At 60.4% G+C, this 55945-nt stretch carries 55 protein-coding genes and 1 pseudogene (1 of these 56 only partly in view); 30 read left to right on the plus strand and 26 right to left on the minus strand.

Going from position 1 to position 55945, the window contains the following annotated elements:
- Both ODJ80_RS03655 and ODJ80_RS03660 read left to right on the plus strand, forming a co-directional pair.
- Positions 1 to 150, plus strand: partial view of a 4Fe-4S dicluster domain-containing protein gene (locus ODJ80_RS03655; protein ID WP_178864083.1) — the 3' end only. It extends 1296 nt beyond the left edge of the window; the window shows 150 of its 1446 coding nt (coding positions 1297-1446); the start codon falls outside the window, past its left edge; it ends in the stop codon at positions 148 to 150.
- Between the two features lie 134 nt (positions 151 to 284).
- A complete protein-coding gene (locus tag ODJ80_RS03660) occupies positions 285 to 1307 on the plus strand; it encodes a zinc-dependent alcohol dehydrogenase family protein (protein ID WP_263040964.1) in 1023 nt (340 codons plus the stop codon).
- A gap of 55 nt (positions 1308 to 1362) precedes the next feature.
- Here the strand turns inward: ODJ80_RS03660 and ODJ80_RS03665 are convergent, their stop codons facing one another.
- Both ODJ80_RS03665 and ODJ80_RS03670 read right to left on the minus strand, forming a co-directional pair.
- Positions 1363 to 2037 (minus strand): HD domain-containing protein, encoded by a 675-nt coding sequence (locus ODJ80_RS03665; RefSeq protein ID WP_178864085.1) that lies wholly within the window; start codon positions 2035 to 2037, stop codon positions 1363 to 1365.
- A 3-nt stretch (positions 2038 to 2040) separates the two neighbouring features.
- The gene (locus ODJ80_RS03670) at positions 2041 to 3420 is read right to left on the minus strand and encodes a Sapep family Mn(2+)-dependent dipeptidase (protein ID WP_263040965.1); all 1380 of its coding nucleotides are present in this window, start codon (positions 3418 to 3420) and stop codon (positions 2041 to 2043) included.
- A 115-nt stretch (positions 3421 to 3535) separates the two neighbouring features.
- Here ODJ80_RS03670 and ODJ80_RS03675 point away from each other — a divergent pair, with 115 nt between their 5' ends.
- From ODJ80_RS03675 to add, 3 genes are all read left to right on the plus strand, one after another.
- Complete coding sequence (locus ODJ80_RS03675) at positions 3536 to 4123, plus strand: nucleoside recognition domain-containing protein (protein ID WP_263040966.1); 588 nt, start codon at positions 3536 to 3538, stop codon at positions 4121 to 4123.
- A complete protein-coding gene (locus ODJ80_RS03680) occupies positions 4111 to 4629 on the plus strand; it encodes a nucleoside recognition domain-containing protein (protein WP_263040967.1) in 519 nt (172 codons plus the stop codon). Before ODJ80_RS03675 ends, ODJ80_RS03680 begins: the two co-directional genes overlap by 13 nt.
- A 100-nt stretch (positions 4630 to 4729) precedes the next feature.
- Positions 4730 to 5689 (plus strand): adenosine deaminase, encoded by a 960-nt coding sequence (gene add, locus ODJ80_RS03685; RefSeq protein ID WP_263040968.1) that lies wholly within the window; start codon positions 4730 to 4732, stop codon positions 5687 to 5689.
- Positions 5690 to 5752: 63 nt separating this feature from the next.
- Here add and ODJ80_RS03690 read toward each other — a convergent pair whose 3' ends face one another.
- Positions 5753 to 6661: a sugar phosphate isomerase/epimerase family protein gene (locus ODJ80_RS03690; protein WP_263040969.1), complete on the minus strand. Its 909-nt coding sequence runs from the start codon at positions 6659 to 6661 to the stop codon at positions 5753 to 5755.
- A gap of 53 nt (positions 6662 to 6714) precedes the next feature.
- Positions 6715 to 7236: a GNAT family N-acetyltransferase gene (locus ODJ80_RS03695; RefSeq protein ID WP_263040970.1), complete on the minus strand. Its 522-nt coding sequence runs from the start codon at positions 7234 to 7236 to the stop codon at positions 6715 to 6717.
- Between the two features lie 86 nt (positions 7237 to 7322).
- Between ODJ80_RS03695 and ODJ80_RS03700 the strand changes: the two genes are divergently transcribed.
- Together ODJ80_RS03700 and rd are read left to right on the plus strand one after the other, a co-directional pair.
- Entirely contained in the window at positions 7323 to 7718 is a 396-nt protein-coding gene (locus ODJ80_RS03700; RefSeq protein WP_263040971.1) for an inorganic pyrophosphatase, read from the plus strand.
- Positions 7719 to 8396: 678 nt separating this feature from the next.
- The gene (rd, locus tag ODJ80_RS03705) at positions 8397 to 8555 is read left to right on the plus strand and encodes a rubredoxin (protein ID WP_178864092.1); all 159 of its coding nucleotides are present in this window, start codon (positions 8397 to 8399) and stop codon (positions 8553 to 8555) included.
- Between the two features lie 47 nt (positions 8556 to 8602).
- Here the strand turns inward: rd and ODJ80_RS03710 are convergent, their stop codons facing one another.
- From ODJ80_RS03710 to pth, 13 genes are all read right to left on the minus strand, one after another.
- The gene (locus ODJ80_RS03710; protein ID WP_263040972.1) at positions 8603 to 9979 is read right to left on the minus strand and encodes a transglutaminase-like domain-containing protein; all 1377 of its coding nucleotides are present in this window, start codon (positions 9977 to 9979) and stop codon (positions 8603 to 8605) included.
- 129 nt (positions 9980 to 10108) lie between these two features.
- The gene (locus tag ODJ80_RS03715; RefSeq protein WP_263040973.1) at positions 10109 to 10768 is read right to left on the minus strand and encodes a V-type ATP synthase subunit D; all 660 of its coding nucleotides are present in this window, start codon (positions 10766 to 10768) and stop codon (positions 10109 to 10111) included.
- A 3-nt stretch (positions 10769 to 10771) separates the two neighbouring features.
- A complete protein-coding gene (locus ODJ80_RS03720) occupies positions 10772 to 12151 on the minus strand; it encodes a V-type ATP synthase subunit B (RefSeq protein ID WP_263040974.1) in 1380 nt (459 codons plus the stop codon).
- Positions 12151 to 13923 carry a V-type ATP synthase subunit A gene (locus ODJ80_RS03725; protein WP_263040975.1) on the minus strand — a complete coding sequence of 591 codons (1773 nt, stop codon included), beginning with the start codon at positions 13921 to 13923 and terminating at the stop codon, positions 12151 to 12153. Before ODJ80_RS03725 ends, ODJ80_RS03720 begins: the two co-directional genes overlap by 1 nt.
- A gap of 20 nt (positions 13924 to 13943) precedes the next feature.
- Entirely contained in the window at positions 13944 to 14264 is a 321-nt protein-coding gene (locus ODJ80_RS03730) for a V-type ATP synthase subunit F (protein WP_178864096.1), read from the minus strand.
- The gene (locus ODJ80_RS03735; protein ID WP_178864097.1) at positions 14257 to 15222 is read right to left on the minus strand and encodes a V-type ATPase subunit; all 966 of its coding nucleotides are present in this window, start codon (positions 15220 to 15222) and stop codon (positions 14257 to 14259) included. The genes ODJ80_RS03730 and ODJ80_RS03735 overlap by 8 nt, the downstream gene beginning before the upstream one ends.
- A 14-nt stretch (positions 15223 to 15236) precedes the next feature.
- Positions 15237 to 15830 (minus strand): V-type ATP synthase subunit E, encoded by a 594-nt coding sequence (locus ODJ80_RS03740; protein WP_263040976.1) that lies wholly within the window; start codon positions 15828 to 15830, stop codon positions 15237 to 15239.
- 34 nt (positions 15831 to 15864) lie between these two features.
- Positions 15865 to 16362, minus strand: coding sequence for a V-type ATP synthase subunit K (locus tag ODJ80_RS03745; RefSeq protein WP_178864099.1), 498 nt, complete (start codon positions 16360 to 16362; stop codon positions 15865 to 15867).
- Between the two features lies 1 nt (position 16363).
- Positions 16364 to 18379 (minus strand): V-type ATP synthase subunit I, encoded by a 2016-nt coding sequence (locus tag ODJ80_RS03750; protein ID WP_263040977.1) that lies wholly within the window; start codon positions 18377 to 18379, stop codon positions 16364 to 16366.
- Positions 18380 to 18383: 4 nt separating this feature from the next.
- A complete protein-coding gene (locus ODJ80_RS03755) occupies positions 18384 to 18710 on the minus strand; it encodes a hypothetical protein (RefSeq protein WP_263040978.1) in 327 nt (108 codons plus the stop codon).
- Between the two features lie 232 nt (positions 18711 to 18942).
- The gene (locus ODJ80_RS03760; RefSeq protein ID WP_263040979.1) at positions 18943 to 20148 is read right to left on the minus strand and encodes a hypothetical protein; all 1206 of its coding nucleotides are present in this window, start codon (positions 20146 to 20148) and stop codon (positions 18943 to 18945) included.
- 94 nt (positions 20149 to 20242) lie between these two features.
- Positions 20243 to 23722 carry a transcription-repair coupling factor gene (gene mfd / locus ODJ80_RS03765; protein WP_263040980.1) on the minus strand — a complete coding sequence of 1160 codons (3480 nt, stop codon included), beginning with the start codon at positions 23720 to 23722 and terminating at the stop codon, positions 20243 to 20245.
- Between the two features lie 41 nt (positions 23723 to 23763).
- Positions 23764 to 24372, minus strand: a complete 609-nt coding sequence (gene pth / locus ODJ80_RS03770) for an aminoacyl-tRNA hydrolase (RefSeq protein WP_263040981.1) — start codon at positions 24370 to 24372, stop codon at positions 23764 to 23766.
- A gap of 374 nt (positions 24373 to 24746) precedes the next feature.
- On the opposite strand from pth, the gene ppdK reads away from it, so the two are divergent.
- From ppdK to lysS, 10 genes and pseudogenes are all read left to right on the plus strand, one after another.
- Entirely contained in the window at positions 24747 to 27383 is a 2637-nt protein-coding gene (ppdK, locus tag ODJ80_RS03775) for a pyruvate, phosphate dikinase (protein WP_178864105.1), read from the plus strand.
- Positions 27384 to 27539: 156 nt separating this feature from the next.
- On the plus strand, positions 27540 to 28112 hold the full coding sequence (locus tag ODJ80_RS03780) for a 4'-phosphopantetheinyl transferase family protein (protein ID WP_263040982.1): 573 nt from the start codon (positions 27540 to 27542) through the stop codon (positions 28110 to 28112).
- 70 nt (positions 28113 to 28182) lie between these two features.
- Entirely contained in the window at positions 28183 to 28866 is a 684-nt protein-coding gene (locus tag ODJ80_RS03785; RefSeq protein WP_263040983.1) for a DUF4830 domain-containing protein, read from the plus strand.
- 29 nt (positions 28867 to 28895) lie between these two features.
- Positions 28896 to 29603 carry a pseudouridine synthase gene (locus ODJ80_RS03790; RefSeq protein WP_317619859.1) on the plus strand — a complete coding sequence of 236 codons (708 nt, stop codon included), beginning with the start codon at positions 28896 to 28898 and terminating at the stop codon, positions 29601 to 29603.
- Between the two features lie 183 nt (positions 29604 to 29786).
- Entirely contained in the window at positions 29787 to 30905 is a 1119-nt protein-coding gene (locus ODJ80_RS03795; RefSeq protein ID WP_178864108.1) for an ABC transporter ATP-binding protein, read from the plus strand.
- A 229-nt stretch (positions 30906 to 31134) separates the two neighbouring features.
- On the plus strand, positions 31135 to 32220 hold the full coding sequence (locus tag ODJ80_RS03800; protein ID WP_178864109.1) for a PucR family transcriptional regulator: 1086 nt from the start codon (positions 31135 to 31137) through the stop codon (positions 32218 to 32220).
- Positions 32221 to 32450: 230 nt separating this feature from the next.
- Positions 32451 to 33104, plus strand: a pseudogene (ftsE, locus tag ODJ80_RS03805) (cell division ATP-binding protein FtsE); the annotation flags it as partial.
- 281 nt (positions 33105 to 33385) lie between these two features.
- A complete protein-coding gene (gene ftsX / locus ODJ80_RS03810) occupies positions 33386 to 34297 on the plus strand; it encodes a permease-like cell division protein FtsX (protein ID WP_178864111.1) in 912 nt (303 codons plus the stop codon).
- A 174-nt stretch (positions 34298 to 34471) separates the two neighbouring features.
- On the plus strand, positions 34472 to 34957 hold the full coding sequence (gene greA, locus ODJ80_RS03815; protein WP_178864112.1) for a transcription elongation factor GreA: 486 nt from the start codon (positions 34472 to 34474) through the stop codon (positions 34955 to 34957).
- 39 nt (positions 34958 to 34996) lie between these two features.
- On the plus strand, positions 34997 to 36499 hold the full coding sequence (gene lysS / locus ODJ80_RS03820; RefSeq protein WP_263040984.1) for a lysine--tRNA ligase: 1503 nt from the start codon (positions 34997 to 34999) through the stop codon (positions 36497 to 36499).
- A 171-nt stretch (positions 36500 to 36670) separates the two neighbouring features.
- Here lysS and ODJ80_RS03825 read toward each other — a convergent pair whose 3' ends face one another.
- The 4 genes from ODJ80_RS03825 to ODJ80_RS03840 are packed head-to-tail and all read right to left on the minus strand — an operon-like array spanning position 36671 to position 39065.
- Positions 36671 to 37297, minus strand: coding sequence for a site-specific integrase (locus tag ODJ80_RS03825; protein WP_263040985.1), 627 nt, complete (start codon positions 37295 to 37297; stop codon positions 36671 to 36673).
- Complete coding sequence (locus tag ODJ80_RS03830) at positions 37290 to 37793, minus strand: hypothetical protein (protein ID WP_263040986.1); 504 nt, start codon at positions 37791 to 37793, stop codon at positions 37290 to 37292. Before ODJ80_RS03830 ends, ODJ80_RS03825 begins: the two co-directional genes overlap by 8 nt.
- A complete protein-coding gene (locus tag ODJ80_RS03835) occupies positions 37790 to 38491 on the minus strand; it encodes a hypothetical protein (protein ID WP_263040987.1) in 702 nt (233 codons plus the stop codon). The genes ODJ80_RS03830 and ODJ80_RS03835 overlap by 4 nt, the downstream gene beginning before the upstream one ends.
- A 58-nt stretch (positions 38492 to 38549) precedes the next feature.
- Entirely contained in the window at positions 38550 to 39065 is a 516-nt protein-coding gene (locus tag ODJ80_RS03840) for a sigma-70 family RNA polymerase sigma factor (RefSeq protein ID WP_263040988.1), read from the minus strand.
- A 20-nt stretch (positions 39066 to 39085) separates the two neighbouring features.
- On the opposite strand from ODJ80_RS03840, the gene ODJ80_RS03845 reads away from it, so the two are divergent.
- From ODJ80_RS03845 to ODJ80_RS03870, 6 genes are all read left to right on the plus strand, one after another.
- Entirely contained in the window at positions 39086 to 39508 is a 423-nt protein-coding gene (locus tag ODJ80_RS03845) for a flavodoxin (RefSeq protein ID WP_263040989.1), read from the plus strand.
- 139 nt (positions 39509 to 39647) lie between these two features.
- Positions 39648 to 40265: a TetR/AcrR family transcriptional regulator gene (locus ODJ80_RS03850; RefSeq protein WP_263040990.1), complete on the plus strand. Its 618-nt coding sequence runs from the start codon at positions 39648 to 39650 to the stop codon at positions 40263 to 40265.
- Positions 40266 to 40323: 58 nt separating this feature from the next.
- The gene (locus ODJ80_RS03855; protein WP_263040991.1) at positions 40324 to 40938 is read left to right on the plus strand and encodes an ABC transporter transmembrane domain-containing protein; all 615 of its coding nucleotides are present in this window, start codon (positions 40324 to 40326) and stop codon (positions 40936 to 40938) included.
- Positions 40939 to 40974: 36 nt separating this feature from the next.
- Positions 40975 to 41304 (plus strand): DUF6442 family protein, encoded by a 330-nt coding sequence (locus tag ODJ80_RS03860; RefSeq protein WP_263040992.1) that lies wholly within the window; start codon positions 40975 to 40977, stop codon positions 41302 to 41304.
- Positions 41301 to 41507: a helix-turn-helix transcriptional regulator gene (locus ODJ80_RS03865; protein ID WP_263040993.1), complete on the plus strand. Its 207-nt coding sequence runs from the start codon at positions 41301 to 41303 to the stop codon at positions 41505 to 41507. The genes ODJ80_RS03860 and ODJ80_RS03865 overlap by 4 nt, the downstream gene beginning before the upstream one ends.
- A 9-nt stretch (positions 41508 to 41516) precedes the next feature.
- Positions 41517 to 41819, plus strand: a complete 303-nt coding sequence (locus ODJ80_RS03870) for a hypothetical protein (protein ID WP_263040994.1) — start codon at positions 41517 to 41519, stop codon at positions 41817 to 41819.
- A gap of 237 nt (positions 41820 to 42056) precedes the next feature.
- Here the strand turns inward: ODJ80_RS03870 and ODJ80_RS03875 are convergent, their stop codons facing one another.
- Genes ODJ80_RS03875 through ODJ80_RS03895 form a run of 5 tightly spaced genes read right to left on the minus strand, consistent with a single transcriptional unit; the run spans position 42057 to position 47344 of the window.
- Positions 42057 to 42872: a MurR/RpiR family transcriptional regulator gene (locus ODJ80_RS03875; RefSeq protein WP_263040995.1), complete on the minus strand. Its 816-nt coding sequence runs from the start codon at positions 42870 to 42872 to the stop codon at positions 42057 to 42059.
- A gap of 51 nt (positions 42873 to 42923) precedes the next feature.
- On the minus strand, positions 42924 to 43925 hold the full coding sequence (locus ODJ80_RS03880; protein ID WP_263040996.1) for a PHP-associated domain-containing protein: 1002 nt from the start codon (positions 43923 to 43925) through the stop codon (positions 42924 to 42926).
- Between the two features lie 26 nt (positions 43926 to 43951).
- Positions 43952 to 44797 carry an energy-coupling factor transporter transmembrane component T family protein gene (locus tag ODJ80_RS03885; protein ID WP_263040997.1) on the minus strand — a complete coding sequence of 282 codons (846 nt, stop codon included), beginning with the start codon at positions 44795 to 44797 and terminating at the stop codon, positions 43952 to 43954.
- Position 44798: 1 nt separating this feature from the next.
- Positions 44799 to 46499, minus strand: a complete 1701-nt coding sequence (locus tag ODJ80_RS03890; protein WP_263040998.1) for an ABC transporter ATP-binding protein — start codon at positions 46497 to 46499, stop codon at positions 44799 to 44801.
- Positions 46496 to 47344: a cell division protein FtsQ gene (locus tag ODJ80_RS03895; protein WP_263040999.1), complete on the minus strand. Its 849-nt coding sequence runs from the start codon at positions 47342 to 47344 to the stop codon at positions 46496 to 46498. The genes ODJ80_RS03890 and ODJ80_RS03895 overlap by 4 nt, the downstream gene beginning before the upstream one ends.
- Positions 47345 to 47658: 314 nt before the next feature.
- On the opposite strand from ODJ80_RS03895, the gene ODJ80_RS03900 reads away from it, so the two are divergent.
- From ODJ80_RS03900 to ODJ80_RS03930, 7 genes are all read left to right on the plus strand, one after another.
- Entirely contained in the window at positions 47659 to 49941 is a 2283-nt protein-coding gene (locus ODJ80_RS03900; RefSeq protein ID WP_263041000.1) for a choice-of-anchor I family protein, read from the plus strand.
- 318 nt (positions 49942 to 50259) lie between these two features.
- Positions 50260 to 50985, plus strand: a complete 726-nt coding sequence (locus tag ODJ80_RS03905) for a sigma-70 family RNA polymerase sigma factor (protein ID WP_263041001.1) — start codon at positions 50260 to 50262, stop codon at positions 50983 to 50985.
- Entirely contained in the window at positions 50982 to 51893 is a 912-nt protein-coding gene (locus ODJ80_RS03910) for an anti-sigma-I factor RsgI family protein (protein WP_263041002.1), read from the plus strand. Before ODJ80_RS03905 ends, ODJ80_RS03910 begins: the two co-directional genes overlap by 4 nt.
- 108 nt (positions 51894 to 52001) lie before the next feature.
- Positions 52002 to 52943 carry an MSCRAMM family adhesin SdrC gene (locus ODJ80_RS03915; protein WP_263041003.1) on the plus strand — a complete coding sequence of 314 codons (942 nt, stop codon included), beginning with the start codon at positions 52002 to 52004 and terminating at the stop codon, positions 52941 to 52943.
- The gene (locus ODJ80_RS03920) at positions 52918 to 53607 is read left to right on the plus strand and encodes a polyphosphate polymerase domain-containing protein (RefSeq protein WP_263041004.1); all 690 of its coding nucleotides are present in this window, start codon (positions 52918 to 52920) and stop codon (positions 53605 to 53607) included. Before ODJ80_RS03915 ends, ODJ80_RS03920 begins: the two co-directional genes overlap by 26 nt.
- A gap of 24 nt (positions 53608 to 53631) precedes the next feature.
- Entirely contained in the window at positions 53632 to 54303 is a 672-nt protein-coding gene (locus ODJ80_RS03925) for a DUF4956 domain-containing protein (protein WP_263041005.1), read from the plus strand.
- Positions 54304 to 54306: 3 nt separating this feature from the next.
- Complete coding sequence (locus tag ODJ80_RS03930) at positions 54307 to 55716, plus strand: CotH kinase family protein (RefSeq protein WP_263041006.1); 1410 nt, start codon at positions 54307 to 54309, stop codon at positions 55714 to 55716.
- The last annotated feature ends 229 nt before the right edge of the window (positions 55717 to 55945 follow it).

Consider the following 55945-nt stretch of genomic DNA (forward strand, 5'->3'; position numbering starts at 1 on the left):
TTTATCGAGGGCATGGCCTGCGTGGGCGGCTGTATCGGCGGCGCGGGCTGCCTGACCCACGGGGACAAGAACAAGGCCGACGTGGACAAGTACGGCCGGGAAGCCATGGAAAAGACCATTTCCGACGCCATTGGCGTGCTGAAACAGTAAGTTTAAAGGGCAAAAAGGAAGGAGGGGGAGACCCCTCCTTCTCTTTTTTGAAATTTTCTGCTAAGGCCCTTGACATTTCCACGGCTTTGATGTATTAAAAGAGTTAAGGAAAACATTTCTAGGAGGCTTCTGCTATGAAAGCGTCTCGTTTTATGGGAAATATGACCTTTGAAGTGGCGGACCTGCCCATGCCCAAGGCAGGCCCTGGAGAGCTGGTGGTCCATAACAAGGTGTGCGGCGTGTGCGGCACCGATGTGCACATCTACCACGGGGAGCCCGGCTCCGCCGATGTGAACCCGCCGGTGGTGCTGGGCCACGAGTATTCCGGTGAAGTGGTGAAGGTGGGCCAGGGTGTCACCGGCTTCGCGGTGGGGGACCACGTCACCATCGACCCCAATATCTATTGCGGCCACTGCCAGTATTGCCAAAACGGCAAAAAGCAGCTCTGCGAGACCATGGAGGCCATCGGCGTCACCCGAGACGGGGGCTTTGCCGAGTACAGCCTCATTCCCGCGGCCCAGGCCTTCAAGCTGGACCCCTCCGTGCCCTTTGAGGCTGCCGCTATGGCGGAGCCCCTGGCCTGCTGCCTCCACGGCATCGACCTGGCGGGCATCCAGGCGGGGGACAAGGTATGCGTAGTGGGCGGCGGCGCTATCGGCCTTATTATGGTGCAGCTCGCCAAGCTGTCCGGCGCCTCGAAGATCGTCGTCAGCGAGCCCAACGAGAAGCGCCGTCAGGTGGCCCTGGAAGTGGGCGCCGGCGCCGCCATTGACCCCACCCAGCCCGGCTATGAGGAGGCTTTCACCCAGGCCATGGATGGTTCCGCCGATGTGGTCATCGAGTGCGTGGGCAACACCCCCGCTGTGAAGAGCGCCTTCCAGTTCGCGGGCAAGGGGGCCACCATCCTGTTGTTCAGCGTGCCCAAGGTGGACGCCACCTTCGATCTGCCCCTCTTCGACGTCTACAAGAAGGAGCTGACCATCAAAGGCTCCTTCGTCAATCCAGACACTCATGACCGGGCCGTGCGCCTCATCAACAGCGGCAAGGTGGATTTCTCCTCCATCATCACCCACCGCTTCACCCTGGATCAACTGCCGGAAGCCATCGCCATGCAGATGAGCAGTGAGTCCATCAAAGTGGTGGTGGAAGCCAAGTAATAAAAATAAACGCCAAAAACTCCCCCGGACTACTGCTGGGGGAGTTTTTTTGTTGTTATAGCAGCCGCGTGCCGTTGATGATGAGTTCAAACTGGAGTCCCAAGGTCTGGGCGGCCTTGCGGCACAGCACCATGCGCTCCAAAAAGATCTCGAAATACTCCATCACCGGGCATATTTCCGTGGCGATCTCAATATGAAAGATACAGAGCTTGCGCTCCGGGTCCATGTCCAGGTGGGCGTCCTCCACGGCGTAATTCACCCGGTCGTGAATGTCCGCCTCCAGCACCGCGTCCTTCCGCACCCGGGAGCGGCGCACGTCGCTCTTGTCCGAGAGGATCAGCGCCGCCGCCAACGGGTTCACCGGATAGGCGGTCTTCTCATCGTGGTGGCCAATGGCCGAGCACACCAGGCCGATCTCCTGGGGCGGCATGTTCAGCTTGTTCAGCAGGGTGAAAGCCATCAAAGCACCGCTGTGGGCGTGGTCCACCCGGTTGACCGTATTGCCGATGTCGTGCATATAGCCGGCAATGGCGGCCAGCTCGCAGTCCCGCTGGGGATAGCCCAGAGCCCGCAAGATCTCCCGGGCAGTGTCACTGCTCTTTTTAGCGTGGGCAAAGCCGTGCTCCGTGTAGCCAATTACCCCTAGGTTGTCGTTGCCCTGCTGGATGTAGGCCCGCACTTCTTCGTTGCGGAAGATGTCCTCCGGGGTCACGTGGGTATACTGTGCCATGGCTTACTCCGCGGTGAGCATCCGGTACATGGCCTCCAGGCAGATCTCCGCGTGGAGCTTGAACCGGCGCAGGTCCAAAAATTCGTTGGCCTGGTGGGCCCGGCTGTCCGCCTGGTCCTTAAAGCTGGCGCCGAAGGCCACGCCCTTGCCGAACATCTGCCGGGCATAGGTGCCGCCGCCCATGGAGAAGATGTCGCACTCCTCGCCGGTCACGTCCTTATAGGCGCCGGAGAGCAGGGTCACCAGCTGGCTTTCCTTGGGTAGGTACAGGGGCTCCGCGTCGGAGAGGAGCACGAACTCCACCCCGCAGGACTCCACCTGTTCCTTCAAGACCGCGGTGACATCGCTGCCCTTCTTGGTGGCGGGGTAGCGGATGTCCACCGTCAGGCTGCACTGCTTCTCGTCCACGTTTACCAGGCCCAGATTGAAGGTCAGAGGGCCGCTGGGCTCGTCGCTCATCTGCACGCCGATCTGGCTGCCGTCGGTGGCAAGGCCGATCTTCTCATGGATAAACCCGAAGAAGATCCCCAGCTGCTCCTTGCTGAACACCTGAGACAGCAGCTCCACCAGGTAAGAGGCGGCGTTGACGCCGTTCCAGGGGGTGGAGGCGTGGGCCGCCTGGCCGTGACTGACGATCTGGCAGCCGCCCTCTGTAGGGGTGATGTCGAAGGCCACGTCCAGCTTCTTGGAGGCGGCTTGCAGCTTTTTCACTTCCTCATCGGAGCAATGGAGAACGCACTCCGCCTTAAAGGGCACTGCGTTGGGCACTGTGCCGGAGACAAACCGCTTCACCACAGCGGAGTCGTTCTTCCCGTGGACCTCAAAGTCCAGCAGGCCCTTCTCGCAGTGGCAGATGCCGTAGGAAGAGTCCGGGGTGAAGCCCATGTCCGGGTGCTGCTCGCTGGCAAAGTAGTGGGGCATGTCCAGCATGCCGATTTCCTCAGCGGAGCCGAAGATGACCCGCAGCTTCCGGTTTCCCTTCACGCCGGCGTCCTTCAGGGCCCGCAGGCAGTGCAGGGCCACGATGGCAGGCCCCTTGTTGTCTGAAACGCCCCGGCCATAGGCCAGGTTGTCGTCGATGACCATGGTGTAGGGGTCGGTGTCCCAGCCTTCCCCGGCGGGGACTACGTCCAGGTGGGCCATGACCACCGCATTGCCCTCGCCCTCTCCATATTCCGCGTGGGCGGCGTGATAGCCCACATTCTTGGCTTTCAGGCCATAGCCCTCCGCCATTTTGATCACTGTGTCGATGGCCCGGGCGCACTCGTCGCCATAGGGGTGCTCCCCCTCCTGGGGCTTGGCCACCGAGGGGATGGCCACCACTGTGGCCAGGTCTTTCAGAATATCGTCCCAATAGTCCAGGATCTTTTCTCCAAACAGCATACGCTTCGTTTCCTTTCTTGTGTGGTGTTCCTCTCCTGCGGAAAGGTACGTTCTTACGATACATTTTTTTCCGCTCAAAGTCAAGGGGCGGTTTTGGGAAAAGGAGGGAGAAGCAGTGTTAAATTTCATCTGGTGCGGCATGGTCCTTCTGAGTGTGGTGTGCGCCCTGTGCACCGGCCGCCTGGGAGAGCTCTCCACCGCCCTGCTGGAAGGCTCCCAGCAAGCGGTGGAACTCTCTTTGTTCCTGTTGGGCAGCATGTGCGCCTGGCTGGGGTTTTTGAAAATCGCCGAGGAAAGCGGCCTTTCCCGGCTGCTGGCCCAGGCCATGGCGCCGGTCACCGGGTGGCTGTTCCCGGAATACAAGGGGGATGAGTCCATCCAGGGGAAGATCTCCCTCAATCTTTCCGCCAACTTGTTGGGCCTGGGGAACGCAGCCACGCCCCTGGGCCTGGCTGCCATGCGGGAGATGGCCCAGAAGAACCCCTCGCCGGATACGCCAACCCAAGGGATGATCCTCTTTGTAGTCATCAACACCGCCTCTTTACAGCTCCTCCCCGTGAACATGGCGGCCATGCGCCAAAGCTGTGGCAGCGCGGCGCCTTTTTCCATCCTGCCCCAGGTGTGGATCACCTCTGCGGCGTCCCTGGCGGTGTGCGTCCTCTGTTGCAAGCTGCTGGAGCGGAGGCCCCCATGGCCCAGGTAGGCGCGGCGGCCCTGCCGGTGATGGTGGCCCTCATCCTCTTTTTTGGCGCGGTGAGGGGGGTCCCCGTGTTCGACACCTTCCTCTCCGGGGCAAAGGAGGGTATCCGCACTTCCCTCAAGCTGCTGCCCACCCTCATCGGCCTCATCGTGGCAGTGACCATGGTGCGGGCCTCCGGCCTTTTAGAGCTGCTCTGCGGCCTGCTGGAGCCCCTGGCCCAGGCCGCGCACATCGCCCCGGAGCTGCTCCCCCTGGCGTTTCTGCGGCCCATCTCCGGCAGCGGGGCCTCTGCCTACACCCTGGACCTGCTCCAGCAGTTCGGCCCGGACAGCCCCACAGGGAAGATGGCCTCGGTGCTGTCCTCCTCCACAGAGACCACCTTCTACGCCGTGGCGGTGTACTTTGGGGCCTGCGGCTACAAGCGCCTGCGCTATACCATTCCCGCTGCTCTTCTGGGCGACGCCACGGCTCTGCTATTTTCCATCCTCACCGTCCGGCTTTTGGGGTGAAGGGCTTCATGGTCGGGAATAGAAGCCTGTCCCGGATGGCTTCCCATTGTCCCGGTTTTGCGCTATAATAGAGAAAACATCCCCAGGAGGTGTCCCCCCCATGATTGACCTGCACCTGCACATCGACGGCTCCCTGCCCCTCAAGACGGTACGCAAGCTGGCCCGGTTGGCCAACGTCCCCCTTCCCCCAGAGGAGGAGGGGCTGTGGGACCTGCTCTCGGTCCCCGCGGACTGCGCCAGCCTCAACGACTATCTCCGCTGTTTCGACCTGCCGGTGGAGCTGCTCCAGTCCGCCGGGGCCTTGTCCCTGGCCGTCCAGGAGCTGGTGGAGGAACTGCGGGCCCAGGGGCTCCTCTACGCCGAGCTGCGGTTCGCTCCCAGCCAGCACACCCGCAAGGGCCTGACCCAGCGCCAGGTGGTGGAGGCCGCCCTCTCCGGCCGGAAGGCAGCCGGGGGAGAGAACTTCTGCCAGCTGATCCTCTGCTGCATGCGGGGCGGGGAAGAGGCCGCCAACCGGGAGACGGTGGGCACTGCCGCCTCCTTTCTGGGCCAGGGGGTCTGTGCCCTGGATTTGGCCGGGGCAGAGGCCCTCTATCCCGCCCGGGAGCACGCCGCCCTGTTCGCCTATGCCCGCTCCCTCCAGGTGCCCTTCACCCTCCACGCCGGGGAGGCCGCCGGGCCGGAGAGCGTCCGCCAGGCCCTGGAGCTGGGGGCCCAGCGCATCGGCCACGGGGTGCGGGCCATAGAGGAGGAGAGCCTGCTGGAGGAGCTGGCCCAGCGGCAGATCCCCCTGGAGCTGTGCCCCACCAGCAATTTGCAGACAAAAGCCGTCCCGGACCTGGCCCATTTCCCCCTGAGGGAGTACCTGCGCCGGGGACTGCGGGCTACAGTAAACACGGACAACATGACCGTCTCCCACACTACCCTCTCCCAGGAGTATGCCCTGCTGGGCCTGACGGGGGAGGAGCGCCGTGCCCTGCTGCGCAACAGCGTGGAGGCCGCCTTCCTGCCGGAGGAGGACAAGCGCGCCCTGTGGCAGCGGGTGGAGGCCCGCCTGTAACACAAGTATGGAAAAAGGCCCTGGACCGCAGTCCAGGGCCTTTTTTTACAGCTTTTTGGGGGATCAGTCCAGGATCATCAGGTCCCGAATGTACTTGATGGTGTACTTCAGTCCCTTCTCTCCCTTGTCGCCCCTCCAGGTGGCGGAGTGGGGCTCAATGGCCAGGTAACCGTCATATCCATACTTGTACAGAATGGCAAAGAAGGCCCGCCAGTTGATGACGTCGATTCCCGCGGGAGGGTTGTCATACACAGTGTTGGGCTTCTCAAAGTAGGGCTGGAAGATGCCTTTCAGCTCTGGGTGGGCGGCGACCAGGTCCCGGATGGCCCACATGGTGGGCTCTTCCGAGGGCCCCCGCTGGATGACACCCTTGACGTGCACATACTGGATGCGGCTTCCCCACTCCAGGGCCTCGTCCAGATAGGCGCCCTGGGCGCCGCCGTGGACAAAGCTGTGGGAGGGATCGTATTTGATGCCCAGCCCGGGCACTTCGCTGAGCACCAGCTTCCACTGCTCCGGGGTGCGGATGTAGTTGCCGCCCATCATGCAGTTGACGATGGAGCACTGCATCCCACGCTCCGCTGCTGCAGCCACCATCTGGTTGAGCACCTTGATGGCGGCGGTGATGTTCTTGTAGTAGGAGAGTTCCTCCACATAGGCCACACTGCACAAGTAGTGCTTGGCCCCCAGGTACTGGCCGAAATCCATTACGGCCAGCACGTTTTCCCACTCCTGGGGGATGACGTCGCCGTTCTTGTCCAGGATGCGGCTGGCCCAGCGGCCCACAGCGCCCACTTCCACGCCGGTGCGCTGGCTGGCCTCTTTGATGGCCTCCTGGCGGGCTGCCAGTTCCTTAACAGGAAGTCCGAAGAAATCCTCTGGGTTGCAGTCAAACTCTACAAATTCCAGCCCCAGATCTTTAGCGCGCTCCAGGCTGGCGGCCTCGGGGGGCATGATAATCCCCAGTTTCATAGCAAATTCCTCCTTAAAAAAATAGGTCTATTGTAAAAGCCAAAAATGGCGGTTTACCTTGTTCCAGAAAAAGGGGGTTCCAGCTCCTTTTCCAGGGTGTAGGAGCGGATTCCCAGCCCCAGCCGCTGGTAAAACTGAAGGGCCTGCTGGTTAAAGGGCCACACTGTCAGCGAGAGCCGTTTGGCGCCAAACGCCCTGCCTTGACGTTCCCCCTCCGCCAAAAGAGCGGAGGCCACGCCCTGTCTGCGAAAAGCGGGGGCCACATATAGGTCTACAACATACAGGCTCTTGTCCGGCTTCAGCAAAGGGCTGCCCGGGGCTTCCCGCAAGGTAAAAGAGCACATTCCCGCAGGGACGCCGTCCACCTCGGCCAGCAGGCGCAGCTCGTGGCAATCGTTCAGTTCTTCCAAATACTGTTCCTGGGGCACGGGATGTTCCAAGGGGCAGAACAGGTCGGGGCGGGCTTCCACATGCATTCGGTGCAGGTCTGCCTCCCATTGGTCGTAGAGGGGATAATCCTCCGGTGTCAAGCTCCGGATGTGCAGGCGCCCTGCTTCTGGGGGGAGTTGGTTCATACAAGCCTTCCTTTCTGCCGCCTATGGACGGGGCGGCTTCTATGTGCTATACTGATGGCAGCATTGCTTTGGGAGGGAAAACTGTGTTGAAATCCACCCCTGGCTTCTGGCAGGCCATGGACCAGCTTCTGGCGCATTCCAAAATCGCGATTGACCGGCCCCGGGGCTCCCAGCACCCCCGCTATCCAAAAATGGTCTACCCTCTGGATTACGGCTATCTGGAGGGGACTTCTGCCATGGATGGGGAAGGCGTGGACGTGTGGGTGGGCACCAGCCCTGTAAATGGCCTGGACGCTCTCCTCTGTGTGGTGGACTTGCCGAAAAGAGAGGTGGAGGTCAAGCTGCTTCTCCGGTGTACGGAAGGGGAAAAACAGCTGGCCCTCCAATTTCAAAGCCAGCCGCCTCACATGCTGGCGCTGCTGGTCCGCCGGAAGGAGACCCCCAATAAAAAGGATAGCACAGAAAGCGGCTCTTCGCAATGAGGGAGTCGAATTCTAATGCAGAGATTTTTCGGCGCTTGATCCGTTGGAGGCATTTGTATGAACCGCAATGCGCATAGAATAGGTGCCTTGTCCCGCTTATTGGAGGGGGGAGAAACACTGTTCTAGCCAATTTACGGGACACTCGTTCAGAGAGGCCACCGGTGGTCCGGCTACTTTGGGTTGACCGGATATCACTTGTTGATCGCCCTCCTGGGAGAAAACGGCCAAGCAGTCCAATGGAGCACGCGCGTTCCGCTGGAGATGCGGAACGTCACCGTAAAAAAGGGGCTGCTTCCTCTGCAATACCACATCCGCATGGAATTTTGTGAAGGGGAAGCGGGACACTTTCTCGCTTCCAAAAAGGTGCTGGGCCTGGAAAACCAAGGAAAAAACCTGAAAGGTTTTCTAGAGTTTCTGCAGGCGCGTTCTGGCTGAATGGCGCAAAAGCTGCCCCTGCGGCCTTGCAGGCCCGCGGCGCCATCTCCCGGCAGCGGGGCTAAAAGGGGGAGCGGCTTTCACGGCTGGTTCACTTTCAATGGGACTTTTCTTTTTCTTGCAAAGAATTTAATTTTATTTCTAATAAAGAATAATAATAGAGGAAAAGTAGCATATTATGAAGGAGGGCGAAGGGCATTTGTGCCCATCCCTATCAATGAGCTTTGAAGGAGGAACAAACCAATGGAAGTCTATGTGTGCGACGTTTGCGGCTACCGTTATGATCCCGCTGTGGGTGATCCGGACAATGGAATCGCCCCTGGCACTGCGTTTGAAGATCTTCCCGAGGATTGGGTCTGCCCCCTGTGCGGCGTAGGCAAGGACCAGTTCTCCAAAGAGTAAGAGCGAAACAAGAAGGGCGGCCTCCAAAAGAGGCCGCCCTTTTTTGCTTATTCTGCCAAAGGCGTCATTTCCAGAAGCTCCCAGGCGGCGTCCAGCTCCTGGTAAGAGAGCCCCCTGTCCTCGTACTCGGCCTCTCCCCGCTGGTTGTCGGTGGGGTCGCTGCGCAGCTGCGCCTTAGGGGGATCAAATTCCCACTGGAATTGGCTGTTGGCTGCCATGCGGTAGGGATCCAGATTGCCAAAATAGTGCTCGTGCAGCAGAGTGCTGCCCGCCCGGTAACCGCTCCCCCCGAAGGAGCAGTCCGCAAACAGCCAGCCATAGGGGGCCACATAGAATTGGGCCCAGTCGTGGCAGCCCTGGGAATAGGGGGTTACAAACAGCCCGCTCTGCCACCGGGCCGGGATTCCCGCGCACCGGCACAGGGTGATGAACAGCAGGGCTTGCACGCCGCAGTCCCCCTTCTGGTTCAGCCCGGCGTACTCCGGGATCTGGGTGATGGTGAAATACTCCCGCATATAGGAGTAAGTCACCACCGTGGTGCAGTAGTCGTAGAAGCGGCGGGCCACCTTCAAGGGGTTGGTCTCTCCGGCGGAGAGCTCCCGGCACAGTTCCCGGAGAAAGGGGGTGAACCGGATGTGGGGCGCCTGCTCCTGTGTGTCGAACTCCGGCTGGATGGGGGAGACCTTCTCCGGGTCCAGAGGATGGTATTCCACCCGGGAGTCATACTCGTACTCCACGGTAAAGGGCCGGTTTTCCCGGGGCGCGCAGGTAAAGCAGATGGTCCGCTGGCCTGCGGTCTCTGGGGCGATGACGGCCTCCTCTGGGGAGTAGCTCAAAATGCGGATGTTCTTCATGTTCACCGCAGGGGCGGGGATGGGCAGGTGCACCCGCACCGTTTCCCCCGGCCGGAAGGCGCTGTCCGCCAATTTCAAGCTGGCCCGCAGCCGGATGTGCCGGGCGGCGAAGCCTTTTTCCTCCATCTCCCGGGCGGTTTCCTTCAGCAGCTTCTTCTCCGGGCTCTCCTCCGCCGGGGGCAGCCCCGCCCGCTGGGCGATCTGAGGATAAACCTTCACCAAAGTGTCGTAGAAGCTGTGGCAGAAGTAGGGCTTGCCCTGCAGGTAGATCCAGTCGATTTGGCTCTTGTCCTCCAGTTCCCGCAGCTCCTCCCAGGTGAAGTCCGGGATGTGCTCCCGCAGGATGCGCAAGCCCTCCTCTTCACTGTAAATATAGTCCTGGGGCAACCGAAGCAGAATTTCCTCTTCCAGCTCCAAGCGTTTTTTCACGGAAAAGGGCAGCTTTCCAGAGGCCAGCCGTTGGCGGATGAGCCGGTGGGCCCTTTCAAAGTCCCCGCACCACTTGGCCTTTTCAATGTCCTCCGGCAAGGGGATTTCCAAATAGCGCATCTGGTCCAATGTCATTTCCATTCCCTCCCACAGGCGCCTCTCCCGGCGCCCTTCGTTTTGTAAGATTATATCACAGTAAAGCAAAAAAGCAAAGAAAAAGTGTTCTCTGCGAAAAGAAAAGCTGCCCGCTGGGGCAGCTCTCTTCCCACGTCACAGCGTCTCATACCCGTGTGCCTGTTGAAGCATCATGTCCTTCACCTTCATCAGCCGCACCTGGGTGGAGCGCTCGTTCTCATCCAGTTTCATGGAGATATAGCGGATGGTCTCCTGGAGCTGGGGAATCATCACATGCTCCAGGGCGTTGACCCGCCGCCGGGTCTTTTCGATCTCCGCCGCCATCAGCTGGCAGGCCTTCTCTTTTTCGGCAAGCTCCAGCATGGCGGGGAACACCTCTGCCAATGCCTGGATGGCCCCGTCCAAGTCCGAGGAGGTGAAGGCAAAGCCGTAGGGGAACATGTCCCCCTGCTGGGGCGTGCGGGTGTGGAAGGTGAATTTTGGCACTTCCACGCTCATCACGTTTTCCACCTCGCACTCCAAAGAGACCCGCTGCTTCGGCGCCAGCAGGGCGGTGTTCAGCGCCGCGTCCTGCATGGAGGCCCGGGCCAGCATGAACTCCTGGTTGGCGGCTTTCAGCCCCTGTTCCACCTTTTGGCGCAGGGCCATGTTTTCCCGCACCCGGTCCAGAAATTGGCGCATCAGCTCATCCCGCTTGTCTTTCAGCAGCTTGTGGCCCCGGGTGGCGGTGGCCAGCTTTTTTTTCAGGCGGGTCAGCTCCATGCGGGTGGGGTTCACCTGCAAACGCTCTGCCACAGGTCATTCCACCTTTCCGTCGTAGTACTGGTCCAGCAGCCTGTCGCTGATGCGCTTGAGTTCGCTTCTGGGCAGCAGGCGCAGCAGCTTCCAGCCCAGGTCCAGGGTCTCCTCGATGGACCGGTCCGTTCGGTAGCCCTGGGAGACATACTCCTTCTCGAAGGCGTCGGCGAACTGGGCGTACAGCTTGTCGGTGTCCGTCAAAGCAGCCTCGCCCAGCACCACCATCAGCTCTTTGGCGTCCTTGCCCCGGGCATAGGCGGCGAAGAGCTGGTTCATGGTGGCGGCGTGATCCGCCCGTGTTTTCCCTTCACCAATGCCTTTATCCTTTAAGCGGGACAGGGAGGGCAGCACGTCGATGGGCGGGGCAATGTTCTTCCGGTACAGCTCCCGGCTGAGGATGATCTGCCCCTCGGTGATATAGCCGGTCAAATCGGGGATGGGGTGGGTCTTGTCATCCTCTGGCATGGACAAAATGGGGATCAGAGTGATGGAACCGTTCCTTCCCTTCTGCCGGCCTGCCCGCTCGTACAGGGAGGCCAGGTCCGTGTACATATAGCCCGGGTAACCCCGGCGTCCGGGCACCTCTTTCCGGGCGGCGGAGACCTCCCGCAGGGCGTCGGCGTAGTTGGTGATGTCCGTCAGGATCACCAGCACATGCATGTTTTTCTCAAAGGCCAGGTATTCCGCGGCGGTCAAGGCCATGCGGGGGGTGGCGATGCGCTCCACCGCCGGGTCGTTGGCCAGGTTCACGAACAGCACTGTCCGGTCGATGGCCCCTGTCTCCTGAAAGCTCTTCACGAAGAAGTCCGACTCCTCGAAGGTGATGCCCATGGCCGCGAACACCACCACGAAGGGCTCGGTGGTGCCCCGCACCTTGGCTTGACGGGCGATCTGGGCCGCCAGCTGGGCGTGGGGCAGGCCGCTGGCGGAAAAGATGGGCAGCTTCTGCCCCCGCACCAGGGTGTTCAGCCCGTCAATGGCGGAAACCCCCGTCTGGATAAACTCTTGGGGATAGTTCCGGGCCGCAGGGTTCATGGGCAGTCCATTGATATCCGCCCGCCTGTCAGGCAAAATCTCCGGTCCCCCGTCTATGGGGCGTCCCAAGCCGTCGAACACCCGGCCCAGCATGTCTTCGCTGACCCCCAGCTCCATGCTGCGGCCCAAAAAGCGCACCTTACTGCTCTCCAGGTTGATGCCCGTAGAGCTCTCGAACAGCTGCACCAGGGCGTTGCCCTCGTTGATCTCCAGCACCTTGCACCGGCGCTTCTCCCCATTGAAGAGCTCGATCTCTCCCAGCTCATCATAGGCTACGTTTTCCACGCCCTTCACCAGCATCAGAGGGCCCGCCACTTCTTGGATGGTCCGATATTCCTTTGGCATCACAAGTCCTCCTTTGCTGCTTTGGCCTCTTTCAGTTCCTCCTCCAGCTGGGTGAGCACCGCCTGGTAGCGGCTCTCCACCTCTTCCGCCGGGGTGTATTTGAACCGGCCGATCTGTTCCCGCACCGGCAAAGCGATGAGTTTTCCGGTCTCCACGCCTTCCTTCAGGGCCTGCAGGCTCTTCTCATAGTAGCTGAGGATCAGCTCCATCATGGCGTGCTGCTTGGGGAGGGGCGTGTAAGTGTCCACCTCGTCAAAGGCGTTCTGGTGGAGGAAGTCCTCCCGGATGGACCGGGCGGCCTCCAGCTTCAGCCGGTCCGGGGCGGAAAGGGCGTCCATGCCCACCAGCTGCACAATCTCCTCCAGCTCCGCCTCGTCCTGCAGAAGCCCCATGAGCTTGGCCCGCAGCTCCACCCAGTCCTTGGCCACATGCTGGGCGAACCAGGGCTCCAAGGTGTCCAGGTACAGAGAGTAGCTGGTCAGCCAGTTCACTGCCGGGAAGTGGCGCTTATAGGCCAGGCTGGAGTCCAGCCCCCAGAACACCTTCACAATGCGCAGGGTGGCCTGGGACACCGGCTCGGAAATGTCGCCGCCGGGCGGGGATACCGCCCCGATGACGGACAAAGTGCCCTCCCGCTGCTGGCTGCCCAGGGTGACCACCCGGCCAGCCCGTTCATAGAACTGAGCCAGACGGCTGCCCAGATAGGCGGGGTAGCCCTCCTCGCCGGGCATCTCCTCCAGACGGCCAGACATCTCCCGCAGGGCCTCTGCCCACCGGGAGGTGGAGTCCGCCATCAGCGCCACGGAGTAGCCCATATCCCGGAAGTACTCCGCAATGGTGATGCCCGTGTAGATAGAGGCCTCCCGGGCCGCCACCGGCATATCGGAGGTGTTGGCGATGAGCACCGTGCGCTTCATCAGGGAGTAGCCGGTCTTGGGGTCCTTCAGCTCCGGGAACTCGTTTAGCACGTCGGTCATCTCGTTGCCCCGCTCGCCGCAGCCGATGTAGACCACAATGTCCGCCTCGGCCCACTTGGCCAGCTGGTGCTGCACCACTGTCTTGCCGCTGCCAAAGGGGCCGGGCACGGCCGCCACGCCGCCCTTGGCCAAGGGGAAGAAGGTGTCGATGACCCGCTGGCCCGTCACCAAAGGCATGGCGGGGGAGAGCTTCTGGCGGTAGGGCCGCCCTCGCCGCACTGGCCACCGCTGTACCATGGTCAGGGGGACCTCTTTTCCGTCGGGGGTCTCCACCACCGCCACCGTCTCCGTCACAGGGAAGGCCCCGGCCCGGATGTCCTTCACCGTACCTAAAAGCCCCGGCGGCACCATGATCTTGTGGGTGACGATCTCCGTCTCCTGCACAGTGCCCAGCACGTCCCCGGCAGCTACGCTGTCCCCGGCTTTTAAGGCGGGGACAAACTCCCAAGAGCGGTCCCGCTTCAGCGCGGGTACCTCCACGCCCCGGTGCAGGTTGTTGCCGGAAAGTTTCATGATGTCATCCAACGGACGCTGGATGCCGTCGTAAATGCTGCCGATGAGCCCGGGCCCCAGCTCCACGCTCATGGGCTCCCCCGTGGATTCCACCGGGGCCCCGGGGGCCAGGCCAGAGGTCTCCTCATACACCTGGATGGAGGCTTCGTCCCCGTGCATCTCAATGATTTCGCCGGTGAGCCGCTGAGAGCTCACCCGCACCACGTCGAACATATTGGCGTCCCGCATCCCCTTGGCGATCACCAGGGGCCCGGCCACCTTTTTGATGGTGCCATTGCTCATAGTTGCTTTCCCCGCTTCCTTCAGGATTCGTTCTCCAAAATGTTGGAGCCCACGGCCTGCTCTACCGAGCGCTTGACCTGTTCCAGGCCCATCCCCGTGTTGCCGGAAATCCCTGGAATGGGCACCACGGCTGGCAGGGGGCGCTCCCGCAGCCGGACGATCTCCTCTGGGATCTGGGCGCACAGGGCCTCTGTCACATACAGAACCGCGTACCCATCCTCGGCCAGCCGCCGCAGCAGCCTGGCCCCAGCCTCCGGCTCTTCCACAGGGAACACCTCCAGCCCCAGGGCTCCAAAGCCGTAGATGCTGTCCCGGTCTCCCAGCACGCCGATTTTATACATAGGTCTCCCTCAGCCTTTCCCGGATGCGCCCCTCCGGCAGGCCGTTGCGTTTGCCGGAAAGGAGAATCCGAACTGTATCGGTCTCACGGCGCCGGGCCACCGCATAGGCAAACAGGGGTCCGGCTGTCTCATATTCCATTTTCTCGCCTTGAAGCAGTTCCAGGGCCTGGTCATCACACCATTTCTCAAAGGCCGCCAGGGACTCCTGCAGGGCTGGAACTCCCCTGCTGTACGGCGTAGAAGCCACATAGGCCAGCAGGGCCTCCATGCCTTGGAGAGCCGCCCCTGCCAGGGTGTCCGTGTCCAGGCCGGGGCAGGGGGCCAGGGCCAATTGGAGAAACTCCCGGTTTTTTCCAGCCCGGCAGGCCCGGGCCGCCATGCGGATGTCTGCCCCAGCCACGGTCAGCTCCCCGTAGCGCTTCAGCACGGGCAGGCTGCTTTCCCGTCCCAGCCGCAGCAGCTCTTCCAGGCATGCCCGGTCAATGAGCACGTCACACAACTGGCCGTCTCCGGTTTGCAGCAGTGCCCGGCAGGCCCGCTCCGCCGCTTGCGCCAGCGCGGGGGGAAGGGAGGAGAAGTCCCGCTCCCTGGCCATGGACAAAAGCGCTTCCGGCGCCCACTGCCCACCGGGAAGGAATACCCCCTGGGGGCTGGCCTCCAAAACGGCGCACTTGACCGCCGCCTTCAAATTGTTTCCGTCTGTGGGAAGCACCAGCGGGGCAAAGGGGGAGAGGTCCTGGGTCAACTCTTTCAGGAATTCCCAGGTTTTCTCCTCCTCGGCGGCCAGCATCTCACCGGCGGAGCTGCGGTCCTCCCGGCCCCAGCCCTTGTCGCGCAGCACCCGCAGGCATTCCTCCTCTGTCTGGCAGGCCATCAGCCGTTCCAGGTCCCCTTTGGTGAGAAGCCCGGTCTCTCGGGCCCGCACCCGGGTCACGGCGTAAATATAGTCTTGACTCATGGTTGCGCCCCCCTTCACATTGGGGCAAACAGAATGGCCCCCGCTGCGTCACGCAGTTGCTCATAGGCCTCTTGAAACAGAGAGGCAAAGGTGCAGTCCACCTGAACTGGCCCATAGGTGAGCACAAACCCGCCCTCCATGGCTCCCGGTGCAGGGGAGATCTCAATGTCCCCCTGGGGAGCGGCCTTGGCCAGGGCTTCTGAAAACTCCCCGGGAAGCCGCTGCAAATCCCGGGCATTCAGCGTCATCACGCCTTTGCCCGGCTGGCCGTACCGGGCTGCCAGTCCCAGCAGGATGGAAAAGTACTCCTCGGCCGGGGCGTTTTCCAAGCTGTCGCACACCTTGCTCACGGCTTCGCGGATCAGCTGCTGCTTACACGCCAAAAGCTGGTTGCGCTTCTCCAGGCGGGCGGCAGATTCCGCCCGTTCCCGGATGGCGCCCGCCTGCCGCTGAGCCTGGGAGAGGATCTCTCCGCTTTGCCGCTGGGCTTCCTCCCGGGCTGCCGCCAGGGTGCTTTCCGCCTCCGTTCTGGCGGCGGAGAGCAGCTCCTCTGCCTGGCTGGCCGCCTCCTGTTGGATCTGGTCCAAAATAGCCTCCAGTCCCGTCACCAGTCTCCCTCCTTTCCGCCTTGCCGCAGGGGCCTCATACACTCAGGCCGCCAATGCCGAAGATGGAAAGAATGGAGATCAGAAGCGCCAGCACAGCATAGGTCTCCACCATGACGGGCAGGGTCATGGCCTTGCCGAACTGCTCGGGCTTTTTCACCAGCAGGGAAATGCTGGCGATAGAGGCCTTGGTCTGCCACCGGGCGGAGATCAGGCCCACCACGGCCATGGGCAGGCAGGCAGCCAGGTACAGCAGCCCCTTCACAATGCTCACGTTGGGGTCGCCGCCCAGGATGCCCACCTGAGTCAGCACAATAAAGCCGATGAGCAGCCCATAGATGCCTTGGGTGCCGGGCAGCAGCTGCAGCACCAGCACTTTGCCGAACAGGGAGGGGTTCTCTGTCACAGCGCCGGCAGCGGCCTGGCCGGCCATGCCAACGCCCACGGCAGAACCGATTCCTGCCATCAATGCCGCCAGCATCCCGCCCAGCAGCGCGAACACAATGCCCAAAGTGTTCCAATCAAAACTGTTCATATCATTTTTCCTCCTTGATTTGGAAATGCTTGGTGTTGGCGGCAAAGGGATGGTAGGCCCGGCCGCCGCCCTCATAGAATTTTCCGAAGAACTCAACAAACTGCAGGCGGTTGGTGTGCACATAGGCGCCCAGCAGATTGATAGCCATGTTCATGCTGTGGCCGATGAGAAAGACCACTGTAAAGAAGATGGCGCCCACCACACCACCGCCCAGCATAGCCCCCAGCTGATTGAATACGGTGGAGATCACGCTGGTGGCCAGCCCCAGGGCTAACAGGCGTGAGTAGGAAAGGATGTCGCTCAGATAGCTGGAAACGCCGTAAAGCCCGTAAAGTCCTTTCAAAAAGCGCTTCACCGGGCTGCGGGATTCCCGCCCCGCGGTAAACAGGACGCCCACAGCCCCAATGCCAGCCAGCACGCCGGCAACAGCCGCTACAGGGCCTGGCACAGTAAAGGGCAGTTCTGCAATGTTCTGGAAGATCTCTGTGGAGAGCAGCACCACAATGAGGCCGCCCACCAGCAGGTACCAGAACACCACGTCATAGATGGCGTCCGCGTATTTCTTCTGCCGGGCCAGCTGATAAAACTGCACCCCAAGCCCGGTGAACAGATGGGCCACGCCCACCCCAAAGGAGAAAATCAACAGCCGCATGGGGTCGTCCAGAGGCTCAAACCACAGGGCCGGAACGGTAATTTCCGTGTGGAAGAAGGTCCTGGCGATCACCGGAAGGGCATCCCCAAAGTAGCTGCCGAACAGCACGCCCCACATGGTGGTGGAGAGCCCGCAGAAGAAGAACATCCGCAGGGTCTTGCGCATGCCCTGTTCCATGTTGTGGAACAGCCGCAGCGCCACCCCGCTGCCAATGACCGTCAGAATGCCGTAGGCCGCGTCGGAGAGCATCATCCCAAACAGGATATAGTAGAAAAACGCCATCACGCCGCTGGGGTCCACCTCGTGCTTTCCTGGCAGGCTGTACCCTTCCACCACGCCCTCCATGGGTTCGGTAAACAGTCCGTTTTTCAGCTTAACAGGCGGGTCCTCCTCGGGGGAGGGCTCCACGGCCTGGGCAAAGAGGGTGAATTTCTGAGAGAGCTCCTCCAGCAGCTGGGGAGCGTCCCCGGCCGGCAGGTACCCCGTCAGGTAAAAGGTGTGGGGGCTCTGCCACAGCTCCCCCAGCACCCGAAAGCTTTCCGCTTTTGCCCCACAGGAATCGGCTGCCAGCAGCAGGGACTCCCGTGTGCCGGCCTGAGCGGCGAGCTGCCCTTTTACATCCCGAAGCTCCTGCTCTTCCCGCTGGAGCTCCTGTTTCAGGGCCTCTGCCTGCTGGGCAGGCGGCAGCTCCCCGGCGGCAGCGGGGGATGAAAACCCCAAGGCCCGCAACGCGTCGCCCACTTGGGAAGCCTGGCTTCGGTGACAGAGCACAAAGGCACAGGTCTGCTGAGGCTGCTGGCTGAGCACCTCCGCCTCCACGCCGGAAACCTCTGGCAGGGCCCGGGCCAAGGCATTGTTCAGCCCGGCTTCGTCCAGCTCTTGGGGGAAAGTCCCAATAAAGGCCCGGGTGTGTTCCGTGCCTTGGGTCCCCAGAGGAACGTCCAGCCGCAGCCAGGGGGAGAGGCTTTCCAGCTGGGCTTGCAGCCGCAGCAGCTGAGCCTCCCCATCAGTAATGCGCTTGCCCAGGGAGAGAAGCTCCCGCGCCAGACTCAAGCGGGCGGGAACCTCCCGGGCGGCCGCCTCATACTGCTGGGAAGAGATCACAGGACGTCCCTGTAGGAAGGACAAAGCCCCCTTCTTGGGCGGAGAGTACCGGTCCAGCAGGGCGGCGGCATCCTCCAGCAGGCTGGCATTCTGCTCCCATTCCAGCTGTGCCTGGGAGGTGTCCGCCTGGGAAAAGAGCGGTTCCTTCCTCTGCGGGCTGTGAATCTCCACCATGCCCCGGCGCTGCAGCAGCTCCAGCAGCGCCTTGCGCTCCCGCTGCAGGCCGTAAAGTTCCAGACGCTTCATGGCAACAATGGCCACGCTCTCACCTCCTTCGGGGCTGGCCCAGCACCAGCCGTTCCAGCTCCCGGGCAACCTGTCCTTGGCGGGCAGCGGCCTGCTCGCGGAGCTGTTCCTGTTCCTTCCGGCTTTCCTGCAGCAGGGCTTCCTGCCGCTTTTTTCCATCGGCACGGGCCACCCCGCAGAGCACATCCGCCCGTTTCCGAGCCTCCTTTACCGCAGCCGCTACCAGCTGTTCCCCTTGGGCAGCCGCTTCCCGGCGCAGGCGGTCCGCTTCTTCTTTTGCCTGCTGGACTGTTTCCAGGGCCGCTTGCTCCGCCCGGCTTACAGCCTGCATGGCTTCCTTTGCCATACGCTCCACCTCCCCTATGGCAAAATGCCTGTCTTTCCTAAAAGATATGGGATTTCGGGGAAAAACAATAGATTTATTATACAGGATTCCGAAGTGAATGTCAAAATATAAATCCAAGAGTTTCTGTTTTTATAGTAAATAGGGAGAATTTCCGGCGGCCTTGGCAGAAGATGCAAAAAGCGGGCGGGGAAAGCATCCCCGCCCGCCGGCGTATGGCATTTCAGTTTTGTGTTTATTCCGCAGCGCTGCTTTCGCTGGCCTGAGAGCTCACTTCAGAGCTGGCCTCGCTGGAAGCGGACGCGCTGCTCTCAGAGCTGGTTTCGCTCTCTGCGCTGGAAGAGCTGGAGGAAGCGGAGCTTTCCGTCTCAGAAGAGGCAGAGGAGGTGCCAGAGCGGTTGCTGTCCGTCACCAGAGAGGAGACCTTCTGCCGGTCCATAGCGGCCTGGTTGAGCTCAACCCCTTCCACGGAAGCGGCCTGCTCATTCACATAGTCAGTGAACTCCTCGCCCTTCATCGTGGCCAGCAGGTTGAGTTCCTGGTCCTCGTTCCCCGCGATGTTTTCATCGTAATAATCGCTGATGGAAAGGCGGCGCAGCACATAATAGCCGCTGTCGGTCTCTGCAAGGACAGCCTCGCCGTCATCCGCAGAAGTCAGGGCGTTATACAGCTCGGTGATCAGCCCGGTGGAGGTGGCAGCGGTGGCCTCCTGATAGGTGGCCTCCGTGCCAGACTCCGCAGAGTAATCGTCCGAGGCCTCGCTGACGGTCAGGTCCCCGTCGTTGATCTGGTCCACATAGCCCTCCAGCTGGGTCCGCAGCTCCTCCTTGGCGCTGTCGTCCAGATCCACGGAGTTGCCTTCCTCGTCTGTGGTGGTCAGGGGCACATAGAAGTATTCAAAGCTGTAGTAGAGGCCGGTGTAGTAGTCCTTCATGGCGCCGTCCTCCAGGGCCAGCTCGCCCCCTTCGCCGTACATGGCCTGCATCACCTTCTGAGACTTGACATTGTACTCGCCATAGGCCTTCTGGAAGGAGGACTGGGCAATGCCCAGCTCCTCAAAGGTGCTCCCGTAATAAGACCACAGGCTGTTTGCCGCATTTTCCGCCTGGCTCTGGTCCTCTTCGGTCATCTCCAGGCCGTATTCGGCCATCTTGTCGTTGATGTAATAATAGGACTGCACATACGTCAGGGCCCGGTCCTTAATCCACTGCTCGGCGTCCTCCCCGTCGATCTGGGCGTCCAGCACATGGGTGGAGGAGTCCACCTGGCTGGCGGCTTCCGTGTAAGCGCTGTAAAGGTAATAGATATACCCGCCGATGGGCAGCGTATCATCGTCCTTCCGGGCGGCCCAGGTCATATTTTCATCGTAGCAGCCGGCAAAGCTCAGGCACATGGCCAGTGCAAGCACCGCTGCCGCGGCGCGTTTCCAAATGTTTCTCATGGGTGATCATGCCTTTCAAAAAAATTGTTTACACAAAGAACGACAAACATTATACCCCACTTTTCCCGGTTTGTCTACACGGAAATTGTGAACTTCACGCTCTGGCAGGGGAAGAGACATCCTGCATGGCAGAAAGGGTCTCGGCCAGAGCCTCCAGGGGGGGCTGGCCGGCCATCTTCACGCTGATATAGGGGCGGCTCCCGGCGGAGAGCAGCACCCGGCCCCCCAGGGCCTTGATAAGGGGACCCACCTCTGCCACATCGAACTTCTGCTTGTAAACCAGCAGGGAATCCCCCTGCTGCTTCACCTCGGTAATGCCAAGGCGAGAGGCGGTGTTGCGCAGCAGGGCAATGTCCAAAAGCCCCTTTACCGAGGCGGGGGGCTCGCCGAACCGGTCAATCAGCTCGTCGGTCACGTCCATGGCGTCCTCCTGGGTCTCCACCTCGGCAATGCGCCGGTACACGTCCAGGCGCAGGCTCAGGCTGTCGATGTAGCTCTCGGGGATGTGGGCCTGCACCTGCAGGTCCACCAGGCACTCCTGGTCCACCGGGCGCACGGGTTCCTCCCCTTTCATCAGGGTGACGGCCTCGTTTAAGAGCTTTACATACATGTCATAGCCCACGGCCTCCATGTGGCCGTGCTGCTCGCCGCCCAGCACATTCCCGGCCCCCCGGATCTCCAGGTCCCGCATGGCGATTTTGAAGCCCGAGCCAAACTCCGTGAACTCCCGGATGGCGGAAAGCCGCTTCTGGGCGATCTCTGTCAGAACCTTGTTGGGGGTGTAGGTCAGATAGGCGTAGGCCCGGCGGCTGCTGCGGCCCACCCGGCCCCGCAGCTGGTGCAGCTGGGAAAGGCCCATCCGGTCGGCGTTTTCAATGATAAGGGTGTTGGCGGTGGGCACATCCACGCCGGTCTCGATGATGGTGGTGCACACCAGCACGTCGATCTCGTGGTCCAACAGCTGGCGCCACACTTCAGAGAGCTCCTCTTCGGTCATCTTCCCGTGGCCAATGCCGATGCGGGCCTCCGGCACCCGCTGCTGGATGCGGGTGGCCGCGCTCTGGATGGAGGCCACATCGTTGTGCAGGTAGTACACCTGGCCGCCCCTTCGCAGCTCCCGGCGGATGGCGTCCGCCAAAATCCCCATGTCGTACTCCAGCACATAAGTCTGCACCGGGTGCCGGTCGTGGGGGGGCTCCTCAATGACGGACATGTCCCGAATGCCAGAGAGGGCCATGTTCAGGGTGCGGGGGATAGGGGTGGCGGAAAGGGTCAGCACGTCGGCGGTGCTGCACATCTGCTTCAATTTTTCTTTTTGGGCCACGCCGAACCGCTGCTCCTCGTCGATGATGACCAGCCCCAGGTCGTGGAAGCGCACGTCCTTGGAAACCAGCCGGTGGGTGCCCACAATGATGTCGATGCTGCCCCGCTTCACCTTCCGCAGGATCTCGTCCTGCTGCCTGGGGGTGCGGAACCGGGAGAGCAGCTCCACGTCCACGGGAAAGCCCTCCATCCGCCGCAGGATGGTCTGGTAGTGCTGCCAGGCCAGGATGGTGGTGGGCACCAGGATGGCGCACTGTTTCCCGGCGGTGACGCACTTAAACGCCGCCCGCAGGGCCACTTCGGTCTTGCCAAAGCCCACATCGCCGCACAGAAGCCGGTCCATGGGCACATCCCGCTCCATGTCGTCCTTGATCTCGTTGATGCACCGCAGCTGGTCCTCAGTTTCATCAAACTCAAAGTGGGATTCAAAGTCGTGCTGCCACTCCCCGTCCGGGGGGAAGGCAAAGCCCTTCTGCTGCATCCGCTGGGCATAGAGCTGGATCAGCTCCTTGGCGATGTCCTTTACTGCCGAGCGCACCTTGGCCTTCTGGCGCTGCCAGTCCGCGCCGCCCAGGCGGTTCAGCTTTACCGCCGAGTCCTCCCGGGGGCCGATGTATTTGCTCACCAGGTCCAGCTGGGTGACAGGCACATACAGCGTGTCATTTTTGGCGTAGCGCACCTTGATGTAGTCCTTGGTGACGCCGTTCATCTCCAGTTTATGGATGCCCTCAAACAGGCCGATCCCGTGGGTGGCGTGGACCACATAGTCCCCCGGAGAGAGCTCCGACAAGCTGGAGATCTCCTTGCTGTTCTTGTCCCGCTTGCGCTTCTTCTGCCGGACCTCCGCCATGCGCCCGTGGGAGATCAGGGCAAAGTTGGCCTCCGGCAGCTCCATTCCGGCGGAAAGGGTTCCTGGGGTGACGGTCACCGTCCCCGCGGCTGCGGTGGAGGGGTCCTCTAAAAAGCCGGCTGGCAGGCCCAGCCGCTTCAGGTCCTCCGTGAGGGATTCCCCGGCCCGGCGGGTGCCGCAGAGCACCACACAGGCCCGGCCCAGGTCCAGCAGAGGGCGCAGGTCTTCGGTCAGCACTTGGGTGCTGCCGCCCCACACGGGCAGCTGCTTCACGTTCATGTTCACCAGGGTGCGGGTGGGCACCTCATAGCTGCCCCGGGCGAACAAGTCCAGAAACAGGGTGGGAACCTCCTGGGCCTTTCCCAGGGCATACTCCCAGTCCCCGCTGTAGGTGTCCAAGCCTTTGCACAGCACGCCCTCCGCCAAGTAGCTTTTCAGATCCTCGCCCCACTGCCACAGGGTGGTGCGCATCCGTTCCTTCAGCTTGTTCCCCTCTGAGAAGAACAGCAGGCTGCCCTCTGCCGGGAAGTAGTCCAGCAGGGTGGCGGTCTCCGGATAGAGGAGGGATATATATTTGTCCAGGGAACCAATGCGCAGGCCGTTTTTCAGCTTTTCCGCCTCGCCGCGCAGGATCTCCTTGGCCTTGGGGGCGTTTTTTCCCCGCAGGGAGGCAGCCAGCTTTTCGATTTTCGCCGCCAGGGCTAGGGGCTTTTCCGCAATGGCCTCCACACAGGGGGCCAGGGTCACCTGGTCCACGGGGTCGGTACGGCGCTGGCTTCCAATGTCGAAATAGGAGAGGGAGTCGATCTCGTCCCCCCAGAACTCCACCCGCACCGGGGCGCTGGCGCTGGGGGAGTAGAAGTCCACAATGCCGCCCCGGCGGCTGAACTGCCCCGGTCCCTCAATCTGGTCCTCCCGGGTGTAGCCGCACTGCACCAGGGCGGAAAGCAGGTCCTCAATCTCCATCTGAGCCCCTGCCTCCAACGGGTAGAGGCGGCGTTGAAGCTCCTGAGGGCCCATGGTGTATTGCAGGGCGGCGTCCACACAGGCCACCACGCAGTCACAGGTGCCGTTCTCCAGTTTTGAGAGCACCTCCAGCCGCAGCCGCTCATACTCATGGGAGGTCCCCGCCGCGTCCCGGAAGCCGAAGTCCCGCAGGGGGTAGGGGAGGGGCCGCAGCCCCAGGGCCCGCAGGTCCTCGCAGAAGCGCTGGGCCTCCGCCTCGTCCGCGGCCAGCACCAGGGCCCTGCGGCCGGTCTTTTGGCACAGCGAGGCGATGACGCAGCATTTGTGAATGCCTGAGAGCCCTGTTACCGCAGCGGGAAGCGCCCCGCCGGCCACCGCGCCCTCCAAGCGGGCGTAATCGGGCCAGCGGCTCAACGCGTTGTAAATGAGCTTCATTCCAGCATTCCTCCTTCTTTCTGCCAGAGGGGGGAAGCCCCTCAGCTGTTGTACAGGTTCATGGCCTTGTCCACGCTGCCCGAGACAATCAGCTCCGCGGCGGCCGCGGCGTTTTCCAAGGCGGTGTCCAGCTCCTTTTTCTCCTGCTCCGTAAAACGGGAAAGCACCCAATCCGCCAAATTATAATCGGGATGGGGCTTTTTGCCCACCCCCAGCTTGATGCGGGGGAACTGGTCCGAGCCGGAGAGGTAGATGATGTTCTTCATGCCGTTGTGGCCCCCGTCGCTGCCTTTGCGGCGGATGCGCAGGCGGCCCGGTTCCAGGTTGATGTCGTCGAAGATCACCAGCACCTTTTCCGGGGGCAGCTTGTAGAACTGCATGGCTTCCTTCACGGACTGGCCGCTCAGGTTCATGTATGTGGAGGGCTTTAGGAGCAGCGCCTTTTTCCCGCCCAGGCGGCACTCTCCCACCAGCCCCTTAAATTTGACCTTTTTCATCTCCGCGTGGTGTTTTGCGGCGATGGCGTCCAGGGCCATAAAGCCGGCGTTGTGCCGGGTTCCTTCATATTGTTTGCCCGGGTTCCCCAGGCCCACAATGAGAAATTCCACCGGGCCGGGGGCGGGACTGCTTTTTTGAAATAAGCGCAGCATGGCGTTTTGACCTCCGCTGTAAAAATGATGTGGTTGTTTGGGGAAAAGAGGGGCACGAAAGCAGGGCGGGCCGGAGCTTCCGGCCCGCCTGAAACAATCGTCATACATCTTTATTATGCCAAAGTTTTTCTTGTTTTGCAAGTCCCCGGCAGCCCCGAAAAGAAAAAATGCCCCCGTTTTCCAAAAGCATGAAAAAAGTTTTCTTTTCTTCCATTTTGTACTGGCATTTTGCAGAAGACTTTGCTATAATTCCTAATAGGAGACCGTTCGGACAGGCTTTTTGCCTGGGCCGGCGTTTCACTCTGCTGTCACCCGGAGAGGCCGTGTTATGTGGGCCAGCGTCCGGTTGAACATTATTAGGAGGTAAGTTACCAATGAGCCACAAGTATGTCTATCTGTTCAGCGAAGGCGACGGTTCCATGCGTGAGCTTCTTGGCGGCAAGGGCGCGAACCTGGCGGAAATGACCAAGCTCGGCCTGCCTGTCCCCCAGGGCTTTACCATCAGCACGGAAGCCTGCACCCAGTACTATGAGGACGGCCGTCAGATCAACGATGAGATCCAGGCCCAGATCATGGAGTATGTGGGTAAGATGGAGGAGATCACCGGCAAGAAGTTCGGCGATAAGGAGAACCCCCTGCTGGTCTCTGTCCGCTCTGGCGCCCGCGCTTCCATGCCCGGCATGATGGACACCATCCTGAACCTGGGCCTCAACGAGGACGTCGTGGAGGTCATGGCCAAGAAGTCCGGCAATGCCCGCTGGGCTTATGACTGCTACCGGAGATTCATCCAGATGTACTCCGACGTGGTTATGGAAGTGGGCAAGAAGTACTTCGAGGAGCTTATCGACCAGATGAAGGAAAAGCGCGGCGTCACCATGGACACCGAGCTCACCGCTGACGACCTGAAGGAACTGGCCGAGCAGTTCAAGGCCGAGTACAAGCAGAAGATCGGCACTGACTTCCCCACCGACCCCAAGGAGCAGCTGATGGGCGCCGTCAAGGCCGTGTTCCGCTCTTGGGACAACCCCCGCGCCAACGTGTACCGCCGCATGAACGAGATTCCCTATTCCTGGGGCACCGCTGTCAACGTGCAGATGATGGCCTTCGGCAACATGGGCGATGACTGCGGCACCGGCGTGGCCTTTACCCGCAGCCCCTCCACCGGCGAGAAGAAGCTCTTCGGCGAGTTTTTGACCAACGCCCAGGGCGAGGACGTGGTGGCCGGTATCCGCACCCCCATGCCCATCTCCCAGATGGCTGAGAAGTTCCCCGAGGCCTTCAAGCAGTTCCAGGAAGTCTGCAACCTGCTGGAGAGCCACTATCACGATATGCAGGATATGGAGTTCACCGTGGAGAACGGCAAGCTCTACATGCTGCAGACCCGTAACGGCAAGCGCACCCCCGCTGCCGCCATCAAGATTGCCTGCGACCTGATCGACGAGGGCATGAAGACCGAGCAGGAAGCCCTGCTGATGCTGGATCCCAAGCAGCTGGACGCTCTGCTCCATCCCCAGTTCGATCCGGAAGCCCTGAAGGCTGCCACTCCCGTGGCCAGCGCTCTGGCTGCTTCCCCCGGCGCCGCCTGCGGCAAGATCGTCTTTACCGCTGAGGACGCTGTGGAGCAGGGTTCCGCCGGTGAAAAGGTGGTCCTGGTCCGCCTGGAGACCTCTCCCGAGGACATTGAGGGCATGCAGTACGCACAGGGCATCCTGACCGTGCGCGGCGGCATGACCAGCCACGCGGCCGTTGTGGCCCGCGGCATGGGCACCTGCTGTGTCTCTGGCTGCGGCGACATCAAGATGGATGAGGAGAACAAGAAGTTCACCCTGGCCGGCCGCGAGTACCATGAGGGCGACTATATCTCCCTGGACGGCACCACCGGCAACATCTACGGTGAGGCCATCCCCACTGTGCCCGCATCCACCGAGGGCGGCTATTTCGGCCGCATCATGGAGCTCTCTGACAAGTACCGTCAGCTGGAGGTCCGCACCAACGCCGACACTCCCCGTGACGCCAAGCAGGCTGTGGCCTTCGGCGCGCAGGGCATCGGCCTGTGCCGTACCGAGCACATGTTCTTCGATCCCGACCGTATCGCTGCCATCCGTGAGATGATCTGCTCTGACACTGTGGAGCAGCGCAAGGCCGCTCTGGCCAAGCTGGAGCCCATGCAGCAGGGCGACTTTGAGCAGCTGTATGAGGCCCTCGGCGGCCGCCACGTCAACATCCGCTTCCTGGATCCCCCGCTGCACGAGTTCGTTCCCACTGAGGAAAAGGACATCGAGCTGCTGGCCCAGGCTCAGGGCAAGACTGTGGAGGACATCAAGGCCATTATCTCCTCTCTGCATGAGTTCAACCCCATGATGGGCCACCGTGGCTGCCGTCTGGCTGTCACCTACCCCGAGATTGCCGAGATGCAGACTGAGGCCGTCATCAAGGCTGCCATCAACGTGCAGAAGGCTCATCCCGATTGGAACATCGTGCCCGAGATCATGATTCCCCTGGTGGGCGAGGTCAAGGAGCTGAAGTTCGTCAAGAAGACCGTCACCGAGACTGCAGACCGCATCATCGCCGAGGCTGGCGTGGACCTGAAGTACAAGGTCGGCACCATGATCGAGATTCCTCGCGCCGCCATCACCGCTGACAAGATTGCGGAAGAGGCCGAGTTCTTCTCCTTCGGCACCAACGACCTGACTCAGATGACCTTCGGCTTCTCCCGTGACGACGCCGGCAAGTTCCTGGGCGCCTACTATGAGAACAAGATCTATGAGAACGATCCCTTCGCCCGTCTGGACCAGGAGGGCGTTGGCCAGCTGGTGAAGATTGCTGCCGAAAAGGGCCGCGCTACCCGTCCCGACATCATTCTGGGCATCTGCGGCGAGCATGGCGGCGATCCCAGCTCCATCGAGTTCTGCCACAACGTGGGCCTGAACTACGTCTCCTGCTCTCCCTTCCGTGTTCCGATCGCCCGTCTGGCTGCTGCTCAGGCTGCGATCAAGAACCCCCGCAAGTAAGAGCTGAGGGAAACACAAAGCAATACGCGGCGTAAGCTGCAGAGAAGGCTGTGAAGCAATTCGCGGCCTTCTTTTTTTGCCCGAAAGTCCCTCTCTTCTCATTTGCCCGGAACTGTGTTACAATAAAAGGACGGAAAAGCGAGGGGAGGGGAGTCCATGCTGTATGCGGCCCGGTATGAGGAGCGTTTTGCCAGCCGCCAGGAAGAGCTGTCCCACCAGCGGGCCCTGTCGGAGCGCCTGCTCCAGTGGGCCCTGAAAGAGGAATTTGGCCTGGAGCTCTCTGCCCTGGTCCGGGGGAAGGGGGCCTCTGGTAAACCTTATTTTCTGGGCTGCCCCATACAGTTCAGCGTAAGCCATACCCGCGGCTTGGTTTGCTGTGGCCTTAGCGGCGCCCCTTTGGGCGTGGATGCGGAGAGCCCTCGCCCCTGTAAGGAAGCCTTGATCCAGCGGGCGTGCAACCAGGAGGAGCTTACCTGGCTGGCGGGTCAAAAAGAGCGGGAAACGGCCTTTCTCTCCCTGTGGACCCTGAAGGAGAGCGTGATGAAGCTCTCTGGGCAAGGGCTGGGCTTTGGCTTGAAAAACGCTTCCTTTACCTTTCCGGGGGGAGAACCCCGCTTTCGGGACCAGGGGGTGCTGCTTTCCCAGTTCTCCCTTCCGGGAGGATTCGTGGTTTCCGCCGCCTCCAGGGAAGAGCAGTTTCCTGGCATACAGCTGGTGGAGCTTATGTAAATCATTCATATCTGCCCCATTTCTCTCATAGGAATACCACAAGGAATCAAACAGAGAGGAACGGTGGAAGATGGTCGTATCGCTGAAAGCCAATCGAAAACGGATCCTGGCATTTTTTGTGCTGGCCCTGGTCGTGGTGGGAGCGCTTTTCTTCCTGCACGGCGGGGAGCAGGAGGAGCAAGAGCCCATCCCAGGGGGGACCAATGAGGAGCGCGTGGCCTTTTTGGAGAGCTTCGGCTGGCAAGTCCAAACAGAGCCCACAGAGACCCGTGAGGTTATGATCCCCGCCCAGTTTAACGATGTGTACACTGCCTACAATGTCATGCAGCAAGCCCAGGGCTTTGACTTGAAGCCCTATGCCGGGGAAATCTGCACCCAGTATTTGTACAAGGTGGAGAACTACCCCGATGAGACAGAGGTCTATGCCACCCTTTTAGTCTATGGGGACCAAATCATCGGCGGGGACCTTGCCAGCAGCCAGGTGGACGGCTTCATGCACGGCTTTGCCCCGGACAGCGCCCGCTTTGGAGAGACCGGCGCAGGTGGGGCAGAGAGCTCCCCGGCTGAAACCTCAGCCTCCCCACAGGCGAGTGTTTCCCCAGAGAGCTCCCCGGCAGTTTCGGCTGAAAGCGGCGGGGAAAGCACAGTGACAGGGCAGGCAGAGGCTTCTGCGGAAAGTGCCGCCAGCGGGACGGCAGGCGAGGTGGAGACCGGAGGAGAGCCTCTTCCTGAGGAGGCCTATCCCACGGACTAAAGACGGAAGGAAAGGGACGTGAAAAAGGCATGATGGAACGGCTGGATAAATTTCTGGCGGCCCAGGGGAAGGGCACCCGCAAGGAGGTGGGGCGCCTCATCCGCTCTGGAGCAGTGGCCGTGGATGGCGTCCCCGTACGGGACCCGGCCGCCAAGGTGGACCCTTCCTGCCAGACGGTGGCAGTGGGGGGGAGCCCTATCCTTTGGCAGGAGCACCTGTATATTATGATGAATAAGCCGGCGGGGGTGCTCTCCGCCACGGAGGACCGCCGCCAAAAGACCGTGCTGGACCTGCTCCCGGAGGACCTGCGCCGCCGGGGGCTTTTCCCCGCTGGCAGGCTGGACAAGGATACCACCGGCCTGCTGCTCATCACCGACGACGGGGATCTGGCCCACCGGATGCTCTCCCCAAAGAAGCATGTTTACAAGCTGTATCAGGCCCGGCTGGATGCCCCCGTCACTCCGGAGGATGTGCGGGCTTTTGAGGAGGGCGTCCGCTGGGGGGAAGAGGTTTACGCCCCCGCCCGCCTGTGGGCCGGGGAAGGGGACCCGTTTGTGGCTTTCGCCCAGGTCCATGAGGGGCGTTTTCACCAGGTAAAGCGGATGTTCCAGGCCCGGGGAAAGACTGTGCTTTCCCTCAAACGCCTCAAGATAGGGGGGCTCTCCCTGGACAGTACACTACAGGAAGGGGAGTGCCGCCTGCTGGCGCCTGAAGAAGTGTGTCAAATTCTTCGTTAGCAAGTTGTACTAAAATTAAGTGGGTGATTTGTGTTTTAGGGAAAGTCCATAAAGGGCGGGAAAAATCTTTGGGCAAATAAAGACTTTCGCCGGATGGCTGAATCTGTTATACTTATAGCAATCAAAAATGACCGTGAAGCAGCCTTTGCGGATGTGGTCATGAAAAATAGGAGGAATATCCGAATGGCAAGTTTAACTCTGAAAAATATTTACAAGATCTATGCCGGCGGCGTTACTGCGGTCACTGATTTCAACCTGGACATCGAGGATAAGGAGTTTATCATCCTGGTTGGCCCCTCTGGCTGCGGCAAGTCCACCACCCTGCGTATGATCGCCGGTCTGGAAGAGATCAGCAAGGGCGAGCTGTACATAGGCGACGTGCTCTCCAATGACATCGCCCCCAAGGATCGCGATATCGCCATGGTGTTCCAGAACTACGCTCTGTATCCCCACATGACCGTGTTTGACAACATGGCTTTCGGTCTGAAGCTGCGCAAGACCCCCAAGGATGAGATTAAGCGCCGCGTGGAAGAGGCTGCCCGCATTCTGGACATCTCTCACCTGCTGGACCGCAAGCCCAAGGCTCTGTCCGGTGGCCAGCGGCAGCGTGTTGCTCTGGGCCGTGCTATCGTCCGTGACCCCAAGGTCTTCCTGCTGGACGAACCCCTTTCCAACTTGGACGCCAAGCTGCGTGCTCAGATGAGAACCGAGATTGCCAAGCTGCATAAGCGCCTGGGCACCACCTTTATTTACGTTACTCACGACCAGACTGAGGCTATGACCATGGGCGACCGCATCGTGGTTATGAAGGACGGCTTCATTCAGCAGGTCGATACTCCTCAGAACCTGTACGACTATCCCGTCAACGAGTTCGTGGCCGGCTTCATGGGCTCTCCTCAGATGAACTTCATCGACGCCAAGCTGGGCAAGAACGGCAACGATTACACCCTGACCTTTGGCGCCTGCACCATCACCGTTCCCAAGAAGAAGGCCGATGGGGCTGTGGCCAACCTGGCTGACTATGTGGGCAAGGAAGTTGTGTTCGGCATCCGTCCCGAGGACGTCCATGACGAGCCCGAGTTCATCGAGAAGGTTGGCGGCGCTCATGTGACCGCTGACGTGGAAGTTACCGAGTTGATGGGCGCTGAGACTTATCTGTACCTGAACTGCGAGGGCAGCGCTGTTACCGCCCGTGTGGAGCCCACCTCCACCGCCAAGTCCGGCGATAAGTCCAAGATTGCCTTCGACCTGAACAAGATGCATCTGTTCGACAAGGAAACTGAGAAGACCATCCTCAACTAAAAATTTGCCATTCAAGCAGGGGCGCCAGCAATGGTGTCCCTGTTTTTTATCTGATTTTAGGAAAAATGCCGGTCTTTTTTTAAAAAATGCTTGAATTTTTTCTTCCGATTCTGTAAAATAAAGCTGTGTAACTGTTTCTTCTGGCGCAGAGCGTCCCAGTAGGGCAGGCGCCTATTGAATTTTTTGCGGGGGAGTTTGCCCCCTGTGCCATAAAGAAAGGGGAAGAGTCATGTCAAACAGATTGTTTCAGGGGATCATCCATCAGATGCGGGATACGATCGACCGCACCATCGGCGTTGTGGATGACTCCTCGGTGATCATCGCCTGCAGTGAGCTGGGCAAAATTGGCGAGGTGTGCGAGGAAATCACACCGGAGGAGATGGCCTCCTCCGAGGTTTTCCTGACCGACGGATACAGCTTTAAGTCCTTTGGAAGCCGTCCCCGGCCGGAGTATGCCGTCTTTGTGGCGGGCAACGACCCGGAGGCCCAGAAGTATGTCAAGATCCTGGCAGTCTCCCTCAGCAGCATCAAGCAGTACTACGATGAGAAATACGATCGCGGCAACTTTATTAAGAATGTGATCCTGGATAACATCCTGCCCGGTGACATCTACCTGAAGAGCCATGAGCTTCACTTCGATTCCGATGTGAGCCGCGTGTGCATGCTGGTAAAGATCGCTGAAAAGAACGATATTTCCGCTTATGATGTGCTCCAAAATCTGTTCCCCGATAAGAACAAGGACTTTATCATCAACATCAATGAAACGGATATCGCTTTGGTGAAGGAGATTAAGCCCAGCATTGATGAAAAGGACATCGACAAGCTGGCCAGCTCCATTGTGGATACCCTTTCCAGCGAGTTCTACACCCAGTGCACCGTGGGCATTGGCACGGTGGTCAACAATATCAAGGACTTGGCGCGCTCCTTTAAAGAGGCCCAGGTGGCCCTGGAGGTGGGCAAGGTCTTTGATACAGAGCGTGCCATTGTCAGCTATAACCACCTGGGGATTGCCCGGTTGATTTATCAGCTGCCCACCACGCTGTGCGAGATGTTCCTGAAGGAGGTCTTCCGCAAGGGTTCTATTGACGCCCTGGACCACGAGACGCTGTTTACCATCCAGCGCTTTTTTGAGAACAGCCTGAATGTCTCCGAAACCTCCCGTAAGCTCTTTGTCCACCGCAATACGCTGGTCTATCGCCTGGAAAAGATCAAGAAGATCACCGGCCTGGACCTGCGCGAGTTTGAAGATGCCATCGTCTTCAAGGTGGCTTTGATGGTGAAGAAATACCTCTCCAACAATCCAGTTAAGTTCTAACCGCAGGTGCGTGTAGTTGCCTGTGTTTCAGGAATCGTAACAATTTATTTCTTATAAAGAATGATACAGGTGGCACCCATTGGTATAATAAAAGCTATGCCGATGGGTGCTGTCCTGTGTGTGGGACGCCTTTGAGGGCGGCTTTCACGCCCTCTAAGCAGTTATGGGGAAGGGGCCGGCCAGGCTTCCCTTGCTTCTTTAACCCTTTCAGAGAAAGGCAGGTCATAGGCTTGATAGAATTTCGCAATGTATCCAAGGTGTACAACAATGGAACAGAGGCTCTGCACAACATCAATTTGACGGTGGAAAAGGGAGAGTTCGTGTTCATTGTGGGCTCCTCGGGGGCCGGTAAAAGCACGTTTTTAAAGCTTGTCATGTGCGAAGAGAGGCCCAACTCCGGCCAGATCATCGTGGACGGCGTGGATGTGACCCGCATCCGCAAGCGGAAGATTCCCTACATCCGCAGGAAGATGGGCATTGTTTTCCAGGATTTCCGCCTGATAGATCACATGACGGTTTACGACAATGTGGCGTTTGCCATGCGTGTGGTGGGGGCTTCTGCCAAGTCCATCCGCAAGCGGGTGCCCTATATCCTCAGCCTGGTCGGCCTGCAGCACAAGGCAAAGCATTACCCCACAGAGCTTTCTGGCGGCGAACGCCAGCGTGTGGGCTTGGCGCGCGCGCTGGTGAATAACCCCACGATGATTGTGGCGGACGAGCCCACGGGCAACATCGACCCCGCCCTCTCCTTTGAAATTGTAGACCTTCTCAGCGAGATCAACCGCCGGGGCACCACCGTGCTTATGGTGACCCACGAGCACTCTCTGGTCAAACACTTCCACAAGCGCATCATCCAGATCCACTCCGGTGAAATCGTGGCGGACACGGCTGAAATGGCGGATGTCTACGCGCCTCCAGAGCGCTATGAAAGCCCGGAGGAGGCGGTGGAGAACGACGATGATTACGCCGAGTACGATAATCAGGAAACCTATGAGGAAGATTACCCCGCAGCCGCAGAGCCTGCCGTCCAGGAGGAGTATGGCGAGTTCCAGGAGATGGATGCCGAACCCCTGGAGGATGGGGAAGAGGAGTCCGCGGAGGACATTGCCGAGGAAATCCTGCGGGAGCAGGAACTTCAGGAGGACAGCAGTGAGGAGGTGGAGAGATGAGCCTGCACAGTATTGGCTATCTGTTCCGGGAGGGCTTAAAGAGCCTTTGGAAAAACCGCACCATGACAATCGCTTCTGTAGGCGTTCTGATTGCCTGCCTGCTGATGACGGGTGTTGCCGGGTTGCTCTCTATGAACCTTTCCTCTACCATGACCTCCATTGAGGGCAGCAATACCTTGACGGTCTACCTGCGGGAGGATGTGCCCTCCCTGACAGCGGTGCGCATTGGCGAGGAACTGCGTCAAATCAACAATATTGCGGAATGCACCTTTGTCCCTAAGGACGATGCCCTCTCGGGCATTATGCAGGGAATGGACAGCAGCAGTACCCTGTTTGAAAGCTTTACGGGCGACAATAACCCTCTTCCCGATGCCTATGAGATTTCGCTGGAGGATTTGAGCCTGTATGACCAAACCATCAGCGCCATCAAAGCGGTGGACGGCGTGGACCGCATTTCCGATTACCGCAGCGTGGCGGTTCGCCTAAGCAGCCTGGACCGGCTGGTGCGGTACTGCAGCATTGGCATTGTGACAATCCTGGCAGTGGTTTCCCTGTTCATCATTGTCAACACGGTGAAGGTGACGATTTTTTCCCGCCGCATGGAAATCAGCATTATGAAATCCGTGGGCGCTACTAACGGATTTGTGCGGATGCCCTTCATTGTAGAGGGTGTGGTAATCGGCCTGCTCTCCGGGGCGGTTTCCGCTACGATCCTGTATTTTGCCTACGATTGGGCGGTAGAGGTTGTCTATGCCTTGGTTCCCTGGCTGGCCATTGTGGATATCCACCCCTATGTGTGGTTCCTTTATGGGGCCTATCTGGTGGTGGGCATGCTGTTTGGCCTGTTGGGCGGCACCATTTCCATTGGCAAGTATTTGAAAAAAGAGGGCGAGAACGCGATTGTATAACAGCGCTGGCGCCCCGCATAGAATAGAGTGAGCAACGGCCCGGGAAGGACTTGGGTACTTCCCTGGGCTTGTTCCTTGCTTAAAGATTGACAAGACCCCCTTGGGCCACTATAATAAGTAGATAAAAGCCGGTCCGCGGAGAGCGGGCCATTTTCAGTAAAGGATGGAGTTACAATGGCAGAAAAGCAGTATTTTGTTACCGAAGAAGGCTTGGCGTCCCTTGAGCAGGAGCTGGAATATTTAAAGACAGTCCGCCGCAAAGAGGTGGCAGAGAAGATCAAGGTGGCCCTGTCCTTTGGCGACCTTTCAGAGAACAGCGAATATGACGAGGCCAAGAATGAGCAGGCCATCGTAGAGGCGCGCATCGCTGACTTGGAGGTAATGCTCAACGGTGCCGTGGTCATTGATGAGAGCGAACTGAACAATGAGACCATCCATATCGGCTCAAAGATTGAGGTGGAAGTTACCTCTGCCGCAGGGGCTAAGTCCAACCGGAATTTCAAAATCGTGGGTTCCAATGAGGCCGATCCCCGCGGGGGCAAGATTTCCGATGAGTCCGCTGTGGGCAAGGCCCTTATTGGCGCCAGAGTGGGGCAGACCGTAGAGGTGGAGACCCCCGTGGGTGTCTCTGTCTATCATATTCTTTCTATCTCCCGCTGAACGGGAAAAGGGAATTATCAGGAAGGGTGAAAGGAACCAATGGCAGAAGTAAAGAACCGGACCCCTCTCGCAGAGGGAGAGCAGGATATGAGCGAGCTCCTGCGGGTGCGCAGGGAAAAGCTGCGGGAGCTGCAGGAAAGCGGGAATGACCCCTACCAGATCACGAAGTATCCTGTGGATAACGACAGCGCCAACATTAAAGCCAATTTTGAACAGCTGGAGGGCAAGCCTGTCTCCATTGCTGGCAGGATGATGTCTAAGCGGGGCATGGGGAAGGTGTCCTTCTGCGACCTGCAGGACCGCTCCGGCCGCATCCAGCTCTACGCCCGCAAGGACGAGATGGACGAGGCGGAGTACAACCGCTTTAAGAAATATGACATTGGCGACATCCTGGGCGTGCAGGGCGTGGTGTTCCGTACCCAGCGGGGTGAGATGTCCGTGCGGGTGGAGAAGGTGACGCTGCTCAGCAAATCCCTGCTGCCCCTGCCGGAGAAGTACCACGGGCTTAAGGATACGGACGCCCGGTATCGCCAGCGCTATGTGGACCTGATCGTCAACCCGGAAGTGAAGGACGTATTTGTCAAGCGCTCCAAGATTATCAGCGCCATCCGGGAGTACCTGGACGGCCACGCTTTCCTGGAGGTAGAGACCCCCGTGCTGCACAACCAGGCGGGCGGCGCCGCGGCCCGGCCTTTCATCACCCACCACAACACACTGGACATCGACATGTACCTGCGCATTGCCCTGGAGCTGCACCTGAAGCGGCTTATCGTGGGCGGCTTTGACCGCGTCTATGAGATCGGCCGCACCTTCCGCAACGAGGGCATGGATACCCGCCACAACCCGGAGTTCACCATGCTGGAAGCCTATCAGGCGTTTACCGACTTCAACGGCATGATGGACCTCACCGAGGATATGATCCGCACTGTGGCCCACAAGGTGTTGGGCACCGGCAAGGTGGAGCGGGATGGTGTGGAGATCGACCTGGATAAGCCCTTCACCCGCATCAGCATGGTGGAAGCCGTCCAGAAGTACGCCGGGGTGGACTTCACCCAGGTGGAGACTTTGGAGCAGGCCCGCGCCCTGGCCAAGGAACACCACATCGAGTATGAGGAGCGCCACAAGAAGGGCGACATCCTCAACCTGTTTTTTGAAACCTACTGCGAGGACAAGCTGGTGCAGCCCACCTTCCTGACGGGCCATCCAGTGGATATTTCGCCCCTTTCCAAGCGGTGCAAGGACAACCCCGAGTACACCGAGCGCTTTGAGCTGTTTATCTGCGGCGGCGAGTATGTCAACGCCTTCAGCGAGCTCAACGACCCCATCGACCAGCGGGGCCGTTTTGAGGCGCAAGCGGCCTTGAAGGCCGCTGGTGACGAGGAGGCCTGCGACGTGGATGAGGACTTCCTCACGGCCCTGGAGTATGGCCTGCCCCCCACGGGCGGCATGGGCATGGGGGTGGACCGTTTGGTCATGCTTCTCACCGGAGCTTCCTCCATCCGAGATGTTTTGCTGTTTCCCACAATGAAGCCTCTGGACTAAAATTCCACAATATGTAGTGTATGACGAAGCAATACGACACAAGATGAAGTAAAGAGGGCTTACAACCACAACTTTTTCACAACTTTTGCTTGAAATCAGACGGCACCAGACGGGCCAAAATGAAGGGCAAATCCGCGCTTTTTACTGCGGATTTGCCCTTTTTTGTAATTTTCACATCAGCACCAAATTGCCCTTGATTGTGGCTGCTTTTTCCTCCATGCTTTCCTGCGTAATATGGGTGTAGATGTCCATGGTAGTGGAAAAGTCAGCGTGCCCCATCACCTGCTGGATGAACTTGATATCATTTGTGCTTTCACAGAGTCTTGTGCAGAAAGTGTGCCGCAGGTTATGGACGCTAAAATGGGGAAGAAGCTCCGGCTCACGATCTTCCAATTCAGCTTGATTCAGTTCTTCCATGTTGTACGCTGTGGAAATGCGTTCAATGGCCCGATTGATATTATGAGCGGAGAGAAAACTTCCGTAGCGATTTCGGAAGATGAAACCGTGATAACCACTCAGCACCAGTTTGTCATTCGGATATAAAGCATCCATTGCCTCGATTTGTTGGCTAAGTTGCTCGATGACTTCTGGATAGAGGATTGGGATGATACGATTGCCGCTTTCCGTTTTGGGAGTTGTGATATGAAAGCCGGCTTTTCCATCAATGACCCGATAGATCAACGTATGATTGACGGAAATCTGGGCTTTATTCAAGTACACATCATCTTTTGTTAACAAAATAGAGGGATACGGCACTGAAGCTATGACTTTGGTGCCGTATCCCTTTTTCTTACTCATGGGGTGTTTGCTCCCTGCTTTCCATATCTTCATCACAGGAGGCTGCGTCTTCCAGCGCCTCATATCCAAGGAAACTGTTGGTGGAGAGAGCGGTGTCCAGATAGTCGTTTCCGACGGTAGGCCGGCTCCCTTTTTGAAAATAAAAGCGGTAGCGGGCGCCGATCTGGAACTTGGCAGTTTTGCTCAACAGCAAGGTGCGCTCCGCACCCTGTTCATCAATCAGCTGGATCTTGCGGTAACGACGCAGCATAGGGGTGCTGACGCCGGCGCAGATCCCTTCTACCACTTCGTACTGGCCCCGGGCGGCGGTGCGCCATAGGCTGCTGCCCAGCACCAGAGAAGCGGCAAAAATAAGTCCACCCAGCACCAGAAGGATGCGGTCTGCGGTGACAGTGAAGATCACAAGGCTGACTGCTATGCTGGCGATCCCGGCCAGGAATGTCAGCAGGATCTTGCGCCGCAGGACAAAGGGAAATTGGCTCCATTGGTATTTCATGTACTGATCCTTTCAAAAATGATTTGCTGGCGCAGATACAGGTTGGCAACGGCCAGCGTTACCGCCTGGCTGCTCCGGCTGTTCTTCATCAGGCTGGCGATATTCTGGCAGGTGGTTTCGCTGTCGCCGTACACCTTCTCCATCAGGATCCGCTCGCTGGGGAGGGAGAAGACATCCTGCTCCACACATTTGATGATCTCCGCAGTGGAAAGCAGGGCCTGCCGGGAAAGCCGCATGACGCGGGATTCATAGTCGGTCCGGCGGTCTTTGCGAAACAGCTTCAGCGCCTGCCTGACTGAAACCCGACGGCTGAATACCAGCTTCATAAACGATACGCCGCGCACCAAGGCAGAGCCGCTGGTGGGGATGATACCCAGGGAACTCAACAGATCATACAGCGCATCGTATTCGGTCTCCCCGCAGCCGGAAACCAGCAGGCCGCGGGTAAGCAGGCGGTTCACGCAGGCATCCCAGGGCCGGCTGACAGCACCGCCCATAGATGAAGCCAGCTTATCGCACTGAAAAGAAATATCCTCCCATTTGGAGATCCGCCAATTCAGGGCAGTCCAGACGACCAGCTCCTGCATATCCACCATATAGGGCTGACCGCCAAGGCGGATGACAGGGCAGGATCGGCCGCAGCCATTTGTTTCCCGCTCCAGACGGCCGATTGCAGTATATAAGGTTTTCTGTTCCATTGATCAATGCCTCCTTTATATATCCTTTACTGCGGGAAGGCCGTGGTTTTCAACAAATTCAAAGCAGGCTTGCCAGAAAGCGGGGGTCGCTGCGCAGCTTGGCTGCTGAGCGCGAGATCCATGCACCCACATGGGAGGGCGGCACCTGGTAGAGTTCCGCAATATCCGTGACCCGCATTCCCTGAAGCTTGAGTGCCAGAGCCTCAATCCCAAGCCGGGCCACACCGTCATAATCCTGCTTGCTGGCCTCCAGAAGCGACAGCGTTTCCATCAGGGACACCTGGGCGTCAAAAGCATCGGTCTGCGGTTCCAGGGCCTCGCCGTCGGCGGCCAGTTCCCCATGCTCCCCAATAATGAGCCGGCTGAATATCTTGCCCCTGTTGCAGATCGTCCGGCAATAGGACAGAAGCCCATTCTTTACGACCGTTTTGGCGTAGGTGGCAAACTGTGCCCGCCCATCGTCCTCATAGGTGGCCGCGGCTTTGCAGAGCCAGACGCACCCCTCCTGGAACAGATCGCTGTAATCCACCTCATCAAATTCGCGGCGGCCTTCTTCTAGCCGGATAATTACCATATAGAAAGGTTGGAAATGATATGAGCAAAATCGCTGTAGTCTATTGGAGCGGGACGGGAAACACAGAAGCCATGGCCGGCGCTGTGGCGGAGGGGGTCACCGGGGCCGGCGGGGAAGCCTCCCTGCTGACTGCCGCCGAGTTCGACCCGTCCCTGGTGGACAGTTTCGACGCCATCGCCTTTGGCTGCCCCTCCATGGGCAGCGAGGAGCTGGAGGAGAGCGAGTTCGCCCCCATGTTCGAAAGCTGCGAGCCCAAGCTGAAAGGGAAGAAGATCGCCCTGTTCGGCTCCTACGGCTGGGGCGACGGGGAGTGGATGCGCACCTGGGAGGAGACATGCCGGGGGGACGGGGCAGAGCTTGCCTGCGAGCCGGTGATCTGCAACGAGGCCCCGGACGAGGACGCCCTTTCCGCCTGCCAGGCCCTGGGGAAAGCCCTAGTTTGAGCTTTGCTTAAAACCTCCCAAAAAGAAGGGAGAAGCCTTGGGAAACCAGGGCTTTTTCTTTTTGCTTCCCCCTTGATAAACGCTCCCGCCGGTTGTATTATAACGATGTTATATAACATTGTTATAAGGAGGCTGCCCCATGGAAGAGAGAACCACCGCCACTCTGGAAAAAATCCGAGAAGCCGCACTGGCAGAGTTTCTGGACAAAGGGTTTCAAGGTGCCTCCCTGCGGCAGATCGTGAAAAACGCCGGGGTGACCACCGGGGCCTTTTACGGCTACTTCTCCAGCAAGGAGGCCCTGTTCAACGCCCTGGTGGAGCCCCACGCCGCCGCCCTCATGGGCAAGTTTATGGAGGCCCAGACCTCCTTTGCCGAGCTGCCTGAGGAGCAGCAGCCGGAGCACATGGGGGAGGAATCCAACAGCTGCGTCCACTGGATGGTGGACTACATCTGCCAGCACCGGGAGCCGGTGAAATTGCTCCTCACCCGCGCGGAGGGCACCAGCTATGAGCACTTTGTCCACAACATGGTGGAGGTGGAAGTGGAGTACACCCTCCAATACATGGAGGTGCTCCGCCGCCTGGGCCGGGACATCCCGGAACTGAGCCAGTCTCTGTGTCACATCATCGCCAGCGGAATGATGAGCGGCATCTTCGAGATCGTGGTCCACGATATGCCCCGGGAGCAGGCCCTGCGGGACGTGGATCACCTCCGGGACTTCTACACCGCCGGATGGCTGAAATTGATGGGGGGATAACCCCTGTCTTTTTTGAACATTGATTAGTTATTGCTAACTTACAGAAAGAGGTTTTTGCATGAAGCAAAAGAAAAAAAGCGATGTGGCTGTCCTGTTGGATTATGCGGGAAGCCACAGGGGGCTGACCTTTTTAGGACTGTTCCTGTCGGCGGTATCCATGCTGCTGAGCATGGCCCCCTACATCTGTATCTGGCTGGTTGCCCGGGATCTGATCGAGGCGGCTCCAAACTGGAGGGAGGCGCAAAGTATCACCCGGTATGGCTGGCTGGCCTTTGCATCGGCGGTGGGCGGCATCGTGCTGTATTTCATTGGGCTGATGTGTACTCACCTGGCGGCCTTCCGCACAGCGGCCAATATCCGAAAAAGGGGCGCAGCCCATGTGATGGAGGCCCCGCTGGGCTTTTTCGATGCCAATGCTTCCGGCCTGATCCGCGGGCGGCTGGATGCGGCCGCCGCTGATACTGAGACACTGCTGGCCCACAACCTGGCCGACATTGTAGGCACCATCACCTTATTCCTTGCCATGCTGGTGCTGATGTTCGTCTTTGACTGGCGGATGGGCTGCGCCTGTCTGCTGGCGGCGGTGATCTCCATCCTCTCCATGTTTACCATGATGGGCGGCAAAAACGTCAGCTTTGCAAAGTCCCTTGACAAGAAAACTTGTCAGTGTTAGAATCGCGCAAAGAAAACTTGTCAAGGAGGACCCGTTATGAACAGGGAGGAGATTTTGCAGGCCAGCCGTAAGGAGAACCAAAATAGAGATCTGCCGGAGAAAGAGCTTCTCTATCTTGTGGGAAGTCACAGTGCGAGGGTAGGCGCGCTGCTTTGCTGCGTCGTCACACTGCTGGGGTCTGTGCTGGCACGCAAGATGCTTTACGGTCCTTGGTCCATCTATTTCGGCATGATGGCGACCCAGTGGTTGGTGCGGTTCCTCAAACAGAAACGCAAGACCGACCTGGTGGTGGCGCTGCTGTTTTTCGCTTTGATGGCGGCTGCCTTTGCGGGTTTGGTGCAACGTCTATGGGAGGTGCGCCTGTGACGGAGGAGCTAAAGCTGAAAAACCGGTTGAAAGAAGCCCGCCAGGACAAGGGCCTGTCTCAGGCTCAGCTGGCAAATTTGGTGGGCGTCTCCCGCAACACCATCAGCTCCATCGAAACGGGCCAGTTCAACCCCACAGCGAAATTGGCGCTGATTCTGTGTATTGCGTTTGAGAAAAAGTTTGAGGAGTTATTCTATTTTTAGGAGGCCGCTATGGAAAACGTTATGTTCCTGGTCATAGGGATTGTCGCAGCCGTGATCGGTGTGGTGAATATTCGGAGGAATATTAGCACGATCCACTCCTATAACCGGCGAAATGTGCGGGAGGAGGACGTCCCCCTATACGGAAAAGCGGTGGGCACGGGGACGCTGCTTATCGGCGTTGCGCTGATACTGGCCTGTCTCGTGGCATTTTGGAAGGTGGGGATTGCGCCCTATATTGCGATCCCGGTCCTGGCCTTAGGGTTTGCCTGTATTCTCTATGGGCAAATTAAGTACAACCATGGTATCTTTTGAGCAAACTCCTTTGCTTCTCTATCATCGACTGTGCCACAAGAGAGCGCTTCGCAGGCTGAGTCTGCAATCCTGAAAATACAAAAAAAGGCAACAATCCGCCCACGCCGGAGGTTTGGTGCAGCTTGCGCCGTCCATTTTCTACGTTCACTGGGTATGGGAAAAGGAAGGCCCCCTGTAACAGGGACCTTCCTTTTTTCGATTTCTTTTCAATGGGGCAAGGCCCTCCCGGCCCGGCCGCTAGGTGCGGTAGGCCTTTTTCATCTGGTGGAGGCGGGAGAGCCGCTGCACGGCCTGGTCCCCCAGCTCCTCCGACACCGCCACCACCAGGGCGTCCAGCAGGGCGGCGGGGGCCGCCATGGAGTGGTACTCTTTGGCCTCGCCCCGGTAGGCGAACAGGTTGATATTCGCCCGCTGGTCCTCCGGCAGGTAGCTGCGGCTGGTAAAGGCCAGGGTTCGGTACCCCGCCCGCTTTTGGTAGTCCAGGATGGTCCGGCCCTCCCAGGACACTTTCGAGAAGCTGAACAGCACCACCAGATCCCCCCCTCCCGCCTGGGCGAGGCCCTCCAGCAGTTCCGAGCCGCCGGAGGGCAGCAGGCTCACCGGGAGCCCCAGCCGCCGCAGCCGGAACTGCAGCAGCTGCCCCAGGGAGGCCGAGGCGCTTTTCCCGTGGATGAACACCCGTCGCGCCTCCAGCAGGGATTGGACCGCCTGCTGAAAGGCAGATGGATCCAGGGCCTCCAAGGTCTTTTGCAGGCAGAGCTGCTGCCGGGCAAGCCAGCGTTCCGCCGTAAAGCCCTGCTGGGCCGCCAGCAGCTTGGCGGCGGGGCCGGCGGCCTCCTCCTGGCGGGCCACCAGGCGCTTGAGGCCTTTGTAGTCCCCGCAGCCCACCCGCCGGGCAAACCGGGACAGTGTGGTGCCGGAGACCCCCAGCTTTTTCCCCACGTCCCCAATGGAGCCCTGCAAAAACTCCCTGGGGTTGGCGGAGATGTAATCCAGGATTTCCCCTTCGCTTTTCGTCAGTTGGTCGGGCATGGCGGGGTATTGGATGGTCACGGCGCAGCCTCTCTTTCTTGGAAAATACAGCCTTTGTGATGGGGCGCAGTTTTATTCGGCGCCCTTTTTGCGAAACAGCAGGATGCCCTTGGCCCCCGGCGTCACAGCGGAGGACGCCAGTTCCCAACCCGTTTGGGCCATCTCATCGGCGGCGGCTTCCAGTTCTTTCGCCATGTTGCCGGCCTGGGGGGCGTAGTCCACCACCACCGCCTTGTGACGGACGGCGATCCGCTCCCCGTAGGAGGGCCCGTGCTCCCGGTCCTTTTCCGGGCCTGTGAGCACCGCCACATAGTCCCCGCCCAGGGCGTGGATCTCCTTGAGGGCCCGCTTCAGCAGGGTGGCGGTTTTCACCTTTTCCGTAGCGTTCTCCGCCACGGTGACGGCATACCGCCCGCCCTCCATCTCCTCCTTTAGCTCCCCCACGGTGGAGAAGTCTTTCGCAAACTCCGTCCACACACAGCCGTACTGCACGGCCTGGTGGGTGTCGCTGCCGGAGACCACTGGCTTCCCCAGACACTCCCCCAGGGCCTTGGTCAGGCGTTCCGCCCGTTGGCGGTCCGTGGCCAGGTCTTTGCCGTTTAAGTCTAGAAAATCCAGGCGGGCAAGCTGCTCCTCTGGCAGCTGGGGGATGTGCCCCCCTTCCCGGTAGGGGTGGGCGCCGCCCACCAGCACGGGGTACTGGTCAAACAGATCCCGCAGCTTTGCGAAAGGGAGGAAAGCCCCCGGCTGTTTGTAGGGGGCCAGCCGCTGGTTCAGCTCTAAAATAGCCTCCAAGGGGCCGATGGACAGGATGTGCCCGCCCTCTTGGATGTCCGTCTCCATGCCGGGGAAGACCCGCAGGCCGTTTGGCAGCACCAGGGCGTCCCCCTCCCGGCGGCTTTTCCCGGCCAGATAGGCGTACAGCTCGTCAAACTGCAGGGTGTTGAAGTGCTCCGTCAGGCACAAAGCGGAAAGGCCTGCGGCCTTGGCCTCGCCAAAGAGCCAGTCGGTGTAGGTGGTGGAGAAGGGCAATCGCTTTGCCAGCTTCCCATGAGTGTGAAAATCCAGTTTCAAAGGTGGTTCCTCTTTTCTTTCCGAGATCAGGCCAGGGTGGACGCCAGCACCGCCAGGGCGATCCACAGCAGGGAGACGGCCAAAAACAGCAGGTCGTTGTAAGAGACCTTCAGGGCGGCCAGCTTCATCTTTTTCACCGTCTTGTCCACGGCGGCGTTGCGGTAGCCCCGGATCTCCAAAGCCTCCACCGTGGTGCGGGAACGCTTGGCGGTGTTGAGCATCAGGGGATAGAAGGCGTGCATCACGGTCTTGATTTGGTACCACAGGTATTTCACGCTGCCCACAAAGCCCTCCCGGATGGGGGGATTGCCACGCAGTCGGAAGGAGAGGAGGATGTTTTGGAATTCCTCCATGAGCATAGGCAGCACCCGGTAGGCGTAGGAGATAGAGAAGGACAGCCGCTCCGGGCAGCCGAACCACATCAGCCCGCAGGAGAGCTTGTCCGGGTCCAGGCCGGAGAACACCGTCACCGAGGCCAGGGAGCAGGTGGCCACCTTCAGGGTGAGCACCAGCAGGGGGGCCACCGTGTCCCCGTTGCCCCCAAACAGCAGGGAGACCAGCAGCAGGTACCCCGTCTGGGAGAACACCCCCAGGGCGAACACCAGCAGCACCAGCCCGGCCACCTTGGCCAGCAGGGTGGTGGCCACCACCAGGAGGAAGCTGGCCATCAAAAACCACAGGTCATTTACGAACCAGGGCGTCAGGCCGAAGAACAGGTACCACGCAATCAGAATGCGGGGATCCAGCTTGGCGATGACGGTGTCGTCGTTGCCGTAGGCGTTTTTCAGCACCTGGTTTCGGAGAAAATCCATGGAGAACTTGTCCAGCACGCTCTCCGAAAGCTTCTTTTTTGTTTTCGTTCCCAGCTCCATCTTAGGCTCCCTCCCCAAAGCTGTCAAGGAATTCCTCTACCGTGTAACACAGGGCGCGCTGGTCCAGGGCCTGGCCCATGGAAAAGATCTCCGGCGGGCGGATGCCCACCTCCTCCAGCAGGGCCCGGTCCCCGAAGATCTGGTCCCGGGTGCCGTCGGCCGCCACCTGGCCGTCTTTCAGCACCACAATGCGCTGGGCCCACTGGCACACCAGCTGCATGTCGTGGGTGGCGATCATCACCGTGCCGGTAATCTCCTTCATGTCCTCCAGGGTCTTCATAATCTCCCGGCGGGTGGCGATGTCCAGGTTGGCGGTTGGCTCGTCCAGCAGCAAAATGCCCGGGTTTAAGGCCACGCCAATGGCCAGGCTGGCCCGGCGCATCTGCCCGCCGGAGAGCAGCCGCCCGTCCCGCTCCTGCAGCGGGGAGAGGCGGAACCGGGCGAGCAGCTCCTGGGTGCGCTCCTTATAGTGCTCCACGCCCCGGGCCTCCATGGCAAAGGCGATGTCCGCCCGGATGGAGTCCTGGATGAACATCTGCTCCGGGTTTTGGTAGACCAGGCTGATCTGCCGGGACAGGTCCTCCGTCCGTTTCCGGTGGATGCTGTCCCCGTTCAGGAAAATCTCCCCCTCGCTGGGTTTCAGGAGGCCCACCATCAGCTTCATCAGGGTGGATTTCCCCGCCCCGTTGGAGCCGATGAGGGCCACCTTATCCCCCCGGCGGATAGTCAAATCCAGCCCCGCAAAGATTTTCCGGGGCTCCCCCTTGACCGAGCGGTAGGAGACCGACACCCCCCGGAACTCCACGGCGGGTTCCTCCTCTCGGCGGGGGGCGGCTTCCGGCGGCGCCGGATTTTCCCGGTAGGAGAGAGGGGAGAAGGCCGCCTTTCCCTCCTCCACCGTGGTGGGCAGCGCCTGCTCCCAGGGGAGGGCGCCCTTCCGCCGCAGCCCGTCGGCGGCAAGGGTCACCTGGGGCGGGAAGATGTTGGACTCCCGCAGCTCCCCCACCCGGCGCAGGGCCTCGTTTGCCGGGAGCTTCCAGGCGATCTTCCCGTCCCGCATGAGCACCACATGCTTGCAGTAGTCGGCGATGTACTCCGTGTGGTGCTCAATGACCAGGATGGTCTTGCCGTGCTTCTCGTTGAGCTCTTTCAATACCCCATAGATCCGGTCGGCGTGGCCTGGGTCCAGCTGGGCGATGGGCTCGTCCAAAATCAGCACCTCCGGCCCCAGGGACACCGCCCCCGCCAGGGCCAGCAGGTGGGTCTGCCCTCCGGAGAGGGACCACACATAGTCCTGCTCCCGGCCCTCCAGGCCGCACAGGGCCAGGGCCTCTTTGCCTCGCTTTTCATAGTCCCCCATGGCGTAGTTCAGGCAGGCGTAGGAGGCATCGTCCAGCACGGTGGGCCGCACGATCTGGTTTTCAAAGTCCTGGTACACATACCCGGCTTTTTTCGCCAGGGCGCCCACATCCGCCTCCAGAGTGTTCACCCCGTCCACCAGCACCCGGCCGGAAAACTCCCCGGTGATAAAGTGGGGGATCAGGCCGTTTAAAGTTTTGCAAAAGGTGGATTTTCCGCAGCCGTTGTTGCCAACGATGGCCAGAAAATCCCCTTTTTCCACCTGCAGGTTTACGTGGTCCAGGATGGGCGTTTCCGCGCCGGGGTAGGTGTAGGTAAGGTCCTCGATCTCGATGATGTTCATTCCGCCTTGGCCTGCTCCTTCCCGCTCCGGGCTTTCAGCACCAGGATGGCCCCGATGGCCACCACGGCGGCGATCACCAGGCCGATGGCGATGGCGGTGCCGCTCCCGGCCCAATCGGTCTCCCAGTCGATAAGGGACAGCCCGCTGGTGGCCAGCAGCTCAGCGGCCGCGGCGCACACAAAGGCGATGACGCAGCCCAGCACCATCTTGAGGCTGATGCCGCCCAGGGAGTTCTTCTCCGTGCGGGGGGCCATGCCCAGCAGGGGCTCGATTTTTCCGTAGAGCCGGGGCACCAGGAACAGGGTGGGCAGCAGGCAGAACAGGATGCCGGAGAACAGCAGGTCGTTTAAGAAAGCGAAGCCCTCGGTGGCAAAGACGCTTTCCGGCAGGCCGGGGACGGCCTCAAAGTCCTCCACGGCGAACTGCACCTTGCAGATGTCCACCACCATGCCCAAAAACAGCTGCAAAGCGGTGCCAAAGATGGCCGCAAAGCCTACCATCTTATAGTTGCGGGGGTCTTTCACCAGCCGGCCGGCCACATACACGCCGATGGTGACGGTGAGGAACTTCTCCAGCTCCCCCAGGCCGCCGAACTGCCCCAGCATGATCTCGCTGAACACCAGCTCGCCGGTGGCGGCGCCCAGGGCGGCGGACATGGGGTCGAACAGCATGGCCAGGGTCAGGGGGATAAACAGAAAGTATTCCACGGAAAACTCCACCAGCCCCGCCTGAAAGCTGGGGATCAGCTCGGTGAACAGGGTGGCCAGGCCGTACAGGGCCATGGTCAGCACAAAGACCATCAATTTTTGCGACTGGGTCGCCGTCTGTTTTTTGGAAAGTTCCATTTTGCTCTTCCTCTCTTTTTTCGATTCTCTCTCGCTTGCACCGCCATTGTAGGCCTTCACCGGAAAATCTGCCAGCGTAGTAGCGTTAAATGAAAATAAAATTTCAAGATTTTGGAAATAGAAAAGAAAATTTCATACCTCAGTGCCTTTACTATCTTTTCCCAAAGATTTTACCCCCAGCCGATTCCAAACCCCTCCTGTTCCTGTAAACTGGGAGATGGCAGACCTTACGCCGGAAAAGCGCCGGTGGGGGAGAGGACGGAAAATGCCATCCCCCGCCGGGCTGCAACACAGAAAACAGGAGGACAACCACCATGAAACACAAAGCAAAGCGCGCCGCGTCCCTGGCCCTGGGCCTTGCCCTGGCCCTGCAGGTGGGCGCCGCCGCGTCCGCCCAGAGCCTTCCCACAGGAGGGTATGAGAACGGCGCCGCCGCCCTGAACCTGACCCAGATCGCCCGGTACAGCTCCGGACAATACAACGTGGACGGCGGGGTGATGGAGATCGTCGCCTACAACAGCGGCACCGGCTACGCCTACGCCATCAACGGCCAGAGCGGCAAGCTGGCGGCCATCCCCCTCTCCGGCCTTGCTGCCGGGGTCCATGTGGAGGAGCTGCCCGGCACGGACATCGACGTGAAGGCCCTGGTGGAGGCTGAGGACAGCGCCTTCCAGTACGGGGATATGACCTCGGTGGCCATCTCCCCCGATAACGCCACCCTGGCCGCCGCCCTTCAGGCGGAGGGCCACAACGACCCCGGCCGGGTGGCCCTGTTCACCTGCGGGGAGGACGGGAGCCTCACCTTACAGGGCCTGGTGGAGACCGGGGCCCAGCCCGACATGGTGACCTTTGCGGACAGCGCCACCGCCCTCACCGCCGACGAGGGGGAACCCCGGGAGGGCTACGGAGAGGGCACCGTGGACCCCAAGGGCACCGTCACGGTGGTGGACGTGGAAAAAGGGGAGAGCACCGTGGTGGACTTCTCCGCCTTTGACGCCCAGCGGGACGCCCTGGCAAAAGCCGGCGTGGTGCTAAAGAAGGACACCGCCCCCTCGGTGGATCTGGAGCCGGAGTACATCGCTGTGGCGGAGGGCAAAGCCTACGTAACTCTGCAAGAGAACAACGCCATTGCTGCCCTGGACATTGCCAGTAAGACCTTTGAGGGCGTGTACCCCCTTGGCTTCGAGGACTACGGCGAGACCCCCATCGACCTGGACAAGAAGGACGACGCCTACGCACCCAAGACCTATGAGGGCCTTTTGGGCATCCGCATGCCCGACGCCATCGCCGCCTATACCGTGGGCGGGGAGACCTACCTGGCCACCGCCAACGAGGGGGACGCCCGGGAGTGGGGCGACGAGGACGCCGGCACCTTCTACTTAAACGAGGAAGAGGTGGACTTCGGCGACGAGGGGGCTGCTTCTCCCGCCGGCACCATCACCGGGGAGTCCGGCCTGACGGGCAAGGTGGTGTTTTTCAAAAGCGGGGACTTCGACGGCCTGGACGGGACCAAGGACTACCTCTTCGGCGGCCGCACCTTTACCATCTTCCAGGTAACGGAGAATGGCCTTGCAGAAGTGTTCACCAGCGGCAGCGATTTTGAATCCCTCACCGCAAAGTACGTGCCCGACTACTACAACACCTCCAACGACAACGCCATGCTGGACGACCGCTCCGGCAAAAAGGGGCCGGAACCGGAGAGCGTCACCCTGGGTGCGGTAAACGGCAAGACCTACGCCTTTGTGGCCCTGGAGCGCACCGGCGGCATCATGGTCTATGACGTATCGAACCCCGAGAGAGCCGCCTTTGTCAACTGCATCAACACCCGGGACTTTGATGCGATTGTAGAGGGCTCGGAGCAGTACGAGGACGGGGAGCTGGACAAGTGGGTCACCGGCGGCGACGTGGCCCCGGAAGGGCTGCTGTTCCTGGATGGGGAGAAGAGCCCCAACGGGGAGCCCCTGCTGTTGGCCGCCTGCGAGGTCTCCGGCACCGTGGCCGTGTACCAGCTGGGGGACAAAGCCCTGACTGTCCTGCCCTTTGCCGATGTGGAAGAGGGCCGGTGGTACTTGGAGGCCGTGGGGTACGCCTATGAAAACAGCCTGATGGAGGGCACCAGCGGCACCACCTTTGCGCCGGAGACCAACCTGAGCCGGGCCATGGCTGCGCAGATCCTCTATAACCTGGAGGACCAGCCGGACGTTTCCGATGAAAACCTGGAGAACCCCTACACGGATGTGGACGGGGAGGCCTGGTACGCGGAGGCTGTGTGCTGGGCCAGGCTCCACAAGGTGGCGGAAGGCGACGGGGACGGGACGTTCCGCCCCGGCGACGAGATCAGCCGGGAAGAGTTCGCCCAGATGCTGTACAACTACGCCAAGTACAAGGACTGCGACTTGAGCGCTGAGGGCGACCTGAGCCGTTTCCCCGACGGCGATTCCGTGCAGGAGTGGGCCCTCCCCGCCATGGCCTGGGCCAACGGCAACGAACTCATCAACGGCCACGACGACGGCACCCTGGACCCCGCCGGGAATACCACCCGTGCCCAGGCCGCTGCCATCCTCATGCGGTTCGACCAGAACCTGGCGGAGAAATAAACCAAAGCGAAACTTACGGAAAAGGCCGGGAGAGATCCCGGTCTTTTTTCTATCTTTCCGACGGGCGCCCTCCGCTCCCTGTTTTCACAGTACTGAGGAAAGGGCCTGTCAAGGAGAGGTACCCCACTCCATCACGAAAGGTCTCTCCAGGGAAGATTTTACCTAAGTTTCACCCAGATTTATCCTGTTCTTTCTTTTTTTGTATGGGGAGTTCCGCTATTCTTAACTTGGAGAGGCATGACAAAACAGGCGGGGCCTTTTGCGACCCCGGTTTTGGAACAGTGCCTGCGTATTCTACCACCGGAAGGGTTTGGTAAAATGCATGAGGAAATGGGAATTTTGGAACAAGTAAACCTGGCAAAGGAGAGCGTGCAGGCGGCGGACCGGCTCATTGGGGACTACCTGCCCTTCGTCCGCTCGGAGACGGCGAAGTTCTTAAAGCGCCCGCCCCGGGAGGAGGACGATGAGCTGAGCATCGCCATGATCGCTTTCCACGAGGCCATTGGAGGTTACCAGCCCCGGCGGGGCTCTTTCCTAAAGTATGCCGCCCTGCTCATCCGCAGCAGGCTCATCGACTATGAGCGGAAAGAGCGGCGGCACCGGGGCCACCTGTCGTTGGACGCGCCCCAGGGGGAGGAGGAAGGCCTCAGCCTGGGGGACGTCCTTCCCCAGGAGGGGGATGACCAGGAGGAGGCCGCCCACCGCCTTGCCACCCGCCAGGAGATTGAGGAGCTCTCCCGGCAGATGGGGGAGTTTGGGGTAGGCCTCAGCGATGTGGCGGACAACTGCCCCAAGCAGGAGCGCACCATTTCCGCCTGCCGGAGGGCGGTAGAGTACGCCAAGGAAAACCCCTGGCTGCTGGACGAGCTGCTGGAGACTAAGCGGCTGCCCCTGGGGAAGCTCAGCGACGGCAGCGGGGTGGAGCGCAAGACCCTGGAGCGCCACCGAAAGTACCTGGTGGCACTGCTGCTCATCTACACCAATGGGTACGAGATCATCCGGGGCCACCTGGCCCAGGTCCTGAAAGGAGGGAAGGCGCGATGAGCTATCTTGTCATGGAGACGAAGCGGAGCTACGCCGTCCTTCTGGACCAGGAGGGCCGGTTCCTGAAAGCGGCCAACCTCCACTATCAGGTGGGGCAAACGGTGACAGACCCGGTGCTGCTGCGGGAAAAATCCGAGAAGGGCAGGCTCATCCTCCTGTTCGCCGGGGGCGGGGCGGCTCTGGCGGCTGTGGCCGCCTGCCTGGTATTCGCCGTGATTCTCCCCCTGTACCAGCAGGCCACCAGTGTGTACTCCTCCATCTATATGACCATCAACCCCCAGGTGCGCATGGAGCTGAACAAGGCCGGGGACGTAATCGGCCTGGCCCCAACCAACGGGGATGGGGAAACCCTGCTCCAGGGCTACGAGCTTTCTGAGGATGACCCCACAGACGTGGCCGATGACCTGTTGGACCGGGCCATTGCGCTGGGCTTTTTGGAGGAGGGCGGAACGGTGAACTTTTCCATCGACACCCCGGAGGAGGCTCTGTTCCAGGAATACGGCATGGAGCTGCGCCAGGAGGTGGAGGACCACCTGGAGGGGAAGCTCTCCGTGGTGGTGGAAGTGGTGCCCTACGTGGCGGAGGACGTGGAAGCCATGGCGCATCCCACCCCCAGTCCCACGCCTTCCCCCAGCCCCACACCGTCTCCGACCCCGTCGCCAACGCCCACACCCACCCCCAGCCCCACGGCGACGCCGGTTTCCACTCCGGTACCCACACCGGCGCCCACCCCGGTTCCCGCTCCCGTGTACACCGACACGGATTACGGCCCCGGCAGCGACAGCGTCACCGACTACTACGTGCCCCCGGCCCAGCCGGTACAGCCTTCCGGGGACTCCGGCTATGAGGGCGACTCCGGCTACGATGGGGGAGACAGCGGGTATGGCGATTCCGGCTATGATGAGTGATTTTTGAAAAATACTTCCTCCCCACCCCGTTTTTGGAACACGGCCCCCGTATTCTATGGGTGTAAGGCAAAAAGCCAAGCCAATCTATTTGCGAGAGGAGCAAACACCATGAAAAGAAGAAAGTTTTTTGCAGCGGCATCTTCCCTGGCTGTCCTGGCGGCAGCCCTTCTCACCGGCTGCGGAGACGCCCCCCAGGCCGGCAGTGTCCCGGCAGGGACCCTCACCCTCCGGGTGAACCCGGAAATCCAGATCGCCTATGACGAAGAAGGCAAGGTCCTCTCCCTCACCGGGGAGAACGGGGACGGCAAGGAGATCGTGGCGGCCTACCCCGACTACATCGGCAAGGACTGCCAGGTGGTGGTCCAGGAGCTGGTGGAGGAGATCCACGAGGCCGGCTACTTTGTGGAGGAGGTGGAAGGCGAAGGGCGGCGCATTGTCCTGGAACTGGAACCTGGCTCTAAAGAGCCCCGGGACGACTTTTTGGAGGACATGGGCCGCAGTGCGGAGGAAACGGTGAAGGAGCTGAAGCTTTCCTCCCAGGTGAATCTCACCGGCGAGAATGATGGGGATGACGATTCCAAGAAGGACACGGCCTCCAGCCTCACCAAGGACAAGAAGGCTGAAGCCACGCCCAAGCCTGAAAGCAAAGCGCAGACCGGGAGCTCCGCCTCCAAGGCCACCGACTACGGCGACACAGATTACGGCCCCAACAACGATGGCGTCACCGACTATGACGACACGGATTACGGCCCCAACAACGATGGCGTCACCGACTACGACGACACGGACTACGGCCCCAATGGCGATGGAGTGACGGATTACACCCCCACCCCAGCGCCCGCTCCGGCGGCCACCCCGGTCCCCGCCCCGGTGATCGTGGACACGGATTACGGCCCCGGCAGCGACGGGGACACCGACTACTACGTGCCTCCCGTGCAGCCCGTGTACCCCTCCGGGGACTCCGGATACCATGGGGATTCCGGCTATGACGGCGACTCCGGCTACGATGGAGGAGACAGCGGCTATGGCGATTCCGGTTACGACGACTGAGCCCAGGCTGCGCCATGAGGAGAAGCACCAGGTCAACCTGCGGGAGGACCTGGTGCTTTCCCAAAGGCTGGGGAAGCTGTTCCCCCGGGACCCCCACGCCGGGCCCGAGGGCGTCTACCGGGTGGTGAGCCTCTACTTCGACGACCCCTATGACACCGCCCTGCGCCAGAAGCTGGACGGGGTAAACCGCCGGGAGAAGTTCCGCCTGCGGTACTACGGGGAGGCGCCGGGCTTCCTCAAGCTGGAGAAGAAGTGGAAGGTAAACGGCTTGTGCGGCAAACGCGGCGCCAGGCTTACGGTGGAGGAGGGAAGGCGCCTCCTCTCTGGGGAGCGCACATTCCTTCTGGAGCGGGGAGAACCCCTGCTCCTGGAATTTGCCAGCAAGCTCTCCAAACTTTCCCCAAAAACGGTGGTGGCCTACCGGCGGGAGGCCTTCATCTTCGCCCCGGGGAACGTGCGCGTCACTCTGGACCGGGACATCCGCTCCGGCGGCCCGGAGAGTTTTTTCCGGCCGGAAGATCTGCTGCCCGCCCTGCCGGGGGTCACTGTGCTGGAAGTGAAATACAATGAATTCCTGCCGGAGATCGTTTCTCTGGCGGTGCAGACCCCCGACCGGCGGGCAGGGACCTGCTCCAAATACGCCCTGTGCCGCCGATTCGACTGACGAGTAAGGAGGATGACCATGCCCGTGACGTTCCAAGACATTTTTAAGACCAGCTTTCTGGAAAAAGCCGCTGCCGTCCCTCTGCTGGACATGGCCTTCGCCCTGGTGCTTTCCTTCCTGCTGGGGCTGTTTGTGTTCTTCATCTACAAGCAGTGCTACGCCGGGGTGATGTACTCCCCCAGCTTCGGGGTGACGCTGGTGGCCCTGTGCCTCATCACCACCCTGCTCATTTTAACGGTGGTGAGCAACATCGTCCTGTCGTTGGGCATGGTGGGGGCCTTGTCCATCGTCCGGTTCCGCACCGCCATCAAAGAGCCCATGGACATCGCTTTCCTGTTCTGGGCCATCGCCGCAGGGATTGTCCTGGCGGCGGGGCTGGTGTTTCTGGCGGTGGGGGGCAGCCTGTTCATCGGGGCGGTGCTCTACGCTTTCTCCAGGCGCAGGTCGCCGGATACCCCCTACATCCTCATGGTTCACTGCGACAGCGGCGAGGCGGAGAACCGGGCCAAAGAGCTCATCGCCTCCCAGGTGAAGCGGATGCAATTAAAGAGCAAGTCGGTGGAACAGGGCCTGGTGGAGCTCCACTGGGAGGTGCGCCTGAAAGAGGGGGACGCCGCCTTCTTAGACGAGCTGGAGCGCATGGAGGGCGTGGGCCGGGCGGTGCTGGTCTCCTACAACGGGGACTACATGGGGTGAGCCATGGTCACATCAAAGCATGGGGATAAGCTGTGCCTGGCGGGAGCGGCCCTGGCTGTGATTCTCTGCCTGCTACTGTGGGCAGGGGGGAATGCCGGGCTGCTCCTGCCGGCGGAGGAAAATCCTGGGTACGTTTCCCGGCTGTTTGACAAGGGAACGGTTCACATCATCGACCTGCAGGTGGAGGATTGGGAAGCCTTCCTGCAAAGCGCCCCGGAGGAGGCGTACATCCCCGCTACGGTGGAGATCGATGGGGAGGCCTTTCACCAGGTGGGGCTGCGGGCCAAGGGGAACAACTCCCTGCGGCTGACCGAAGAACACGGCCTTTCCCGCTACAGCCTGAAGCTGGAGTTCGACCACTACAGGGAGGGGGGCAGCTATCACGGCCTGGACAAGTTCTCCCTGGACGCCTCCTTCCAGGACAACAGCTACTTGAAAACCTACCTGGCCTATGACATCATGGACTTTCTGGGCGTGCCTGCGCCGCTGCGCAGTTTCGCATGGGTGACGGTGAACGGGGAGCCCTGGGGCCTGTTCTTGGCGGTGGAAGAGCCGGAGGAGTCCTTTGCCCGGCGGAATTTCGGCGTAAACCACGGCCAGCTCTATAAGCCCGATTACCGGCTCCTTTCCGACGAAAACCATGACGTGCACCTGCGCTACATCGACGATGACCCGGAGAGCTACCCGGGCATTTTCGGCAACGCCAAATTTTCTCCCGATGCGGCGGACAAGCGGCGGCTTATCCAGTCCCTGGAAGATCTGAACATCGGAGAAAACCTGGAATCGGCCGTAAACGTGGACGGTGCCCTGCGGTATTTTGTGGGCCAGGTGTTTTTGATGAACTGGGACAGTTACCTGGGCCACACCGGCCACAACTATTTCCTTTACGAGGAGGAGGGGCAGCTCTCCATCCTCCCCTGGGACTACAACCTGGCTTTTGGCACCTACGCCCTGGGCATGAGCGAGCCCATCCGGGACCCCAACGTCCTGATCAATTATCCCATCCTCACCCCCGCCCCCGGGGAGCATATGAAAAACCGCCCACTCTACCACAACCTGATGCAGGTGGAGGAATATTTCCAGCAGTACCAGGCGTACTTCGACTGGTTCCTGGAGGAATACGTGGAGAGCGGCCGGCTTTCCGCCGAACTTTGGGAAGCGGCGGTTCGGATCGCCCCCTATGTGCAGAAAGACCCCACCGCCTTCTGCTCCTATGAGGACCACCGGCTGGCGGTGGAGACCTTAGAGCAGGCCTGCCTGCTCCGAGGAGAGGCCGCCCGGGGTCAGTTGGAGGGCCGCTGCCCCGCCACCCTGGCCCAGCAGCTCCAGCGGCCGGAGGAGGGCGTGGACGCCTCCCACCTGGACCTGGGCGCATTGGGGGACTTTGCAGACCTCAAGCAAGGAATGCGGTAGAGAATCGGGTGCATTCCCGGCCCTTCCTTTTCCCATTTTTAACGCTGCCCACACGGGAACCTCCCAAAGCTCCTGTATACTGAAAGTGAGCCGGAGAGGGGGAATGGATGCATGGCCCTTCCGCAAGTTACAAAAGGCCAGCAAGAAAAAGCGGTGCGCGCTGTTGGGACAGAGACGCTTCTGTCCCCTAGGTGCGCGGCCGCTTTTTGTTTTCCCTCCGGCTCTACGT

Origin of the sequence: Acutalibacter sp. LFL-21, assembly GCF_025630755.1 — a bacterium.
Taxonomy (GTDB): domain Bacteria; phylum Bacillota; class Clostridia; order Oscillospirales; family Acutalibacteraceae; genus Acutalibacter; species Acutalibacter stercoravium.

Excerpts from the sequence above, each read along its gene's own strand:
- ODJ80_RS03790 (WP_317619859.1), top strand. The coding sequence starts at position 28,896 with ATGATGGAACGGCTGGATAAATTTCTGGCGGCCCAGGGGAAGGGCACC.
- ODJ80_RS03885 (WP_263040997.1), bottom strand. The coding sequence starts at position 44,797 with ATGGAGCTGGGAACGAAAACAAAAAAGAAGCTTTCGGAGAGCGTGCTG.
- ODJ80_RS03780 (WP_263040982.1), top strand. The coding sequence starts at position 27,540 with ATGCTGTATGCGGCCCGGTATGAGGAGCGTTTTGCCAGCCGCCAGGAA.
- ODJ80_RS03730 (WP_178864096.1), bottom strand. The coding sequence starts at position 14,264 with ATGTATAAAATCGGCGTGCTGGGAGACCGGGACAGCATCTACGGCTTT.
- ODJ80_RS03900 (WP_263041000.1), top strand. The coding sequence starts at position 47,659 with ATGAAACACAAAGCAAAGCGCGCCGCGTCCCTGGCCCTGGGCCTTGCC.
- ODJ80_RS03850 (WP_263040990.1), top strand. The coding sequence starts at position 39,648 with ATGGAAGAGAGAACCACCGCCACTCTGGAAAAAATCCGAGAAGCCGCA.
- ODJ80_RS03800 (WP_178864109.1), top strand. The coding sequence starts at position 31,135 with ATGTCAAACAGATTGTTTCAGGGGATCATCCATCAGATGCGGGATACG.
- ODJ80_RS03920 (WP_263041004.1), top strand. The coding sequence starts at position 52,918 with ATGGCGATTCCGGTTACGACGACTGAGCCCAGGCTGCGCCATGAGGAG.
- ODJ80_RS03735 (WP_178864097.1), bottom strand. The coding sequence starts at position 15,222 with ATGAGTCAAGACTATATTTACGCCGTGACCCGGGTGCGGGCCCGAGAG.
- lysS (WP_263040984.1), top strand. The coding sequence starts at position 34,997 with ATGGCAGAAGTAAAGAACCGGACCCCTCTCGCAGAGGGAGAGCAGGAT.
- ftsX (WP_178864111.1), top strand. The coding sequence starts at position 33,386 with ATGAGCCTGCACAGTATTGGCTATCTGTTCCGGGAGGGCTTAAAGAGC.
- ODJ80_RS03760 (WP_263040979.1), bottom strand. The coding sequence starts at position 20,148 with ATGAGAAACATTTGGAAACGCGCCGCGGCAGCGGTGCTTGCACTGGCC.
- ODJ80_RS03755 (WP_263040978.1), bottom strand. The coding sequence starts at position 18,710 with ATGGCAAAGGAAGCCATGCAGGCTGTAAGCCGGGCGGAGCAAGCGGCC.
- ODJ80_RS03720 (WP_263040974.1), bottom strand. The coding sequence starts at position 12,151 with ATGCCAAAGGAATATCGGACCATCCAAGAAGTGGCGGGCCCTCTGATG.
- ODJ80_RS03860 (WP_263040992.1), top strand. The coding sequence starts at position 40,975 with ATGAACAGGGAGGAGATTTTGCAGGCCAGCCGTAAGGAGAACCAAAAT.
- ODJ80_RS03795 (WP_178864108.1), top strand. The coding sequence starts at position 29,787 with ATGGCAAGTTTAACTCTGAAAAATATTTACAAGATCTATGCCGGCGGC.
- ODJ80_RS03910 (WP_263041002.1), top strand. The coding sequence starts at position 50,982 with ATGAGCTATCTTGTCATGGAGACGAAGCGGAGCTACGCCGTCCTTCTG.
- add (WP_263040968.1), top strand. The coding sequence starts at position 4,730 with ATGATTGACCTGCACCTGCACATCGACGGCTCCCTGCCCCTCAAGACG.
- mfd (WP_263040980.1), bottom strand. The coding sequence starts at position 23,722 with ATGAAGCTCATTTACAACGCGTTGAGCCGCTGGCCCGATTACGCCCGC.
- ODJ80_RS03905 (WP_263041001.1), top strand. The coding sequence starts at position 50,260 with ATGCATGAGGAAATGGGAATTTTGGAACAAGTAAACCTGGCAAAGGAG.
- ODJ80_RS03785 (WP_263040983.1), top strand. The coding sequence starts at position 28,183 with ATGGTCGTATCGCTGAAAGCCAATCGAAAACGGATCCTGGCATTTTTT.
- ODJ80_RS03690 (WP_263040969.1), bottom strand. The coding sequence starts at position 6,661 with ATGAAACTGGGGATTATCATGCCCCCCGAGGCCGCCAGCCTGGAGCGC.
- ppdK (WP_178864105.1), top strand. The coding sequence starts at position 24,747 with ATGAGCCACAAGTATGTCTATCTGTTCAGCGAAGGCGACGGTTCCATG.
- rd (WP_178864092.1), top strand. The coding sequence starts at position 8,397 with ATGGAAGTCTATGTGTGCGACGTTTGCGGCTACCGTTATGATCCCGCT.
- ODJ80_RS03840 (WP_263040988.1), bottom strand. The coding sequence starts at position 39,065 with ATGGTAATTATCCGGCTAGAAGAAGGCCGCCGCGAATTTGATGAGGTG.
- pth (WP_263040981.1), bottom strand. The coding sequence starts at position 24,372 with ATGCTGCGCTTATTTCAAAAAAGCAGTCCCGCCCCCGGCCCGGTGGAA.
- ODJ80_RS03665 (WP_178864085.1), bottom strand. The coding sequence starts at position 2,037 with ATGGCACAGTATACCCACGTGACCCCGGAGGACATCTTCCGCAACGAA.
- ODJ80_RS03930 (WP_263041006.1), top strand. The coding sequence starts at position 54,307 with ATGGTCACATCAAAGCATGGGGATAAGCTGTGCCTGGCGGGAGCGGCC.
- ODJ80_RS03660 (WP_263040964.1), top strand. The coding sequence starts at position 285 with ATGAAAGCGTCTCGTTTTATGGGAAATATGACCTTTGAAGTGGCGGAC.
- ODJ80_RS03680 (WP_263040967.1), top strand. The coding sequence starts at position 4,111 with ATGGCCCAGGTAGGCGCGGCGGCCCTGCCGGTGATGGTGGCCCTCATC.
- ODJ80_RS03710 (WP_263040972.1), bottom strand. The coding sequence starts at position 9,979 with ATGGAAATGACATTGGACCAGATGCGCTATTTGGAAATCCCCTTGCCG.
- ODJ80_RS03695 (WP_263040970.1), bottom strand. The coding sequence starts at position 7,236 with ATGAACCAACTCCCCCCAGAAGCAGGGCGCCTGCACATCCGGAGCTTG.
- ODJ80_RS03845 (WP_263040989.1), top strand. The coding sequence starts at position 39,086 with ATGAGCAAAATCGCTGTAGTCTATTGGAGCGGGACGGGAAACACAGAA.
- ODJ80_RS03745 (WP_178864099.1), bottom strand. The coding sequence starts at position 16,362 with ATGAACAGTTTTGATTGGAACACTTTGGGCATTGTGTTCGCGCTGCTG.
- ODJ80_RS03835 (WP_263040987.1), bottom strand. The coding sequence starts at position 38,491 with ATGGAACAGAAAACCTTATATACTGCAATCGGCCGTCTGGAGCGGGAA.
- ODJ80_RS03870 (WP_263040994.1), top strand. The coding sequence starts at position 41,517 with ATGGAAAACGTTATGTTCCTGGTCATAGGGATTGTCGCAGCCGTGATC.
- ODJ80_RS03915 (WP_263041003.1), top strand. The coding sequence starts at position 52,002 with ATGAAAAGAAGAAAGTTTTTTGCAGCGGCATCTTCCCTGGCTGTCCTG.
- greA (WP_178864112.1), top strand. The coding sequence starts at position 34,472 with ATGGCAGAAAAGCAGTATTTTGTTACCGAAGAAGGCTTGGCGTCCCTT.
- ODJ80_RS03825 (WP_263040985.1), bottom strand. The coding sequence starts at position 37,297 with ATGAGTAAGAAAAAGGGATACGGCACCAAAGTCATAGCTTCAGTGCCG.
- ODJ80_RS03725 (WP_263040975.1), bottom strand. The coding sequence starts at position 13,923 with ATGAGCAATGGCACCATCAAAAAGGTGGCCGGGCCCCTGGTGATCGCC.
- ODJ80_RS03670 (WP_263040965.1), bottom strand. The coding sequence starts at position 3,420 with ATGCTGTTTGGAGAAAAGATCCTGGACTATTGGGACGATATTCTGAAA.
- ODJ80_RS03890 (WP_263040998.1), bottom strand. The coding sequence starts at position 46,499 with ATGAACATCATCGAGATCGAGGACCTTACCTACACCTACCCCGGCGCG.
- ODJ80_RS03830 (WP_263040986.1), bottom strand. The coding sequence starts at position 37,793 with ATGAAATACCAATGGAGCCAATTTCCCTTTGTCCTGCGGCGCAAGATC.
- ODJ80_RS03855 (WP_263040991.1), top strand. The coding sequence starts at position 40,324 with ATGAAGCAAAAGAAAAAAAGCGATGTGGCTGTCCTGTTGGATTATGCG.
- ODJ80_RS03895 (WP_263040999.1), bottom strand. The coding sequence starts at position 47,344 with ATGGAACTTTCCAAAAAACAGACGGCGACCCAGTCGCAAAAATTGATG.